Below are 57,671 nucleotides of genomic sequence, written 5' to 3' on the forward strand. Positions count from 1 at the left end.
GTTCGTCGCTGAATATCTGAGGTTCGTCGCTGAATATCTGAGGTTCGTCGCTGAATATCTGAGGTTCGTCGCTGAACCTCTGAACCTTAAACTTCTAGTTGTAACACTTCCTCATCTCCCCCTGCCTCCCCTGCCCCCTGCCCCTCCCCTGCCTCTCCCCGCCTCTTAAATGTTGACACTGGCATTTTCGGCTAGGATTCGCTAAACTCACAAAATTAAATTTGCAACTAAAAACTTTCAATTAACAACCGCCAGAAGACTAGGGTACGAATGTGGGAAACAAAATACAAGTTATAGATAGAGTGCGATTAGGTTTTGCTGTGTCAGTAGCAAAAAGCGTGACGTTTTTAGTGCGATCGCTGCGTCTCGGTGCTGCTAGTGTATTACCAGGCTCAATTGCTCGTCGCATTGAACCCCGACTTTTACAATTATTGAGTCAGCAAGTTAAAAAAGGAGTGATTTTAATTGCCGGTACTAATGGCAAAACTACAACATCGCTGCTTTTAAAAACAATACTAGAAAACAAAGGTTACAGCATCGCTCATAATTCTACAGGTGCAAATCTGGAAAATGGCTTGATGACAGCTTTGTTGTCAAGCACTAATTTAGTGGGAACGCTAAATGTTGATTACGCCATTTTGGAAGTTGATGAAAATATTGTACCGAAAGTCTTAACTCCACTCCAACCGCAAATTATTCTTTGTTTAAACTTGTTCCGCGACCAACTCGATAGATACGGGGAAGTAGACACAATTAGTAAGCGTTGGACAAAGGTAATCTCGACGCTACCGCCAGAAACGGTAGTAATTCCTAATGCTGACGATCCAACTTTATCCAACCTTGGTCAGCAGTTACCCCAACGGGTGTTATTCTTTGGTTTGAATGAACCAGAACATTATCTAGAAGCAATTCCTCACGCTGTTGATTCTATCTATTGTCCAAAATGTGGCCATTCATTAGATTATAAAGGTGTTTACTTGTCGCATTTGGGAGATTTTACTTGTCCAAAGTGTGGTTTTAGTAAAAGTCAACCTAGCCTGGAAAGTAGTAAATGGCCGCAAATTCTAGTTGGTTTATATAACAAATACAATACTTTGGCAGCAGTAACAGCAGCTAAAGAGTTAGGAGTTGATGAAGCAACAATTAAAGATACTATTAACAACTTCCAAGCCGCTTTTGGTCGCGCTGAAGATTTAGTAATTAATGGTAAAAAAGTACGGATTTTGTTATCAAAAAATCCTGTAGGCACAAATGAAACAATTCGTGTGGTGACTCAAAGTACAGATAAAACTACATTGCTAGTATTAAACGATCGCACCCCCGATGGCACTGATGTATCCTGGATTTGGGACGTGGATACTGAGAAATTAGTCGAACGTGGAGGAACTTTAGTGGTAAGTGGCGATCGCGTTTATGATATGGCACTACGCCTGCGTTACAGCCAAAAATCTCCTGAGAGTACATTAAATTTAATTGTCGAAGAAGATTTGCGACAGGCGATCGCTACTGCCCTAGAGCATACACCAGACAATGAAACTTTGCACATTCTCCCCACTTATTCAGCCATGCTAGAAGTGCGAGAAGTTCTCACGGGTCGTAAAATTCTTTAAATTGTCATTTGTCATTGGTCATTTGTCATTTGTTTTTCTTTGTGTCCCCCCGTCCCCGTGTCCCTGCGTCTCCCTCATCCCCCATACTTCGGCTACGCTCAGTACAAGTGCCCCATGCCCCATTCCCTAAATTTATGAGTTTCCAAAATTTAGAATTAACAATTGGTTGGTTGTATCCGACGTTAATGAGTACCTATGGCGATCGCGGTAATGTGATTACTATAGAACGTCGCGCTCAGTGGCGGGGATACACTGTTAAAATATTACCCCTAGATCAAAATGCCACAGCAGCTGATATTAAATCTGTAGATGTCATAGTGGGTGGTGGCGCACAAGACCGTCAGCAAGAAATTGTCATGCGTGATTTGCAAGGCGCGAAAGCTGACGCCATGCGCGAGAAAATCGAAAATGGGACACCAGGAGTTTTTACCTGTGGTTCTCCCCAATTGCTGGGACACTATTACGAACCCGGCTTGGGACAACGTATTGAAGGTTTAGGAATACTCGATTTAGTTTCTGTACATCCTGGTGAAAATACTAAGCGTTGTATAGGCAACTTAGTAATTGAAGTGACAGCTTCACGTCTAGCGCGGGATTTAGCAGAGATGACGGGTAGTACGCCGTATTTAGTAGGCTTTGAAAATCACGGCGGACGTACCAAGCTGGGAAAAGTAGAAGCTTTGGGGCGAGTGGTGTACGGCTTAGGCAATAATGGTGAAGATGGGACAGAGGGAGCGTTTTATCAAAATGCGATCGCTACTTATTCTCACGGTCCTTTGTTACCTAAAAATCCCTTCGTGGCTGATTGGTTAATTCAAACCGCATTGCGGCTAAAGTATCAGCAGGCAATTACCCTAGAACCATTAGATGATGATCTTGCTTTGCAAGCACGGGAAGCAATGTTTCAGCGATTAAAGGTTACTTTACCAACTCGTGCAACGACGCAAGTTTGAATTTTTGCCATTGCTGAATGTTCTGACTAAGTGTATAAAAAACTTGCCAACTTGGCAGCATGATTTTGATTGTTTCTGGTAGAGTATTAAAAGTCAATTACTTGTGGGCTATATTTACCGACGTTTACTATACTTTTGGCTACATTCAGTTAACTTAGCTCTGCTAACGGAACAATAAAAATTGCTGATGTATTGACTACAGCAGCAACAAACAGAATAATGAGTTTTGGTTAATTTCCCTCGTCCCTCTTAAAAGACGAGGTATTTTTATTTGAGGAAACCGTTTAATTGCTCGATCCAAAAATAGATAGGACGTATTGAGCAGTGCCTTTTGACTTCACGGCGATACTAGCCTTTTTTAATCATCGACTGGAATTTATGCCAATTACGCCAATAATTATTAAGGAAATGGAAATAAGCTTGGTTAATGTGGCAGATTCACGAAACCAAATTATACCAATCATAGCTACTAGGATAGTTCCCAATCCCGCCCAAACAGAATAAGCTACACTGATTTCAAGTTTTTTGAGAGCCAGGGTCAAAAAAGTAAAACAAAATCCATAGAAAACAAATATTAACACTGAAGGGACTATTTTAGTAAATCCTTCTGATAGTTTCATGCAAGTTGTACCTGAAACTTCAAAAAGAATTGCTGCAATGAGGTAAATCCAACTTATTGACATATCTGTTGTGAGCAGTTGGTTATAAGTCTTTCATTATCTCTAGAAAAATCCAAAAATGCAATTCAATCAGTGTAATTATTACCATCCATAGCCAGATTTTACTAAGTATGAAAATCTACAATTTTCGGACTTCTTTTTTGAAGCTAGAACTTCCAGGAATTCAAGCTCAAGATGTGGATTTGCAAGTTGTGGAAAATGCTACCTGAGTGGTCAAAGTTAACTTACCATCGGTTGGCTAATTTTCGGTTTTACTTGTAAAATCCGTTCAATGTAATAAAAAGCGCTCTCCAAAAGTGAGCGCTTTTTAGCATGATTTAATGGGCCTATACAGGTTTTTTTGGAAAGTGCAAAATTTTAAATCTTGTAGAGTAGCCAGTGGGTTGCTTTGGTTGCCAAAGTTGTAGTAACTGGCGTTGGGTTATCACCTTGGGTAACCCACTACTTGAGATTTGAGGTGCGTTATGGAGAATGTCCGTAACGCACTCTAGAAACTTGCTCTTTATTAAATCCAGATTTCTTAAGTTAAGCGTTGAGCGCTTCCTCTTGATGTGTTTCGATCACACAATCAGAAGTGGCATAGGCAACACAGGTGAGAACCCATCCCGCATCCATTTGATCGTTGTCCAAGAAGTTCTGATCCGATTGGTCAACTGTACCTGAAACCAGCTTGCCGACACAGGTAGAGCAAGAACCAGCGTTGCAGGAGTAAGGTAAGTCCAGATTGTATTCCTCGTTAGCAATCTCTAAGATGTACTCATCATCAGGAACGTCAATTACTTGTTCACCATCTGGGGTCTTTAATGTGACCTTGTAAGTTGCCATGTAAAAATCCCTAACTAATATAAACTCCATTTTCGATACTACGGGTTTATGTGCTGCTAGTCTAGAGTTATTTGTGGTTGACTTTTCTAAATTCAAAAAGCAGCAGTGGGGCTAGTTTACATCTACCATAAGGTGGACAGGAAAATTACAGAGCGAAAAATGTGGCGATCGCTTCAGCAAATCCTTCAAATGAACTATAATCCTTAGACACGATGGAGACATTCATTCCCAATTTTTGAGCATTAGCTGTTGTGTACGGGCCAAAGCACGCGATCGCGCAATCTCCATAATCCCTTGGGGAGTTGACCATTCTCAAAAAGCTTTCTACTTCTGCGGTGCTACTAAAAGCGATCGCATCTATCTTACCTTGACGCATCAAGTCTAATTCAATACTGTAGATATTTTTATCTAAACCTTGTGTGATATATGCAGGAACGCGAGTTACTTGTATGCCTAAATTCTCTAAGTCTGTAACTAAATTGGGTATAACATTAGGTTCCGGCAAACCCACAACTTCTGGAGCAGGCACAAGCACTTTTTTTTGATGAATTTCGGCAATTTTTTCTAATTCTGCGACAATTCCGGCTGGACTAGATTCTCTGGGAATTAAATCTACCTTACCACTAAAAGAGAATAAGCTTTCTGAATCTTTTCCCAATGCACATAATTGGCAATTTTCTAGCACAGATACAGGAATATTTAAATCATTCATGCGGTGAAAAAATGCAATGATTCCGTTTCTGCTTGTGAAAATAATCCAATCAAATTCTTTTATGCGGCTCAAAGAGTTGTCTAACTGAGTATAGTTTGATAAATAACAGGTTTCGATAGTAGGCATCAAAACAGGTAGCCCACCTTTTTTGATAATTTGTTCAGACAACCTACAAGCATAATTTCTCGGTGCTGTGACTAAAATTCTCTTGCTATGTAGAGGTAATTTGCTAGATGGTGTGAGCAAATTCATTTCTGTTGATTCGATATGCATTGGTCAATATAAAAATGGTAAAAGACGAGCGTATGCGCGAGAATTCTTTATTGATCGAAGAAAGGCAGAGGGCAGAAGGCTTTTATGGAATTGTGACTCCAGATTCTGATGCCCGTGACCGCTAGGGAACAAGGGTTAAGACCCCGACCAAATTTTTAATTTGGTCGCTCTCTCAACAGGAGGGGTCGCAAGCCCCTAGATCACATACAAAATTAGTTACATCGAATCCCTGCCCAGATGAAAGCTTGCCAACTGGGGTCTGGTCGCACTGGCCCAATTATTTCTACGTCATAATCAGTTTTGCTATTGACCAAATACTCAGCAGCAGTATACCCGCTATCCATTAAATGTTCTTTTGGCATATGGTACTGCTACCCGACCACGGTGATGCCAACAAAAGCAACTATTGCCACTCGCGGTAATAGTTGCTCTCTTTCCTCATCTAGCCGTGTATTACTTCGTTGATGATACTGATTTTTTCTGAACCATTGCTCCAGTAAAAATATTCCACCGGAAAAATCTGGATTTTTGTAACTTCACTGTGTAGATTCCTATATTACAATAAAAGTCAGATACGTACTACTAATGGATGTTTATCAAATTAAGTATTTTTTGGCAATTGCAGAGATGGGTGGATTTACCAAAGCTGCGGAACATCTATTTGTCTCTCAGCCTTCTTTATCAGCAGGTATTAAAAAACTAGAGCAAGAACTAGGTGTTACTTTGTTCGAGCGTGGGGGAAGACGTGCCATTCTAACTCCTGCGGGCAAGCATTTTTTAGAAAAAGCAAAGACGATCTTGGATGAATATCAGTCAGCAATGCGTGAACTCAAGGGCTTCCAAACTAAGGAAACGCTGAAAATCGGCGCTCTGCGGACAATTCGGATTACTGAATTATCTGGGCTGATTGGTGGTTTTCGGGCAAAGTATCCTAATATGTCCATCGAATTGTGCGATGGCAATATTGAAGAACTGAGAAGATGGTTACAGGAAGGCGAAATCGATTTGGCTGTTTCGGTATTGGGGAGCTGTGTAGATTCTAAAACCTCTCTACCTCTATTTGAACAACGTCGCCTACTAGCAGTAGCCAAAACACATCCACTGGCTCAAAGGGAAACTGTCAGCTTGGCTGAACTAGATGGACTCCCATATATCGAGCGGATCAATTGTGAAATGTGGGGAGAATCGCAGAATTTGTTTGAATCCCAAGGTATTAATCTGCATACTGTGTACAAAGCGGATCATGAGGAGTGGGTTATATCTTTGGTTATAGCAGGTTTAGGAGTGGCGATTATGCCAGAATGGCAAGGTATACCTGAGATTGCATACATTCCTATTACTAACTTAAATCTCGTTCGCACAGTTGGACTGATTTGGAGAATGCGACAGGAGTCAGAGCTTGTTAGTGTATTTCGCAACTTTGCAACTACTTACAATTGGTACAAAGGGAGTGCGCTCAAAAGCAGTAGTCTTCCTCAAAGAGTAATAGTAGTCATGAAATAAGCAACCGATGCTGTTAGCAAACTTACAACAGTTTGCAAGTAAGTGAGGTACAAAATGCAGAACTCAAAATTAGATATAAAGAGTTTCTACCTCCTACCTCCTGTCTCCAAACCCGTAGCTTTGTACTTCATGCAAAAGAAAACTGCTGTAAAAGTAGACTGACACTTAATTTCGGGCACGATGCCCAATTTGCTTCACCAATATTTCGGATATCTACTTTCGCGGGTAAAATTATTATAGAGAAGTGCAACTAAGATTAAAACTATTGCTCCAAAAACAGTGGGAAACAGCAGAAAACTCCAGACTGGTTTTGTTAGATAAATAATAACTGGATTGGAGCCTGCTGGTGGGTGAGTTGTTCGGGTAAGCATCATCACAGAAATGGCAGTACCAACAGCGATCGCAACTGACCACCATGTTGCTCCAAAAAGCGTCAGGCATACCAAACCAACAAAGGAACTCAAAAAGTGACCTCCAAGCACATTTCGCGGTTGTGAAAACGGCACATCTGGAAACCCAAAGACCAAAACGCACGATGCTCCAAAAGAGCCTAGTACAAGTGGTACAGAATATGTATTGGAGAGAAGTGCAACCGCACTTATTGCCAGAAATCCCCCTAACCAAGCAAGTATTATTGCTTTAGCCGAATGCTTAGGAGGTAGTTTAGTGTTATCCCCTTTTAGCTTCTCAAAGAGATTTATCCGAGACGCTGTTTTTCTGGTGTTACCAGTATCGCTGTTTGATTGCCTAACCATACACATTTACCTCAAATTATTAGCTACTTTGTACAGACTGGTCTGTCTAACACGGTTAAAAAAATAAATGGTTGAAAAAGAATACACAATTCAGAAATTTTGACGCTCTCTACGCCTGCGCTATCCACCAGTCGCACAGAATTCAAAATTGAATTCTGAGTTCTGACTCCTGAATTCTTTATTGTGAACTAATTAATTGCTTAACTGCTTCTCGTGCAGCTTGAATAGACTCTGTTGACCGATAAATTTGACTATTAGTAATTGCTCCTTCAAACAGAAGATAGATCAAATCCGCCAACATTGCTGTGTTATTTTTTGGGGTTGAAATATTCAATCTTTCAACAAGTTGCCTAATATAATCGTGCAAAGCATTTTTGTGATTTACAACCAAGAGCCGAATTTTACTGTCGGGTGACGGAAATTCGGAGGCGATGTTTAAGAAAGCACAACCTCTAAAGTTGCTATCAGGCAACCACCGTTCTAGAAAAGTAAACAGGCTCAACAAACGTTCTAGGTCATCTTCATACTGTTCAACCTCTTGCTGCAACCAGGAAAACCAATCTTGATCGCGCTTGTGCAAGTACGCTATACACAACTCTTCTTTGGAGGAAAAGTGGTGATAAAAACTTGCTTTGGCTACCCCTGCTTCGGCAATCACTTGATTAATACCAGTAACATGGTAGCCTTGCTCGTAAAACAGCCTAGATGCCGTTTTTAAGATTTTTGTACTGGAGTCACCAGATAAATTTTGTGAGGTCATAAAATAAGAATACTTTAGACAGACAAGTCTGTCTAGTCCTAATCTGAATATTTTTAAACCTTCAGTTGGCAGCGTTTCAGCGCCTCCTTTACTAACAAATCCTTGCGAACCTTACCCGTTGCCGTCTTAGGCAAGTCGGCAAAGAAAAACACTTGAGGTTGCTTGTAAGAAGCAAGTTGAGACTCACAAAAATCGCGCAAGTCTTTTCCGGTCACGCCTTGGGAGTTACCTGCTTCGACGAAAGCCACCAGTAGGGTGCGGTTTTTTCCTAGCTCTTCAGGTGAGATACCGATGACCGCAGCTTCTCGCACCTGTTCGTGTCGGCACAGCACATTCTCAATCTCAATAGAGGAAATGTTCTCCCAACCGTAGTCAGTTTCTACGTAAATTAAATCCTTCAGGCGGTCTCGAATCTCCAGATAGCCATCTGGATAAATAATTGCCACATCACCGGTGTGGAACCACCCATCTCGGAAGGCTTTTTCAGTAGCTTCCGGATTGTTATAGTAGCCTGGCGCTACTGTATTACCCGCCACGATCACTTCCCCCAAGGTTGAACCGTCCCAAGGAACGTCTTGCTTTGAGGCATCGACCACTCGCAACCCCGTTCCGGCATGGATAGTTGCCACTCCTTGACGGGCGCGCTTGAGGGCGCGGCTGGAAGGGGGCAATGCCTGCCACTCTTCTTGCTCTTCACAGACGGTGTAGGGGCCGAAGGTTTCATTTAACCCATATTGATGGATGAGCTTAACTCCCATCTCATCTAATTGCTGGATCAGCGTGGGAGCAGGAGCAGCTCCCCCTGTGGTAATCGTCAGCCCCCGAAATGCTTCTTTGTCGCCAGGAGCTGATGCTAGCGATCGCACAAGGCGAGGCGCACCAGATAGGTGGGTAATTTGATACTTGGAGACTGCCTGACACACCACAGAGGTATCTCGGATTTGATGACTTGGCAGGATAACTTGAGTGGCTCCCACGGCAACATTTACCCACATATGCCCCCACCCATTCACATGAAACATGGGGAGCAGCCACAAATACTTCGAGGTTCGGTTGACTCCAATCATCAATGCCTGCCCTAGTGCATTTAGGTAAGCACCTCGGTGATTGCAAATTACCCCTTTTGGACGGCCAGTAGTACCGGAAGTAAAGTTGATGGCGAGGGGATCGAGTTCGCTGACAACGGTTTGATCCAGCCGAAAATCCCCATTTTCGCCCGCCAGACAGGTTTCGTAGTCGAGGACTCCAGAATCGATTGGGTTGGCAGCGCGATTGATAACAATAACTTGTTGCAAGTGGGAAAGGGTAATCTGAGGGCCAAGGAGGATTTTCTCGCTCAAGGAAGCATCCACAATCAAGACTTTCGCCTCGGAATAATCCAGTAAGGATAAGAGGTCTTGTGGTGCCAGCCAAGGATTAAGCATGACGATCGCTGCACCGATCGCTGGAATGCTGAAGTGGGCTTCGATTGTCTGTTGATTGTTTTCTGTCAGGAGAGCAACCCGATCTCCATACTCTACCTGAAGTCGCTTCAGTACTTGTGCCAGACAGCGAGAACGGTGCAATAGCTGGGCATAAGTCACTATTCCATCAGGGTAGGCGATCGCGCTTCGGTTAGGAAATGCCTGACCACTGCGCTCTAAGAAAGTGGTTGGACTTAAGGGTACATAAGAATGCATAAGTTCTTTTTAATTAGAAGTGATATAGCAATCGGGGAGTATAAAGTAGCCGTAAAATTACTTATTATGTAAATAATTTTACTTAGATTGTAAAATTTAGTAATACAAATACTCACAACCCCCTTGGTTATGGTGCCAGAATGTATGCGTAACCAAAACAAAGAAACTACCGTTGAAGATTTTGGTACTCTGACCAAAAGAGGACAAGGGGAGCGGGAGACAAGGAGAGAGATTTATCGTAAATAAAAGGGTTTAAGACCCCTACCTCTACAGGTAGCCCCAGTTTCAGTCGGGGTTTAAATCCCCCGGAGTTGCTCCTCTTGGGGAGACCCCAAGACCGCACTCCTCTTCGTCTGAAATTGTCTTTAATGCGTGAATTTTGAATTTTGAATTGTTAATAAAGATTGTCCCCTATCCTCTTCCATCACCGCCAAATCAGAGTAATTCACACCAACAACTATCCTCAAACAGGCTTAACATCTTCATTGCCTGAAGCAAACTCGTTCCACAAATCAGGCCGTTGCTTGACCTTGATATAACGCGTAGCCAAAATGGTGCAGCCATTGATGGAAGCCATTGTATGAAAGGTGCCTGGTGAGCGAAGTATTAAGGAGCCGGGCAAGAACGTCACACCATTTTCTATATAATCCCCGGTTAACACCACGACCATTTCATATCCGATATGTTCATGCAAGGCGATAAATGCACCTGGCTCATATTTAAGAATTGCAGCATCAGGGCCTTGCGGATCTTGATCTACCAGACTAAAGATTGTGTGAATCCCAACACCTTTTCTCACCTCTGGTTGATAAGGTACGAACTCAAGATCGTCCGGTAAGGAAACACTTTCCATACCCAGGAACTTAATTACTCGGTCGTTGATGGAATTATATGGAAATGGGTCGAACTTTACTTGTCCATTGCTCATCAATTGGCCATTTCTGGGAATTGGGGCATCAACTTTGTTTGTGCCGTTGTATCCCAATGAGGGTATTGTTGACATTTGGTTGTTCTGTGACATTTGCTTCTCAATATTTAAGTTGATTGAATCTTTCTTTGTTCCTGGCTAAGACCGTTGTAACCCCAGCTTTTTCCATCTATTTCCTGAATCGAAATATAGTTGGGGTGGGGCGCACTGCCAAGAGCCTCTGTAACGAGTCTCCAGGCTTGTGCTATCCACTCGGCTTTTTCTGAGTCGGTATTTGTTCCTTTTGTGATAAAAATGCTCAACTCAAAAATTGCTTGATCATCACTTTTAACAGCACCCCCTACATACCATTGCGCTTGGCGATCGGTGGCTTCAAAACGAACAACAATTACTTGTTTATTTTTCCTCAGAATGTTCTCAGTTATCAGAGATAAACTTTCAGCAAGGCTGTTTCTAATCTTCTCAGAAGATATATTATTAGCCCTTAGTGTGATGAGCGGCATAGCTTGTATTCCTTTTCGTTTAGTTAGTACTGCCACCAATGCTTAAACCGTAACGGCAAAGACATACACTTGGGCTTTGATCGTTTCAAGCACCTACGCAAGGCGTTTAAGTGAAGGAGAATCCTTTGTTGCCTTGGTTGCGGCGTTCTAAAATGCCCTTGAGAATGCCATCATAAACTCCGGCTCTGGCTTCGAGCATCCGCATTGCACTAGAGAACACCTTTTGCAAATCTTCAGAGGTGTTTATGTAGGGTTTTCCCGCAGCAAACCACCCTTCCCCGTGGTCTTCATCAAGTTCGCAGTGAACGACGAAGAATTTCACCATCTCTTCACTCAAACCGCGACGACGCAGATGTGCTAAAACTCGGCGCTGTTGGAGGGGAATTGCCAATTCTAAAGCTCCCATCCCGCCAATGCCATAGTGAAGTCCATCAGCAAACCAGCAAAGGTTAATCTTGGTATTGAGTAGGTGACAAGTCTCTGCGTTAATATCCTCTTCTCGCGCTCCGCCGAAGTAATCCATTAGGGGTTCAAATAAATTGGGGTGAGCCTGGGCGAAATCTCCCTGGCCAAACTCATCATGGAGATTGTGATAGAGTTCTTCGCGCATCTCAAAAGGCACAATCAGACTGAAGGCGGCAACGTGTAGGTGAAAGCGTTGCATGTTGACTCGGTAATTAGCAAGGAAGTAGCGGACTTCTTCATTGGTCAACTCATCGCGATCGAACAGGTCAAATAGAGGATGGTGGTTGACGCGATGCTGACTAATGCGCTCTTTTAGCCACGGCATGAAAACTTCAAAGCGATCGAGTTCAGCAGGAGGTTGTTCCTGGGGTAAGTATTGCTGCTCAACCTGCTCAATCAGGTGGCGAAGTTCCCATTCTCTGAGGAAGCGAGGAGTTGCTAACCCAAACCCTTCTCGCATCAAGCGCAAGTTCATGTCAAATAAAAGGAACTGAATTTTTCGCCAAGCTAGACCTCCTTTCTTTTGAAAAGCTTCATGTGCCAAATTTTCGACTTGCTCGATGGGGTAAACATACTGCTTAAAATATTCCTTAAGCACTTCCCAGGAATTGGCCTGTACTAAGTCAGATTTAACTGATAGTCTTTCAGAGTAATTCAATTGCAACATGATATTTATTCCTTGGTAAAATTAATGTGAATTCCTATTTTTTAGGAACTATGGTTATCAAACTGGCATTGAGCCTTTTATCACAACTAAAAGGTAAATAGGCTTGCTTTTCGTTGTCTATAACGGTGTTTCATACCAAAAATTAGCAACTTATCAACGCATAGCTACGTTGTCAAATGCTGTACCGAATAGGGTAAAGTTTAATTGGTAGTAGACAAACAAGCTTGTCTGAGAATTTCGGGTTAAATAGCAATTCTATTTTTGTAACCCTGTGTTAGCATACCTTTCAAACGTTGCGTGATGAGTTAGTGTCAGGTTCGCTACTTTTTCCCATATTGTAGGTGCAAGAGCGTTTCAAAGTTCCATTAGGGTTTTATAAAATCTGAACTAAATCTTATAAAACCCTTTTGTGTTAACCTTCCCTAGTCTTTTTTCTGGTATTGCGATAACCAGAATAATTATTAATTCATAATTTTGGAAACAACCCCTTCAATTGATGGATGAAATAAATTTATTTCTTAATCAATAAAGTGCATTCATGGATGGGATTTTAATTATGAATTATTAATTATAAGACTCCTGTATGATTCTCAACAATATTTCAGATAAAACGTCGCTCAAACGGGCTTTTCACTCTTAGTATGTTTTCAAAATCTTTGGAGGAGTCCTATATTCATTATGAATTATTTTGACTATGCCAATTTCTCAATCGTAATGCGTGCTATCTGGTAGCCTGGAACCGTAAAATCAGCATTAACAAATCTAGAATCGCTCAGAATCGGCCCATTTGGGATAAAGCCTGGGTGTTGAAGAACCACACCCTCTTCTTCAGGAATGCCAGTGTTAGGAACCTGCTGACCGAAGAAAGCAGTATTTGTGGGATTTTCATCGTTGACTTCAGTACCAGCATCGTTTACCTCAGCGCCAGTTACTACAAAGCTAGTAGGGATAAAATTCCCATCACAATCAAAGATTTTGTGTTCAAGCGGGTTATCGTTAGCAATGAAGGCATCATTACTAGGGATGACCATTGTTGCGTAGCTGAAATACTGGCTACTCGAAATCTGGTTCTTATTGACCGTTAAAGTCACTGAGGCAGTTTGACCAGGGGCAATTGGAGCAATGGGACGAGCGGGACCACCGAATATTGTCCCTTGGACAAGACCCGATCCACTCTCAGAAAAGAACTCAGCAAAGGGTTCAGTTAAGCCATCCTCCACTAAAGACTCCAAACGTGGGTTCGCCAGGGATTTGCCTTGCTCGTAGATCTTAAATGTGCCATTGTGTATACCAAACCAAAGGGGAGTAAGGAACGTGCCCTTTTCTGGCGCTAGGTTTTGAATACTGACTTTCAAGGTCACAGATACCGCAGATGATGTCGGTGTTAGGAAGTTTTCAAACACGAAATCTGCCAATTTGGTGCCAGAGACATAAGCAGCATCTGCATCCCATTGATAATGGACACCGAGATAAACACGGCTGCGGCCATTTTCCAAAGCTGCTGAGGAGAAACTATTAAATGTGCGTGTGATCCTAATGCCATTATTACCCCTAGCAGCTGGATCTTCAGATGTTGCCGTGAAGGTAACATTGTCCGTGCCAAAGAAGTTGCGTAGGATGCCTGAATGGATGGCTCCGAAAGTTGCGTGACCAGAAATATACGCTGGGAACGGAGGCGAAAAACGAGTGCCATCAAGATTGGGCGACAGAGGTTTCCAGGTCGGGTCGGCGATGGTTGCAGGGTTTCCATCGGTATTTGCCAATTGAATTGCACTCTCTGGTCTCCACAAGTCCAAATCGGTGTCGTACTTGGCATCCCAAGCCAAGATTCCGGCATCCCCTAAACCTAAACCCACAAGGGCAAACAGTCGTGCATTCTCGGAAAAGCTCAGACCCTTCAATTTAGAGACAATCTGGGTTATGCTATACAGTTGTCCGGGTGGCTTATAGGTTCCATCAAGATCGTTTGCCCAGAAAAGAGCAATATCAGTTTGTTCTTGGGTGCGATCGCTAGAGTTAGCAAAACCAAGTCGTTTTACTTCATTGACTTGAGCAGCATATTCGACGCTGGCAAGCAGAGCCTGTTTGGTCTTGAAGCCAGCTGGTCGAGTTGGACGGAAGCGCTCTATTTGTGTCTTTGAGAAAGGTTTCACTTTACCCCAATTCGGAGTAACTGGAGCGCCAGAACCGGTTGGACGCCAATCACCGGGCTGATTTCCAGGAGTATAAGGGGTGTTGTCGTTATACCCGTCCCCTTGGCGATTTTGAATGATTGCTTGAGCCGCTGCTATGCCAAGTTCTTTACCATCTCCGATGCTCTGTAGCGATACACCACTTGTTTCAAGTTCTTCAATGGCTTTTTTGCGTTCTGCATCGAAGAAGCTATTGTTTTTATCCTTGGACTTGGGAAAATTAGCATTGGGATAAACAATGTCGCTGGTTAATACAGTATATGCAGCGTAAATTGCTGCCGCTTCTTTGGAAGCCCCTGGATTTGCTGGGATGATTTCTAAATATGGTTTGTGTGTCTTCTCGATGGAATTGACTGCATCATATATTGCAGCATGTAACATAGCACCTGTACGGGCGATCGGTCCAGGAGCACCGCCGTTTAGACGGATTGCTTGTAGATATACATTGTTCCAATTGATAACTTGATCTGTCATAAAATTCCTTTGTATTTTGTTTGTTTTTGTCCCACTATGGGTAAAGTTAAGTTCAAACCTTATCCAGTTAGGCGGTTAAAATCACAGTCACACAGACTAAATTGGGTGCATCTAACTTTTGCACTTTTGTAGTTACAAACTGATCTACAAACTGAGATTGATGCTTTTCGTATTGTTTTCCAAATATTTTTGCGAAGCTGAGATACTCTCGACTAAATCTGCCTCTATAAGTTAGAAAGTAGATGATTTTCCTCTTTAATTTATAGTGGTGGGCTTCGTTCATTTAACTGCAAAGTCCATTTTTGAAGACTCGATGTGAGGTTTGAGGTTAAATATTGTTGGCTATATTTCATTACCGCATTTTGTCGAAATCTTTGTATTCGGTCTTTGAAAGCGTATTGTTGAAATTTTGAGTATTAGATTGAGAAGTTGTGTCACTCTTGACAGACCAAAGTTTGATAGTTTGGTCGCCACTACCACTAGCTAAAGTTTGACCATCCGGACTGAAAGCAACAGACCACACGGGGTTGGCGTGCCCTACAAAGTTATCTATAAGTTGACCAGTAGCTAGATCCCATAGCTTGATTCTTCTGTCATAACTACCACTAGCTAAAGTTTGACCATCTGGACTGAAAGCAACAGACCAGACGGCTCCAGAATGCCCCGCCAGTGTATGTAACACTTTGCGATCGCTCAAATGCCACAGCTTGATTGTTTTATCAACACTGCCACTAGCTAAAGTTTGACCATCTGGACTGAAGGCAACAGACCACACAGCTCCAGAATGTCCCATTATGGTGTGCACAAGCATAGGACTGCGAGTATCTAACTGCCAAATCTTTATGTAGCCATTCATGCTACCACTCACTAAGGTCTGGTTATCGGGACTAAAAGCAATAGACCTCACCCAGTCTGCATTTTGGAGCGTAAAGAGTTGTTTGCCGGTGTCCAGATTCCAAAGCTTAATGGTCTTATCGGCACTGCCACTCGCAAGTAATTTCCCGTTGGCACTTATAGCAACAGCCTCTACATCATCTTTATGTCCATCAAGGGTACTCATGAGAGTACTTGTCTCCAGATTCCACAGCTTAATCCGGTTATCCCAGCTGCCACTAGCAAGGATACGGCCATCAGCACTGATGGCGAGGGATGTTACGGCATCAGCATGACCTTTGAGGGTATAGACTAATTTGCCACTATGTAGATCCCAAATCTTAATCGTGCCATCATAGCTGCCATTGACGAGAGTCTTGCCATCCGGAGTAATGGCGATCGCATAAATCCACACTGAATGGTCTTTGAGGGTGCGATAAGGTTGAATGGTTGGCAGAGATCTAACACCATCTGTAAACATTTCCAATGGCGACTGTAATCTAGACAAACTGATTGCTATCAAGGCGACTGTGGTACTAATTGCCAACCCTGTTGTAAATTTATTATAAACTGGTTTTAACAGCATCAATAGTCTCTCCAATTACACAATATATTTAACAAATAGTGAGTTATTTAGTGATGTTAATTGGCAAGTTTTCTTGAGTTTTATTACCCTCGTATTTTTGTTTTTTAGCCTGGTATTCAAGCCCAAGCCTGATAATAAATAAAACTGTAAGTGAAACAATAGCCACAATACTAATAGGCGTTAAATATGTCCAATGTCCAGACATCTTGTCCCAGATATGCCAGGTCAAAAGAAACATAGCAAAGTAAGTCAGTTTGTGTAATTGCTTCCAGTTTTTTTTCAGCTTTTTTACACTCCAGTCGTTAGAAGTTATAGCTAAAAGTGTAAAAATTATAAAAGTGCTTATTCCCTGGATATAAATCCAAGATGTTTTTATGTCAAAAAAATCAAAATTTCTTTTCTCAACCATCAGCAATCCGTGACCTAAAGCTAAAAAGAAAGAAATAATACCGATAATGCGGCGACGTTTCAGCAGCCATTTAGGAATGCCAGTCTCTTTAGTTTGGGGAAAAACAATTCTCAGAATTGTGGGAAGTAATGTAAGAGAATAGCTAGCTAATGCCATAAATCCGAGAATATTAGCTAAAGATGGTTCATCTATTCTGACCATGATTAATCTCTATTAATTTTCTGAACATAATTGATGCTTTAAGTGTATTTAGTAAAATACTAGTAATATTCTCATTCAATAGGTATTTTTGAGATTAAGTAACCTATTTTTTAGGAGAAAAAATGTTCTAACTTTTACAGTAATAATTCAGGAATTAGAATAGTTCAAAAATCAGGATAACATTTGATGAATATAGGAGATTGGTTATAATTTTTGACTTATAAATGCTAATTCTTTTTCTTTTATTCTGTAAGTTTTAATTTTATTCTGTTATCAATCAGCGGCTTCCAGACGTAATCTTATTAATCTATCAGCGCATAATTTAGCTTTTATGCATTTTTTTTTGAAACTTAGTTTAGTCTGTCAAAAATTGACAATTTTGAAGTAAGTTGAATTATTACCTTCAGCGCCTTAATCAGGGTCAGCAAAATCAACTTAGTTTATGCATGATTTCAATTTTCATAACAAAACTTAATAAAGTTAAGTTTGCTGACAGCCCTAATAAGGGCATAATCTGGAAAAAGGCACTCAAGGTTTAAAATTAGTGTTACTAGCAGCGTATTGGTAAAATATCTGACGCCAATTTTGCTCCAAGAGTTGACACCGGGCCAGTTCAGCCGCAGCATCTCGGTCTTGACGTCGCAGATAAATTTCCATAACGCGAGTAATTGTCCATTGAGGAAAAGGGCGATCGACAAGTTTCACCACCAGATTAGGTTTGACATAACCCTCTGTTAGCACCCGAAAATACCAACCACCACGGTTAGTTTTCAGGACTCGAGTGGGTAGGTCTTTGAGTTGCCACTTACGAGCAAGCTTCCAACATGGTAAACGCGGTTGTGAGACTTGCACGCAGACTTCGCCGATCGCATAAGTATCGCCAATGCAGACAGATTCCTCTGTTTGTCCAGAAATAGTAAAATTTTCACCGAATGCTCCGTATGGCATCTTCAAGGGGGCTAATTCTTGATTCCACCCAGGATAATGCTCAGCTGAGTAGCTAAGCACTGCCTTTTCTGGACCACCGTGGACGGTCAAGTCTGCTTGACCGTCACCAATCAGGTTGGTTTCTCCTAACCAAATAGATCCTTGGACTGGTTCCTTGAAAATCCCTGTTGACCAAGGACGGTTATTTGGGTCGGATGCACCTTCAACGCCAAAATGTTTTGGTAAACTGACTTGAATAGAAAGTAGGGTAGGCGCGTTCATACTTATGACTGTAGTGGTAAGTTCAAGCTGTTAATTTAGGCTACCTTCGCGTCTTTGGGTAGTACTTTAGGGAAATCTACTTCGGTTTCAGCTATGTGGTTGAAGTAGTTGGTGAAGATATTGAGGATAACATTGGCAATAATCTCGGCAATTTCAGCATCGACATAACCCGCTTGGCGTAAACGGTTAAGATAGTCCGTAGTTACTTTACCCTGGTTAACTACGATCGCGCGGGCAAATTTCAATGCTACATCAATCTTTGGATCGTCGGAAAATGAGAGGCGACCAGATATCTGATCGTGCTCGCTCAACCCTACCATCTTCCCGATGGTAGTGTGTGCTGATAAACAATATTCACAGCTATTAATTTCGGCAACTGCTAAGGCAATTTGCTCGCGTAATTGAGGACTGAGAACACCTCCACCCAAGGCGTTGCTAAAGCTCAAATAACCTTCTAGCACAGCGGGCGAGTTTGCCATTGTCCGCATCATGTTCGGTACTATACCCAATTGTCCTTGGACTTGAGCCAATAACTCTCTGACTTTGCCAGTTGTTTGGGTTGGATCTAAGGCTACTAGTTTGACCATCTTTGTGTTGTGGGATTAAGGATTGACTATATCTCCTATAATTGACCCAATCACTATATAAAGCCAGACGATTTTTTGCATCAAATCCATAGATAGTGTCTATAACAGGACTTACGCAACTGGCACAGGCGATCGCTAAATATTAGTACATTAGTATTATGTGACAGACGCAACTGGCACAGGGCGATCGCTAAATTTTAGTACATCTGGATGAAAAATACAGATAATAGAAAGATATTGCAGAAATTAGTAACAATAATCAATTGTGTAAAATCCTCGGCAAATTTTTTGAGAAAATTAGTGGAGAGTTGTACAGTGACTTTTTAATTGTCTCTGTGTCAAATTAATGTCATTGAAGGTGTAAAGCTTGCATTCTCTAGCTTTAAGCCCAAAAGTAGCACCGGGAGCCTACAAGTTATATCAACGCAAACATCTGCAAGCCTATATGCGTAAGGTTTAATTCGATGACACTAATTCGTCTCAACGTCATTTAACTTGTCACTGTACAAAAAGTTATAAACTTATGCAAAATCGAACTTGGCAACCACCTGATTTTTTTCAACTAAATGGTAAATTTGTCACACTTATTCCCTTAATTCCAGAAAGAGATATAAATGCTTTATATGCAGCTTCACATGGTAGTCCGGAAAAGGAAGCTGTATGGAATTATTTATTTTATGGGCCATTTGATACCCCTTTTATGATGAAAGACTGGATGGAAACAAACCTAGCAGGGAAATGCGATCCTCTGACTTGGACAGTCTTTGAAAACTCAGCAAATACTCCAGTGGGGATTGTAGCATTACTGGCGATCGCTCACAATCATGGTCGTGCTGAAATCGGTCATGTATGGTTTACTCCGGCAGTCCACAAAAGTAAAGTGAATACAGAATCACAGTTTTTATTACTTCAACATCTTTTCGATCGCCATTCTTATCGTAGAGTTGAGTGGAAATGTGATTCCCTCAATCATGCAAGTCGGACTACCGCTGCACGTATGGGATTCATTTATGAAGGTCGTTTTCGACAACATATGTTTGTGCGTGGAAAAAACAGAGATACTGATTGGTTCGCTATGACAGATAAAGAATGGCCACGCTGTAAAAATAATTTTGAAAAATGGCTTGATTCCAACGAAAAAATTTCTTTAATGGAACTAAACAACAGTTAGTGCCAAAAGTCACGTCGCTTTGCTCCGAATTCAAAATTCAAAATGACGCTCGCGGACTCGCTAACGCTACGCTAACAAAATTCAAAATTAATAATCCCTCTAAATTTATTTATGGGCTTGTATCAGGAGTCTGTTTCGGTCAAATAGCATAGGAAAGCAATCTGAATTTTGAATTCTTCTTCACAAACGATCCGATCTTGGTAGAATCAAAATGACACTCCTGCAAGTGAAGCAATGAATTCAAACGTAATCGGTGGAGAGCTAGAAGTTTGCTGCGCTTCCCCCATAACTGGGTTTTACCGCGACGGCTTGTGTCGTACAGGTGGTCAGGATTTTGGGTCGCACGTTATATGTGCCCAACTAACACAAGAATTCCTTGAGTTTACCAAGTCGCGGGGAAATGACCTAAGTACACCTGTTCCTGAATTCAATTTTCCGGGACTCAAACCTGGCGATCGCTGGTGTTTGTGTGCTTCTCGGTGGAAAGAAGCCCTTGATGCTGGCGTTGCTCCTCCAGTAATCCTCTCAGGAACTCACCCTAGAGCTTTAGAAGTAGTTTCCTTAGAGGTTTTAAAACAACATGCCCTAACTTCTTCTTGATTGGGCATTAGTCATTTGTCATTAGTCATTAGTCATTTGTCATTACTTCAGGAGTTACTCACAAAGATTGTCTGTTGAGACTGGGTTAGTGGTGGTTAGGGTATATGGGTGTAAGGGTTTTGAATACCTACACCCCTAAACCTCTATACCCTTGCACCCTTCCCTAAACCCTTGATTTTTCGTCTTGATGCGTAAGTCCTATAGTTTATTTCTCCCCCTGCCTCCCCTGCCTCCCCTGCTTCCTCTGCCCCAGTCCCCACTAACTGACCGGAACTTCCACAGGTAGTTTCAATACATTAACAACCACACCAATTAATTTAGTGGGGTCAATTGGTTTGGGTAGATGCTGTTGAAATCCGGCTGCAAGTGCTTGTAAGCGATCTTCGTCTCGTGTGTATGCAGTTAAAGCGATCGCGGGAATGCGTCCGCCTTTTTCTGGTTCTAAAGAACGCAGTTTACGAATCAGCGTATAACCATCTTGCTCTGACATACCGATGTCGCTAATCAGGATATCTGGTTTTGCTTGTTCTAGTACTGCTAGGGCTTCATCTACTGATGCCACCGCAGTGGCAACGGCCCCATAGTCCTCAAACATAAAACTGAGAAAGTTACGGGTATCGGCTTCATCATCTACAACTAAAACTTTTAATCCAGCTAGGGGAGTCGAGACCTCAGAGGAGGAAATTTCTCCTGCTTGTCTACTGCCTTTGTTACTCCTATTGTCTTGTAGCAATGGCAATCTGACAGTAAAGGTTGCTCCTTTTTCTGTGCCTGGACTTTCGGCAGAGATAGTGCCCTTATGTAGTTCCACTAAGTGACGGACGATCGCTAATCCTAGTCCTAGCCCATTGTGCGATCGTGTTGTAGTGCTGTCTGCTTGCCGGAAACGCTCAAATACTTTCGGTAAAAACTCTGGACTGATGCCAATGCCTGTATCGGTTACTTGAATTTGCGCGTATTGGAATTTTTTATTTTGGACTTCGGCCTCGCTCAGTCGAACGATTTGGCATTTTGGATTATTACTTTGATCGGTGTTTGAGGAGTTGGAATTTTCATCTTGAGATTCCAATCCTAAAGACGCTTTATTACTCCCTAAAGGAGGGGTATCGTTAATTGAATATCCAAAATAGGTAGATAGTATGACTTCTACCCTACCGCCTTTTTGTGTAAACTTAATGGCATTAGTTAATAGATTCCAAACAACTTGCTGTAAACGGGCTGGATCGCCATATACTGACCCGACAGAAGTATCTAAAACAGTATTTAATTGAATATCTTTTGCTTCTGCCAAGGGACGCACTGCCTCTAAAGCTGCTTCCATCACCGAGATCAAATTCACAGCACATATATTGAGTCGCAACTGACCACGGATAATCCTTGATACATCCAAGATATCCTCAATCAGTTGCATTTGAGATGTGGCGTTGCGTTCGATCGCCTCTAGGGCGCGGGAAGTAGCTTTATCATCAAGCTTCTTAGAACGGAGGATTTTTGACCACCCAAGCATCGAAGTTAGCGGTGTGCGGAGTTCGTGGGAGAGAACAGCAAGAAACTCATCTTTCATGCGATTTGCGGCTTCAGCTTCCTGTCTTGCCGTTTGTTCTCGAATTACTTGAGCGCGGACTTCTTCTGCTTGCTTGCGTTCAGTAATATCTTCGAGAGTGCCTACATACCCCAGTAATTCCCCTTGGCCCGAAAGCATCGGTGATGAGCGAACCTGAACCCAACGAACATTGCCATGAGCAGTTTGAAAGCGAAATTCTTCGGAGTAGTCGCGACCTTCATTAATATAGGCAGACCAACTAGTAACTGCTCGTTCTCTATCTTCAGGATGAACAGATTCCAGCCATCTTTTTTCTATGCTCTCTGCCGCTTTCATGCCACAGATTGTCTGATAACGCGGATTCGTGTACCGACAGCGCCCTTCTGTATCGATTTCAAAAATACCAACAGGCGAACAGGTACTCAAAGAACGAAATCTCTCTTCACTTTGCCTGAGTTCGGCATTAACAGCTACTAGCTGGGCTGCTTGTAGCTTGACAGCTTCTGTTTTCTTGAATAGTTCTGCGAATACTGTGACTTTAGAAGTTAAGATATTCGGGTCGAGGGGTTTGAGCAAATAATCCACTGCACCCAAGGCATAGCCTTTAAAAAGCATTTGGTCGCTGGTGCTGAAGGCGGTAAGAAAGATGATTGGCGTATGACGCGATCGCCCGCGATTGCGAATCAAAGTAGCAGTTTCAAAGCCATCCATCCCTGGCATTTGCACATCAAGCAAAATGACTGCAAAGTCCTGATGCAGCAGACACCTTAAAGCTTCTTCCCCAGAAGTAGCCCTCACCAGATTTTCACCCAGTTTTTCTAGGATTGCCTCTAGTGCAAGTAAATTTTCCAGCTTATCATCTACCAGGAGGATGTTTACTTTAGGTTCCATCTGCATGGGTTTATTTCCGTGATAAGTAACAAAGCTTGACCATTTGGTCAGCAATGTCTGAGAGTGTCAAAATCCAGTCTACTGCAACAGCAGAAATTGCTGCCTCTGGCATAATACAGCTCTCAGCGGTGGCAGGTTCTTGTACAATAGTGATTCCTCCCCGCGCTTTGATTTTTTTTAAGCCTTGCATACCATCGTGGTTGGCTCCTGTCAATATTATACCGATAACTTCATCACCATAGATATCAGCTGCCGACTCAAATAATACATCAATTGATGGTCGGGCATAGGAAACAGGCTCATCGGTAGAAAGAGCAAAGTGACCTGGTTCAACGAGCAAGTGATAATCTGCTGGAGCTAGGTAGATATGTCTTGGTAGAATTTCGTCTTTGTCTTCCACTTCTCGAATCGGCAAGGAAATCGATTCTTGTAATAGTTGCTGGAGTCCGCTGTTCGATTCTTTGTGACGGTGTTGCACGATCGCGATCGGTACTGAAAAATCCGCTGGCAACCTCTCCAAAACGATTTTCAGTGCCGATAATCCACCCAATGAAGTACCAATTACTACAATTTGAAATGACACTAATTTAGGCCTCATACCCGCCGAATATGGTTATAGAGCATAGGACATTGAGATGAGGCAGAGGGGCACAGGAGAAAGACAGCTAGAACTTCTTCCCTGCTTCTCTGCTCCTGTGCTCTCCATTCCCTACTTCTCCCACAACTATTGAAAATTATATATTTTTGTCATTTGCTTTACAAATAAATATTTTATAAATGTGAAATACTTTACATAAAAGTATTCCATTTATGTTTAATAATATTTTAATTCATGCAAAGTTAGATACATTAATCAAACGTTTTTTTTGCTAAATAAATAGATTTTTAAGTTTTATTTTTTATTCTTTTGACAATTCATAAAAATTTACTTAAGCTAAAAGATAGGTTAAGCAAATCAACAAACAGCAGCAACTTTGTTTAGCTACATTAACAATTGCTTTTGCAGAGTATCGGCATGAGTAAAGGAATCGTCAGCAAAAATATTGTCTGTAGGCAAATTCACCAGATTTGACCACAAAAAGCTAAGACATGATTAAACATATTGCACCGCGCAAATATTAAATCAGTGAACAGTTATCGAGGTTTTAAAAGGGTATTGATAACTAATAACTGTTGAACAGATTCCGGTCATTTCTGGATGGATACTTGTGGTGATGTTAGTGAGTGTCCATACAACTATGAAATTCGGTTCAAGTGCGGTAAATATGTCCAGGAGAACACGATGCTTGAGTATTTTACATCTTTGAATGACCACAATTTGCCGTATCCAGATACGATTCACCCCATCGTTGTCCACTTCGTAATTGCGATGGTGTTGTTTTCCTTTTTCTGCGATGTAGTTGGCTATTTTACTGGTAAAACTCGCCTGTTTGAGGTGAGTTGGTGGAATATGTTTGTCGCCACGATCGCCATTTTCGTTGCCATCATTTTTGGTCAGTTTGAAGCCGGTTTAGCACAACCCTATAGCCTAGCTAAATCGGTGCTGAATTTGCATACATTGATTGGTTGGTCACTTTCGGGAATCATCGCCGCGATTACAGCTTGGCGCTATGTGATTCGTACCCGTAACCCGCAAAAAGTACCGATTTATTATCTCGGAGCCGGACTAATTTTAACTTTAATAGTTGGCGTACAGGTATATCTCGGAGATCAACTTGTTTGGGTGTATGGACTGCATACAGTACCAGTTGTGGAAGCGGTAAAGGATGGTTTATTGCCATGAACTCAGAACTAATTGACCAATTGAACGCACAACTAGGTGCAAACGGACTACCTTATACAATTCCCATTCATCCCAACTTAGTCCACCTGACACTGGGTTTATTCATCATTGGCATAACCTTTGATATCGTTGGTGTTTTGTTCCCTTTCCAAAAATGGGTCTTCAAATTTTTGGGAATTACCGTCGAACGTGACAACTTCTTTGAAGTTGGCTGGTACAATATGTTCGCTTCCAGTATCATTACATTTTTTACGGTGGGAGCAGGTTTTTACGAAATGCTGCTGGCAACACCACCAGCTGATGTGAAGAGTGCCTGGGGATTGCAGGCAATGGAAACCATGATTTGGCATGGTGTAGGTGGTGTGTTCTTATTAGCAGTAATTGTTGTGATGACCATCTGGAGAGGATGGCAGCGCTTCGTTTGGAGCAAAGAAGAATATAGACAGACAGACAGACAAGTGCAATGGAGTTATTTACTCACAGGGGTAGCCGTCATGTTTCTGATGTACCTCCACGGCACACTGGGAGCGCAACTGGCTGCCGAGTTTGGCGTACACAACACAGCAGATAGGCTACTGCAACTAGGCCAAGACCTCAACAAAACACTCAAATAAGTCATTAGTCATTAGTCATTGGTCATTGGTCATTAGTCATTAGCCCAATGCCCCATGCCCAGTGCCCAATGCCCCATGCCCAACATCCAAATATTGACCATGAAAATCCAGAAGATTTTAAATATTTTGACGCTGCTTACAGGCGCGATCGCGGTGACTGCTACTAGTCTCTGGATCGGCAAACAGGCTTACTCTTGGCTTCCTCCGCAAGCAGCAGCCGAATCCCAACTAATTGATAATTTGATTAGTTTCTTAGTAACCCTTGGTAGCTTCATCTTCTTGGGAGTAACGAGTACTTTGATGTATTCTGTGATCTTCCATCGCGCAGTTAAGGATGACTTTACCGACGGCCCCGCAATTGAAGGTAATATCACCTTAGAAGTTGTATGGACAGCAATCCCAATTTTGTTGGTGTTTTGGATTGCAGGTTACAGCTACCAAGTCTATGAGCAAATGGGAATTCAAGGCCCGTCCCAATTAGTTCACCTGCATAATCCCTTGGGAATGGAATCAGCTTATGCAGTACCTAAAGAGGACAAGGGGGCAAGGGGACAAGGAGACAAGGAGAGTTCTTTGGCTGCATCAGGCTTAGAACCAGTAGAAAAAATTGACGTATTAGCCAAACAATGGGCTTGGGTTTTTCATTACCCAGAGAAAGATGTCACCAGTACTGAATTGCATTTACCGAGCGATCACCGGGTGCGTTTAGCGCTAAACTCACAAGACGTTCTGCACGGCTTTTACATTCCTGCATTTCGCCTCAAGCAGGATATTATTCCCAACCATGCGATCGACTTTGAATTTACTCCCGTCCGTCCCGGCCAATACCGATTGACAGATTCCCAATACAGCGGCACATATTTTGCAACCATGCAGGCAAATGTGGTTGTTGAATCTCCTGAAGATTACCATCAATGGCTATCTCAAGCCGCAACTCAAAAGCCATCTCCAGCCAAGAATCAAGCAGCTTCTGAGTATGCTCAAACATCCAATCAATCAGTCCAAACTGGTTGGGCTACAGTTACCCCTGCTGCACCTCCTCTAGTCAATTCTCCTGGTTGAAAAACGCCCTACCCACTACCAATCAAACAAACACCTTCTTTCCCCACTGTGTTGTACAGACGCGATTAATCGCGTCTCTACCCACTCTGCATTTCTTAAAAGGAAATTAACTCATGACTAATGTTCCTATTGACGGCATTAGTATCGTGGGTGAGAACTCTCACCATGAATCTCCAGGCGACTGGAAACGATACTTCAGCTTTAGCACTGACCATAAAGTTATTGGTATTCAGTATCTCGTTACCTCATTTTTCTTCTTTCTCGTCGGTGGTATCTTTGCAATGGTGATTCGGGGAGAACTGATGACACCCGAATCAGATTTAATAGATCGCACAGTCTACAATGGCATGTTTACCATGCACGGCACCGTAATGCTGTTTTTGTGGACATTTCCCTCACTGGTTGGTTTTGCCAACTATCTAGTGCCCTTGATGATTGGGGCGCGAGATATGGCATTTCCCCGCCTCAACGCCGTTGCTTTTTGGATGGTGCCAGTAGTCGGGATTCTCTTGATGAGCAGCTTCTTTATTCCTGGTGGCCCAGCCCAAGCAGGCTGGTGGGCTTATCCTCCGGTGAGTCTCCAGAATCCCACGGGAAACTTAATCAATGGTCAAGTCCTCTGGCTGCTAGCAGTGGCGGTATCCGGCGTATCTTCAATTATGGGGGCAGTGAACTTTGTCACCACAATTGTGAAGATGCGGGCCCCAGGTATGGGCTTCTTCCGGATGCCCTTGTTTGTCTGGGCAGTATTTAGCGCCCAAATCATTCAGCTATTTGGACTACCTGCACTTACAGCAGGTGCAGTAATGCTGCTACTCGACCTCACCGCAGGCACCGCCTTTTTCGATCCTGCCAGAGGCGGAAACCCAGTGATGTTCCAGCATTACTTTTGGTTCTACTCTCACCCCGCCGTTTACGTGATTATTTTGCCCGTCTTTGGCATTTTCTCGGAAATATTCCCAGTTTATTCGCGTAAACCCCTATTTGGTTACAAAGTAGTCGCTGTTTCATCCATCTTGATTGCCGTAGTTAGCGGTATCGTTTGGGTACACCACATGTATGTCAGCGGTACACCAGGTTGGATGCGCTTGATTTTCATGCTGACAACTATGTTTGTGTCTGTCCCCACAGGAATTAAAGTGTTTGCTTGGGTGGCAACTATTTGGGGCGGTAAGTTGCGGTTGAAAACCCCAATGCTGTTTGCCCTTGGTGGACTAGTAATGTTTGTTTTCGCCGGCATCACAGGGATTATGCTTTCCTCCGTGCCAGTGGATGTCCACGTTAACAATACCTACTTTGTAGTCGGACACTTCCACTACGTCCTCTACGGCACCGTGACGATGGGTTTGTATGCTGCCATTTATCACTGGTTCCCCAAAATGACCGGTCGGATGTACCACGAGGGCTGGGGCAAAATACACTTCTGGTTAGCCTTCATCGGCACTAACCTCAACTTTTTGCCCATGCATCCCTTAGGATTGCAAGGAATGTTACGCCGAGTTGCCTCCTACGCCCCAGAGTATACATCCTGGAATATCATCGCTAGCGTCGGCGGATTTCTCTTGGGAGTGTCCACCTTGCCCTTCATTTTCAACATGGTGATTTCTTGGATGCAAGGCGAGAAAGCACCCAATAACCCCCACCGGGCAATTGGACTAGAGTGGTTGGTTTCTTCACCACCTTCAGTAGAAAACTTTGAAGAGATTCCCATCATCATCTCTGAACCCTACGGCTACGGCAAATCTGAACCGCTGACAGCTAATCTCCCAGAATAACGCCAAATATTGGGAAGGCGCAGAAACCCGAATTTCTCACGCATAGGTGGGGAGGTGTGGGGAGTGTGGGGGGAAAGATTTCTTCCCCATCCTCCCACACACTCCCTGCTTGCCCCCCTCTCCTCCCACACCTCCCACACCTCCCACACCCCTGGATTTCTCACAAGTGAGAAATCCAGGAGAAACCCTCCGCGTACCTCTGCGCTTCCCTTTGCGTTTCAAACTCACCCCTCAAAAAGCCAACTTCACCAATGGACAGTTATATCAATTCCCACGAATTACACCACACAGAGGTAGAACATACCCACGATGAAGAAGGCAACAAAATGTTTGGCTTCATTGTCTTCCTACTCTCTGAAAGCGTAATTTTCCTAAGTTTTTTTGCAGGATATATCATCTACAAAACAACAACTCCTAACTGGCTACCTGTCGGTGTTTCTGGATTAGAAGTAAAAGAACCGGCAATCAATACAGTAGTTCTTGTTGCTAGTAGCTTTGTAATTTACTTAGCAGAACGCGCCCTTCAACGCCATGACTTAATGAAATTTCGCCTGTTTCTTTTAGCAACAATGGCGATGGGAACTTACTTTTTAGTTGGACAAGCAATTGAATGGAATGGCCTCGACTTTGGCTTCACCTCAGGGGTATTTGGTGGGACGTTCTATTTGCTCACAGGCTTCCACGGTTTGCATGTTCTCACCGGTATTCTGTTGCAGTTGATTATTTTAGTACGCTCTTTCATTCCTGGTAATTACGACACAGGTCACTTTGGCGTCAATGCAACTTCATTGTTTTGGCACTTCGTCGATGTTATCTGGATTATTTTGTTTGTCCTCATTTACGTTTGGCAGTAAATATTGATGAGGATATCTTGTGTGTAAATCCTATAGCAGTCCTATTTTTAGGAATTTTAAGTTACAAATCCTCGATTTCTTGGAGAAATCGGGGATTTTGTTTTTTATGAAGAATTTCAGCTTTTTTAGCTAGAAATATTATGGTTTTATAGGAGAAGGAGGAGCAGAAAATATGAGGATATTTGTCACATTACTAACGTAACGACCTCCAGCTTTATCGCCTGGAACTACTAAACGAGCAAATCCTTCATCTGTTAAAGGTACGACTTTGCCATCACTACCTTTTTTTGCAAATGCAACTAGCACTGTTTTCCCTGCAAAGTTAGGTTGAATTTCACCAATAGCTACGACTGCACCATAGCAATCTGTGGCATCAACTAGAACATATTGCCTGAGAAAAGAGTTTTTAGTATTCACTCCAGAATTACCAGTTTTTAGACCACCTCCGGCTTGCGGATTATTAATCAATTCCCATAGGGGAACTCCATAGTATGTTTCTGTTCGCGGGCCTGAGCCGGTTTGAAAGCTGACAGTGATTTCAGTAAGTAATGTTGGATTTTGGTTTTTTACAGCATTTCGTAAATTTCTCAGTTTTTGGAAGTTATAGGTAGTTGGATTCTTGACTTCTCCACCTAAGCGAAAACTTTGCGAAGAACCTCCAAGACACTTCTTTTTATTCCAAATAGATGGTGTTTTTTCTTGGCGATCGCTAGCAAGCCCACGATTTGATTCAGCTAAAGTAAGCTGCCATAAAAACAACATTGATAGTATTAAAGATGCAATGGGTATTTTGCGGCTAAAACGCATAAAACATTTCTCCGTTTCCTATTGAATATTCAAAAAATTACAAATGAATCAACAGCCAAAATTAGCTGCAAACCTCTTCTGAGATTTGCATTTTTTTGGATTCAGTGTATCTGTGCAATGTACTGAAGATAATACCAACTTATTGGGTAAATACCAAATAATATGGTAGTGAAACTCTAACAAAATTAATTTTTATTTCTTTTTAAAATAGTTAAGCTTAGTCTTGTATAGAAATTTTTTGTTGTGATTTGGCTGATGAATAGGTAAATATCAAGCTAATAAACTCAAGCTCTGGCGTAAATCCTGTTTTACTTATCAATTATTAATTCTGCTTTACTAATGTCTGTTTCATGTAAGCAAAGTGAAATAATACAGCTTATCTGGATTCGGTGAACTATAGTAAAACACACTGCAAGCGCGATCGCTGTTAGCATAACTTTGGCAGAAGCTTGTGAGAGGTTGTTTGAAAACTCAGCAAGTATACTCAAAACCTCTGGCTAAACCTCTGTTAGTGAAATTATTTAATGAACGTCCTATGAATTGGAGTGCTGCATTACCAACTTTTTTTATCACCTTAAGAGAAGGCGTTGAAGCTGCTTTAGTTGTGGGAATCGTCTTTGCGTGTTTACAGCAAGCTCAACAACAAAAATTGCAGCGTTGGGTTTACTTAGGAGTTCTGGCTGGTATCTTAGCAAGTTTTGTATTTGGTTTGCTAATTCATGTAGGATTACAAGGATTGCAAACATCTAAGCAACTCTATGCGCCTGTGTTCAAGCAACTTTTTGAAGTGGGATTAGGCGTAATTGCGATCGCCATGCTCAGTTGGATGCTAATTTGGATGACACGGCAAGCACGATTTCTCAAAGCTGAGATTGAAGGTTCTGTCAAAAGTGCCTTGGGCGAAAACGATAGCGCAGGTTGGGCGATTTTTAGCTTAATTTTTATTGCTGTGTTTCGTGAAGGGTTAGAAACAGCTTTGTTTATCGTCGCTAAGTTTCAAGAAGGTTTGACACCTGTTTTGGGTGCAATGGGAGGATTAGCGATCGCCGTTCTCATCGGTATGCTGCTGTTTAAATGGAGCATCCGGATTAATTTAAGCCGATTTTTCCAGGTGATGGGTGTGTTGCTGCTGCTGATTGTCTCCGGGTTGGTAATTTCTGTTCTGCGCCATGTTGATGCAGCGGCGATCGCTTTTAGCCAAATTAACCCTGAAGTCTTGGGACTTTGCGGACAAGGAAATACATCTTGTCTTTTAGGCCCCCAAGTTTGGGATTTCTCAACCATCTTACCTGACCGACAGTTTCCCGGTATTTTGCTGAAAACCTTATTTGGCTATACCCAAAAACTGTATTTACTTCAAGCTGTTGGCTATCTACTTTTTTGGATAATCGTAGGCGGTCTTTATTTCCGCAGTCTCAGCCAACCCAAACAATTAATTACTAATTCGTAATTCGTAATTCGTAATTATAGAAAAATACAGTTCAGCTAAGGATTTATTCCTTCTCTTTGCTTACTTGGCAATTTGTTTGAAAATTGACTTTTATAAAGAATTTTAGCCTTAACTGAACCGTATTGAATTCTATAATTTAATTACGAATTACGAATTACGAATTACGAATTATTCCGACCGATGTCCTTAATATTTATTCCTCCATCTGTACAACAAATCAACAGTAAAATTGCGCGTGAGGCTGGTGTTAATTTGTCTGTGCTACGTCTTGATGTTATGCACCCGTGGGTTAATGGCAATAAGTGGTTTAAGTTGAAATATAACCTTTTGGAAGCGAAGCAGAAAAATTTCACGAGGCTGCTTACCTTTGGCGGTGCTTATTCTAATCACATCTATGCAACCGCAGCCGCCGGCAATCTTTTGGGATTTCATACCATTGGCGTAATTCGTGGGGAGGAAAAATTACCGCTGAATCCAACGCTGAGTTTTGCTGTACAGCAAGGTATGGAACTTGTGTACCTCTCGCGCGAGATGTATCGACAACGCAACACGGCAGCGCTACATGAATATCTGCGACAGCGTTTCGGCGAGGTGTTTATCATTCCTGAGGGCGGTAATAATTTAAACGGTGTGCGCGGTTGCACAGAGATAATTAGTAAAGCGACGCCTACGGCTGGCTACGCCTACGCATTTGATTATATTTGCCTAGCCTGCGGTACCGCTACAACACTCGCTGGGATTACGCTTTCGTTGCATCAAGGACAAAAAGCGATCGGTTTTCCTGTATTGAAAAATGGAGCTTTTCTTGCACAAGAAATCGAAAGTTTGCTGATAAATTACCTCGCCTCTAACTTACCGACTCCATATAGTTCTCCTGCATCCTGGGAATTAATGTGTGATTATCACTTCGGCGGCTATGCAAAGGTAAATCAGGAGTTGCTACTGTTCAGCCAGCAGTTTAGGGAGGCGCACGGCGTACCTCTCGATTACGTGTATACTGCAAAAATGTTTTACGGAATGATGGATTTATTACAGCAAGGATTTTTTGATCCAGGTAAAAGTTTGTTGCTGCTACACACAGGTGGCTTACAAGGTAATGTTGGTATGGAAGAAAGGTTGCAATAAAAAAGTGGTTATTTTCCCACTCTTCTGTGCGTGAGACAAAAAATATTAATGTAAAAGCTTTGCTTTTTACAGCAAAACACAAGTAATTAAATTAAATTACAATATTAAATTGTACAAAAATTAAAGAGTTTTTCCCATTTATACTATTGATGTCTTTTTTAAAGTTATATAAATGAGAAATAAGTTATTTCTTAATTGGATAATTATAGCAAGTATCATAATATTGTTTACTTGTAGTGCAACCAGGCATGAACTATTTAAATCAACCGCTTTTGACTTAGGTATATTCGATCAAGCAATTTATTTAATTAGTATAGGGCAGCCTCCGATATCTTCTTATTTAAATTTTCATATTTTAGGAGATCATGCAGCTTTTATATTTTATCCTTTAGCTTTACTGTACAAAATATACCCCAGTGTTTACTGGCTATTTGCAATACAAGCCTTTGCTTTAGCTATAGCGGCTTTACCCCTATGGTATTTGAGTCTTCAAGCTGGATTAAAAGAGAATCAAGCACTTGCAATAGGAGTATCCTATCTGCTATATCCTTTAGTTTTTAATGTAAATTTATTTGATTTTCATCCAGAAGTAATAACTGTACCACTTTTTTTAGTAGCAGTCTTAACTGCTAGAAGTAACCGTATTTGGTGGTTCTGTATTAGCATATTCGTAGTACTTATATGTAAAGCAGTATTAAGTTTAACGGTTATTGCAATGGGAGTATGGTTATTACTTTTTGAAAAAAAGCGTTTATACGGAACAATTGCTATTATTACTGGTCTATTATGGTTGATAATATCTACTAAAATAGTTATACCTTTTTTTGGTACTGAAGCAGCTTCAGTAGAAAGACAATTAGTAAAATATTCTTATTTAGGAAGCTCCTTCTTAGAAGCATCGAAAACATTAGTTTTGAATCCCACAATTATATTAGAAAATATTTTCTCATTAGCTAATCTAGCATATTTAGCTTTATTAACAATACCATTAATCTGGGGGCTTTCTTTTCGAAGTTTAAAAATTTTGATAGCTGCTATTCCTTGCTTAGCCCTTAACATTTTAGCTGACTATTCAGCTCAGAAAGATTTAATACACCAATACTCTCTGCCGATCTTACCATTCTTAATGCTTACTGTTATCTCAACTCTTGCAGCAGGTAAAGGCTGGTTAAAATATAAAAAAGCAATTATATTGTGGTCTTTAATAACTTTTTTAGCTTTAGCAAAATTTACTTATTTTGGAGGAAGATATTTAAATTCTATAGATAATTGGCAAGCTACCAAACAAGCTATTGCACTAGTTACAACTAAAGGTAGCGTCTATACAACAATACAAATTTCTCCACATTTAAGTCAACGAAAGTTAATCCAAGTTGTTCATAATAATTCTTCCATAATTGATTTAAAAACTTTTAATTATATATTACTTAATGTACGCCATCCTGGTTTAGGGAGTTCTACAGAAATATGTGCTAAACTAGTCAATCAACTAAAAATCAATCAAAATTTTTATTTAAAATACCAACAAGATGATGTATATGTATTTATAAAAAAAATAATTAGTTAAATAAAACCATGAGATTAAATTTTATAGTTAACAAATCAAGAGTAAATTAAAAAATGTTAAAAAAGTGCTGAGTAAAAATATCATTTTGTCGCCACGCCGATAATATGAGGACTGACAATCGGCAATCCGACTTGAAAATGCTCATAATTGACGCTAGTAAAACCAGCCTTTTCTAAGGCAATGTCAATTTCTCTATCTGGATGACAATTATCAGCTAACGCTTTCCAAACCGGACTAATTGTATTTTGCATTTTTCGCAATAAAGTTCCTTGAGGTGCGGCGATGTGTTCAATAAATAACAAGCGTCCACCCGGTTTTAATACTCTTAAAATTGCCTGTAATGTATAGTTGATATTCGGCACTGAGCATAAAAGTAATGTAGTGACAACGGTATCAATGGTGTTATCTTCAACGTCTAGCCATTCAGCATTACCAAAGCGGATGTCGATGTTTAAGCCGAGTTGTTTAGCTTGTTTTTGGAGATAGGAATGCATCTGTATATCTGGCTCCATTCCTATTAAGTGGATATTTTGAGGATAGTAGGGTAAGTTAGAACCATCTCGCGGACTAATTTCTAATACTTTACCTTGGAGATTAGCAAAAAGTGAGCGTTTGCGATCGCCAATCAGTTTATCATATGTGCTACTACGTTGAGCCATCATCCAGGCAAAAAAACTTTTACCCAAATTGGCATAAATTTGATTTGGTAATTCTCCACAAATTTGGTTTCCACTCATCATCCACTTCCTAATTTTTGAGGCTATAAATTGGTTACCACTTAACCGTTTATAGCCTCAGTCTATGATATTTATCTTTGTCGTACTTCACCCATTCGACTCACCTGATTGGGTGATTTTCATGGTTTTAAATGGATATGGCTCACTACAGGCTACCACAAAGACACTAAAATCGTTGAGCCAGAATTGCAATTTTTGTACATATAGGATTCCTATTTTATTCCCTGAAAAATTAACTACAACTCAAACACTTTTCTTTCGGATTGCCTATTGCTTTATCAAATTTGAGTTTTTTGAGATTTGTTTAGATTTTGTCTTTCTGCTAACCAGGTGAATAACACAACACCGCACAAATCAGCTGCTAAGTCAACTAAATCAAAGCTGCGATGGGGTGTAAAGAATTGAAGTATTTCGTCAAGAATACAAAAAAAGATAACAATAAATGGTGTCAACGGCAGTGAAATGTTAAATATTTCAATCTTACGTTTGTTCAATGCTAAATGTCCCAAGTATGCAGCAATTCCTAGCAACAGAAAATGCATAATTGTATCGAAATACGGAAAACGCGGCATTTCAACGGGAATGATTTTTAAGTAGGCTGATATGGAAATGAACATTAAAATTCCAAAGTAAAACCAAAACGCAAAAACCCAATGCCGATTAGATTTCATTTTAATTATTTGAAACAGTACTGTCATAATTTAGAATCCAGAACTCAGAATTAATCAAACTCAGATACCCAAGTTCAATCAGCTTCAAAAACTCAAGCCATAGCAGACTAGATTTCCCAATCATTTTGATGGCTCCTGAATTCTGAATTCTTACATAATTATTACAAAGATAACAAAGAGCGTTCCGCAATTGGGAACGCTTGATTTTCGTAAATTATGTTAAGATAATGTGAATTTTGCGAATTTGAAAAAAGATTACAACATTCAACTTGATTAAACACAAAACAATAGTAGGGTGCGTTGTCACGCAGCGCAGCGCAGCGCAACGCACCCTACATGTACTTGAGACAATCCAAAATCCCAAATCTCAAATCTAAAATTGCATCACGCATGAAGGTTGGCTTGTTCTTGCAACCAGGGATCTACTGGTTGTCCATCTTTGCGGCGTAATTCAATTTCTACTACCATCACTTGTTTTGAACCAGGAGGTGCAGGTTTTTGATGGAAAACAATATCATAATCTAGTGGGTTGTGTTGGCGTTCTTTCAACCAGTCTTGCACTTTGGTTATGGCAAATAATGATTGTCCCTGCTCAAACATTCGGGTAATCTGCATTTGCAGTGTATAAGGATTGATACGACTCATTTCCTACCGCCTTTGTTAATTGAAGAAGAACTCAGAATTCAGAAATCAAAATTAAGAGTGTGGCAAATTTGAACTGGTGTGGTGTTTCACCGTTTATTTATCCGCCAGTCATACTCTAATAGACAAATGAATTTTAATGACTCAAGCCTTGATTCTATTTTGATAAATTTTAGCCAAAGTAATTTGCTTATCTTATATAGTAATTTGAAGACCTCAGCTTTAAGTAGATAATGTAAAAAATTAGATATTCCAAAAGAGGTAGCTACTGAGATATCAGCTGTGGCAGAATGAACTCAATGCCTATCCTTTAGTATATTTCACCAGATTACTACTTAATTTTGTTATAGATTGGAGAGAGGCACGCCGCTTCAAGGACTGACCAAAAGATTGAGATGGTTGTTATGAAGAGCAAAAATCAAGCTATTTTCGCTTTATTTGTAAAAAGCGCTATTATCTTTTCACCTTTACTACTATCTGCTAGTATTGCCAGTGGACAATCTGTACCATTAGCCAAACCAGCAACAACTCCTGCTGCGGTGTTATCAAATCAGGAACGCGAAGAATTAACGCGACTACGAGCTGAAAAGCAAGTTCAATCTGATTTGAAGAGTGCTTTTAGCCGTACAACTATTTTAATCAATATCTGGCTAGTTATATTAAGTTTATTTCCGCTGGCTATCATTGCTTTACTTTGGCTATTGCGACGAGCCATCATCCGTGAAATTGTTGAGCGAGCAATGCAACAATTAGAGGGAGTAGAAAACTTACAAAATCAGTTAATTACTGTTAAGCAAGATGCGGAAAATCTTATTCAAGCATCTAAAAAAATAAATTATGACTTAGAACAGGAAACTGCTGCTTTCCAAGAAAAAATTAGAAATCAAGCAGAAAATTTATCTCTTGTGACATCTGATATAGATTTGGTTAAAACACAGATATTAAATAGGTTAGAATCGGAAATTCAAAAATCTCAAGAAAATATAACATCTTTAGAGTCAAAATTTGCTTCTGCATTATCCAAGTTGGAGTTGGAGGCTCAAGAACAAAGAGATTTAGCACTGGAAAATCTCGGAAAATTATTATCTAGTTTATCCGAAGAACTGTCTAATTTAAAGTTGGGTATACAAGAACAGCAAGAATTAGCCGTTGCTGATTTAGAACTATCAAAATCTGAGTTCAGATCTCAACTTTCCGGCTGGCAATCTGATACTCAATATCAAAAGGATATAATTTTTGAGAATTTAACCAAGTTACAGTCAGAATTTGCTTCTCAATTATCTAATTTAGAAATAGATGTTCAACAGCAAAGAAATATCACATTTGAGAAATTAGATAATGAATTGAAGTCTCAAATATCTGAATTACAGGCAAATGCTCAAGAGCAAAAAAATAAAATTATTGAGAATTTAAGAGCATTGCAATCAGAATTTGCTGATCGCTTATCTCAATTAGAAGTAGAAGCTCAAAAATCTCAAGAGTTAATTATTGAGGATTTGCAAAAATCTGGTTATGAATTTAGTTCCCAATTCTCAGAATTACAATTGAATGCTCAACAACAAAAAATTCTGATTTTAGAGAAGCTAGAAAAATTAGAAACGGAGTTTGTCTCTCAGTTATCTGAGTTACAATTGGATGCCCAATACAGAAAAGATATCATTCTTCAAGAATTGATTGAGATGACATCTTCATCCATTCAAAAGGATGCAAGTTCTGAAGTTGAAACAAGAAAAGAAGAACAGCCACAACAACCGGAATTTACTGCTGAGGAGTATGTAAAGCAGGGAGATGCGCTGTTTTCCGAAAGACGTTATGAAGATGCGATCGCCACTTACAACCAAGCAGTTAAAATTCAACCTGATGACCCTGTTATTTGGCTAAAACACGGCTTAACTCTCGGAAGACTAAAACGTTTCAAAGATGCTATTGCCTCTTACGATCGAGCTATTCAGATACAACCAGATTATCATCAAGCTTGGTGCGATCGCGGTGTTGCTTTTGGTAATTTACAACAGCATCATCAAGCTTTTGCCTCATTTGATAAAGCTACACAAATCCAGCCTGACGATACAGTTGCTTGGTTAAATCGGAGTATTTCCCTAATAACATTAGAAAAATATGAAGATGCAATTCCATCTTTGGAAAAAGCCCTAGAATTACAACCAAATTCTCCGAAAATATTGGATAAATATGGTTATACCCTAGTCAGACTTGGACGCGATGACGAAGCGATCGCTAGTTTTAATAAAGCATTAGAAATTAAGCCAGATTATGCCAGCGCTTATTACAACAAAGCAGCCTGTTACGCACTCCAAAGACAAATCGAACTATCTCTAGTAACTCTGCAACAAGCAATTGAAATTAATCCCAGATATAAACAAGAAGCAGCAACTGACCTAGATTTTGATGATATCGCCAAAGACCAGCGATTTCAGCAATTAATTGCAAACATCTGACACAAGTCAATACTTGTCGGGTTTTGGGGAAAAGGGGAAGGGGAAAGGGGGAAAGAAAAAACCTTTAACCTTTACCCGGTTGGTGAGCTTGTCGAACCATTAACCTTTTCCCCAAATCCAATGCCGAGTTAAAAATGCACAAAGCGAGCAGTATTGTGACACAAGTCAGAATTCAGAAGCCAGAATTGAAAACTAATACCAATTCAATTAATGATTGCAACACATCCTTGGTTAAAGACGCGATTCATCGCGTCTCTACAGATGGTCTATTTGTCGCATTCTTTTTTCCAATTGGTATAATTTGTCTACTTCACCGAAACACTGTTTACTATTGAGCAAAGCCGGAGACTCCGAAGCTCCGGTGAGGAATTATTATACCAAATCCCCTTTTATAACCCCTCTTTCTTCTCCCCCTGCGTCCCCTGCCTCCCCTGCTCCCCCTGCTTTTAAAAAAAGAGGATAACCAGGATTTGGCATTACGCCTGTTCTCCAGACATCGCTTTGAGTTTAGACGTAAAAGACTCAGAGCGATCGCTTTTTTCTGGGGTAAATTGCCCTATTGGCGGACGAATAGGCGCAGGTGGTAGCAGTTTTGACTGTTGGTGAGAGACTGATGATGCACTTTCTGATGAAGTTTGCCTTTGGCTAACAGCAGACGGTAGCTGAAGCGTTACCAAAGAAGCTGAGTCACTTCCATTGGTAGACTTGAGATCCTCCCTAGCTTCTTGGCCCTCTAAAGATGTCTTTTGTTTGTGACCGTTCAGTTGTAGGGTTGTAGTATTAGTTTTTTGATGACCATTGCTAACTTTCCCAGGTGGTAATTGAGGTTTCGTTACTTTCTCAAAAATCGGGTTTCTCTTCACTGGCGGTAGGGCTGGCGCAGCTAATGAAGTTAGGCTTTGAGGAAACTTGCTACACACCATACGTTCAAATTCCATGTTGAAATGATATGTAGCCTGTTCCCGCCGCTGCCAAAATACTAAGATTTGCTGCACAGAAACCGCTTTATAACGACCTTGATATAGTGCTTCAATCACTGCCAGGTGTAGCCAATTGAGTGGGTATTGTGTTTGCCAACGTTCAACAAGCTCATTGGCAGTATACCCACTGAGATCAAAACTATAGTGAATTAATAACGCGATCGCCAAATTGGCAGAGGTGTCTGGAAGTGTTGTTAACATGAGGCTGTTAGCTTTTGGCAATAGGTCTAAGATTTTTCACCCATCGCATATAGCCTATCGTGCTTTTAACTACATGGTTTTTTTCCCAGAGTTGTCAAGTGGATAGGCAGTGTTTCCTATTCTACTTGTCAAGTTCCCAGATGCAAGAGTCTATAGAGTGATTTAATAGTTATTTTTATTACTCAACAGTCTTTATATCGATTATTCGCTGATTGACAGCAGTTTTTAATTACCTCCAATACAGTAGTAGGGGCACACAGTTGTGTGCCACTCAATGCATTGTATCCAAACTCCAAACCCTATGAATCCCCTACTAAGTGTTCATTATTCGCCGATTTAATCGCTGGTGTTCGCCCAATGGCGACTAACGCCTGATAAACCATTGCTGCAACTTCAGCGCAGGTTGCCGGACGCAAAGGTGCAAGCAGTTTCGGGTCTGGATAGTTGACAATTATTCTTTTATGTGTAGCAGTAGCAACAGCTTTTTCGGCATAGTCAGGAATACTATGGCGATCGCTATACACTTCTAAAACATTGTTATCAGCCTGTGGTAGTCCCAGTCCGTTAACTAAAGAGACAATTACTTGTAGCCGTTTGACATTTTGATGCGGGTGGAAAGTGCGATCGCTAAATCCGCCAACAAAGCCGCCTCTAGCTGCAATTTGGATAGCATTATACGCCCAAAAATCTTTGGATACATCTACAAAATCTGCTGCTGGGCGTTTAGCAGTGGGCTTAAAAGCAACCGCCACCAAAGCCGCGTATTCAGCGCGAGTCATTGGTTTATCTGGCTGGTAGCTACCATCAGCCAAATCGTCAATTAAATCCATACTCAGCAATGCCTGAATGAATGGTTCTGCCCAATGACCATGTAGTTGAACAGACGCAGACACAGAAGAAGACGCAAAGAGAGAAGAAGACACAGTGAGTGTTTGTAATACATTCCCTGCATCCCCACTTTTCCCCGTAATTAATTCCACCAATCCCTTGACTAGAGCAGGATTCAACTGATTACCTACACAAACAAGCTTTTGTGTAGTGACATTGTGTAAATCAAATCCAGTATTATCACGAAAAATATTGTCAGCGGGATCTTCGCTACTACCTAAATCGGGGGCTGCATTGCCATTGACTAATAGACCACCTTGAGTATTTTTAGCAATGAGATTTTGACGCAGCACAGGACGGGCATTGCGAGAAAGTGCGATCGCTGTGCGATTTTCTGATAATTTGTTATTGGCGATCGCCGGAGCCGCAAAGTCACTAATTACTATCCCCAAAGGGTTTCTTTGAAATATATTTCCCAATACTTTGCCCTGGCTATGACCTGCCATCACTAAGCCACTGGCAGTATTTTGCACAAATACATTATCCAAAATTGTTGGTTTAGCTTCGCCAGTGGCAAACACACCTTCTCGCCCACAGTTACTGAAAGTATTATTGGCTAAGGTAGGTGCAGCTGATTCAATCCAAATACCAGTACCTTTTGCTGAAGGATTCGTGACAGTTACACCTAAAAGACTGGCATTTTCTAACAACAGCAGCGCGATATTTTGCATTCCAAAGCTGGGACTTTGATACTCCCCGCTCCCAGAAATTACAATCTCTGCTCCTTTGTTAGCTTCATTACCTACCACCTTCACTCCTCCACGGATAACTAGAGGAAACGTCTCGCCACTAGCCACGCCGTAAGTGCCAGTTGCTAAATGAATGATTGTAGGAATTTTAGTTACTTTTAAAGCACGGGTAAGGCTTTTAAACGGACTTAACCGGGAACCGATATTAGCATCATTCCCCGTTATCGGGTTGACATAGAGCGTGAGAACAAGGGTAGAGTTCACCATTGATGATTGAGGGTCAGTTGTTTGAATTATGACAATCATAAATAACACTACTTCTATCAAACTTTGGGTAACTAGTATCCCTATGTGTACAAAATGTATCTGCTTTCGCTTTTCTTCCCAGCAGATAATGTGTACACAAAAGTTATAGACTCTCATGCAACATTCCAAGTTCTCATTTCGGCGTTCCGAGTTTACAAGCTCAAAATTTCAAGTAACTATAGTAGGGAATAGGCAACAGGCAAAGAAAGCCTATTGGTGTCTGGGTTTTACGGTCAGTTTATGTCCGAAATTATGCTTCAACAGAGTGTATACCTGTAAAACCCTACAGGTGATTAATTTTTTGCAATAATTTTTGTCAATATAATTAGAGCGATCGCCATTGCAAAACTATAAATTTATCGACTGCCAATATTACTAAAAATAAAATTAATTTCCAACAGAATGGCAACTCTGAGTAATAATAAAGACGTTGCAATGCAACGTCTCTACATTAGCTAAATTGTTCGATAATTCCGCCACCTAAGACTTTTTCTCCGTCATACCACACCGCAGCTTGTCCGGGTGTGATGCTGAATTGGGGTTCATCAAACACCAAACGCACACGGGAGTTTTCCAGAGGAATCACCGTCACTGGTGTAGGTGTGGAACGATAGCGAATTTGCACTTCGGCGTGAATTGGGGTAGATGGTTCGGCAATAGAAACCCAATTTACTCGCCCTACAGTACATTCTGGCTGAGTTACCTTAGTGCGATCGCCAACAACAACTCGATTATTCACTGCATCTAATTCAATCACATACAGCGGTTCAGGAGCAGCAATTCCCAAACCTTTGCGCTGTCCGATTGTGTAGTGATGAACACCATCATGCTGTCCCAAAACTTTGCCTGTGGTATCCACAATATCACCTGTTTTGGGAGCTAAATATTTATCCAAAAATGCCCGCATGGAACCGTTACTTTCCACTAAGCACAGGTCTTGACTTTCAGGCTTATCAGCAGTTTGCAGTCCGTATTCAGCAGCAATGCGACGAGTATCAGTTTTTTCCAGTTCGCCCAAAGGAAATACACTCGCCTCTAGTAAATCTTGAGACAAATCATAGAGAAAATAAGACTGGTCTTTGTTACGGTCAACAGCTCGTAATAACTGATAACGTCCGGTAGCTTCGTCATAGTTAATTCGGGCATAATGACCAGTGGCAATGCGATCGCATCCTAATTTTTCATGGGCATACTGCACCATTGGGCCAAATTTCACCGTTTTATTGCACTGAGAGCAAGGCAAAGGCGTGATCCCAGCACTGTAACCAGTCACCAAGAAATCGACAATATTTGTTTGGAAGACATCCCGAATATCCACAACTTCGTGGGGAATGCCCAGTTGTTCACAGATACCAGCCGCGTCGATCATACCTTCAGAGCAACATTGACCTTTGCCTTTCATTAGCCAAAGAGTCAAACCAATTACTTCATAACCCTGATGGTGCAGGATAGCAGCGGCGGTGGAACTGTCAACACCACCCGAAAGACCAACGACGACTTTTTTCATTTTCAATCCTCAATCACCTAGTAAGGTAATTGTCACTAATAATAGTATAAGCTCTTAAAGTTTTAATCCTCAATGTTTCAATCATCAATCACCTAATAAGGTAATTGTCACATATCAAAACTGAAGATCACTATCTACCAAAAGCTGTTTCAATCCTCAATCACCTAATAAGGTAATTGTCACTAGCACAATGATTTCATCTACCCTTAATAGTGTTGAGTTTCAATCCTCAATCACCTAATAAGGTAATTGTCACAGATGAATGTGATGCTATTCTTAGTAAGCCAAGTTTCAATCCTCATTGTTTTAATCCTCCCAGCTTAGACCAAGCAAGTACTGAGATTAATCGGATTCGCAATGTCTTTGTTGAATATTGTATAGGAATCATATTTGATTTTTGAAATATACGTAGGGTGTGTTATGCCGTAGGCTAACGCACCAAAACCTTCGGGTGGTGCGTTACGGAAGCCGTAACACACCCTACACATACTTAAATTTTTTCAGAAATCAAATACTAGTCCTATATCAGTGCAGCGAAGCTACCAAAAGGTACATGAAGATAAATTACCTATCGATAAATTAAGTAATGGACTTAATGTTTGGATTGGAACTTATAATAAATGCGGGATAATGACTCCTGCTGAATCATAACTGTATTAATAGTAAGTTAAGACTGACGAAAATAAAAATGGAAACTCTGCGGCAATCAATTCCGACTGCTGCAATGTCAAATTGCTACGGTATGCTTTGGTGATTCGCTTACAAGGTGCTGTTATCTAAAACTATCAGTATAATATTTGTAAGTTTTCTTACAATGCACTCTACTTTTATGTCTAGTAGAATACCAAGTCAATTTATGCGATTTCAAATCTTCTCCTTATTAATGGGAGGATGTTTAGCGGTGCTTGCCAACTCTACTCCAGCACAAGCACAAATTTCCAACAGCAACCTGCTGCTGGCTCAAGAATTTGAAACTTTACCGCCAGTTCCCTTTCAAGAATCACCGCAGTTACCACCGGCGGAACCAGCGCAGACTTACCAACCTGAGCAGAACTTTCAACCCTCCCAACCAGCACAGGTTTTTCAGCCGTCTCAACCAGCAGAAATTTATCAACCTGAGCAGAATTTTCAGCCTTCTCAACCAGCACAGTTTAGTCAATATAACCAAAACTTTGAACGTTACTTAGTTTTTGTTGATGGTAGTAATTTCCAGACCCTACAAGAAATACGTCGGTTTGAACCCAGTGCTTACATTCGAGAATACCAAGGACGTAATGTCATTCAATCAGGAGTTTTCACTAGAGTATCTAATGCTCAACAACGAGTGAATGAACTACAGTCACGAGGCATTTATGGCGCACGAATTATCAGTTTTGCTAACGGACAAGAAATAGGTTCCTTTGATGGAAGTAATAGAGGTTTGAGTAGCGATCGCCGTTCTACAAATGTCCCAAAACAAGTCTCTAGATATTTTGTCGCCATTCCTACTACTCGAGAAGATTTACCTGCGATCGCTGCTCAAATTAGACAGAATTTAGCCCGATTCAGCCAAGATTTAGGACGATCTGGTGGAGTCCTCGAAAGAACACAACCACGAGGGCCACACGTAGCAGTAGGGCCTTTCGCTGACCGAGTACAAGCACAAGAATGGAACAAGTATCTCCGAAACATAGGATACAAGGATGCTAGGGTTTATTACGGTAAGTAAAAAAATGCTGTAAGCGGTAGCACGGCGTTTAGCCCGTGCGGAGTAAAAAGTTAGGAGTTGGGAGTTTAAAGTTTGGAGTTTGGAGTAACATGAAACTCATAACTCCTAATTCCCAATCCTCAGTCAGCACTCAGCACTGATGTCAGATAGGCAAGAACAAATTTCACAAGTAGTAGTAACTGCTGGGCAAATGCGCGATATTGAAGCGCGGATCTTTGCAGCAGGAATGCCTGTAGTAGCTTTGATGGAAAAGGTAGCGGGCTTAATTGCCCGTCGCATTCCAAATATTTATCCAAATCTCAAACAAACGCAACAATTTTCCTCTTCATCTCCCTCATCCTCTTCCTCAAATGGCCGTATCGGCATTCTGGTTGGTCCCGGTCACAATGGGGGAGATGCTTTAGTAGTAGCCCGCGAATTACATTTTCGTGGGTATGAAATTTGGATTTATTCTCCTTTTTCTCAGCTCAAAGAATTAACTACACAGCACTTGCAGTATGCTCAGAGTTTAAATATCCCAATTTATCAAGAAATTGAGCAATTGCCGAGTTCTGATTTGTTGATTGATGGGTTGTTTGGATTTGGTTTAGAAAAAAACCTCACCGATCCCATCGCCTCTGCAATTAATCAATTAAATGAATTGTCTGTGCCAATTTTGAGTATTGATTTACCTTCGGGGTTGCACACCGACACAGGCGAAGTATTAGCAACTGCGATTCGCGCCACTCACACGTTTTGCTTGGGTTTATGGAAGTTGGCTTTCTTGCAAGACCAAGCGCTGGAATATATTGGCAAAGCTGAGTTAATTGATTTTGATATTCCTTTGGCTGATGTTGAAGCTGTTCTAGAAAATGCACCCAGAATTAAACGCATTACATCAGCAACGGCACTTTCGACTTTACCTCTACCTCGTCCACCAGTTACCCACAAATATAAAGAAGGACATTTACTGCTGATTTGTGGTTCGCGGCGCTATGCAGGTGGAGCAATTTTAACTGGTTTGGGTGCGCGGGGTAGTGGTGTGGGAATGCTTTCGGTTGCTGTACCAGAATCCTTGAAATCTCTTTTGGTGTCGCATTTGCCAGAAGCGCTGATTGTCGGTTGCCCAGAAACGGAAACTGGCGCTATTGCCCAATTGCAACTACCTGCAAAAACTAATCTGAGTTCTTTTAGTGCGATCGCTTGTGGCCCTGGTTTAACAACAGATGCCAGTCCCATTGTAGAACAAGTCGTAGAAAGCGATGTTCCTTTGGTTCTCGATGCCGATGGTCTAAATATACTTGCCCAAATTGCAACCATCCCCACTTTACAAAAACGCCAAGCACCAACCATCCTCACACCCCACGCAGGTGAATTCCAGCGATTGTTTCCCCATATCACCGATGCCAAACATAATAGGGTGAAAGCAGTACAACAAGCAGCAGCACAAAGTGGAGCAGTAATATTGTTAAAAGGTGCGAGAACTGCCGTAGCCAACTCCCAAAGTGAAGTTTGGATTGTTCCAGAAAGTACACCCGCCTTAGCGCGTGGCGGTAGCGGCGACGTTTTAACTGGGCTACTGGGTGGATTGTTGGCACAAGCGGCAACTAAACAGATCCCAGTAGAAGATATTGCTGCAACTGCCGCTTGGTGGCACTCCCAAGCAGGTATTTTAGCAGCGCAAGAACGCACCGAATTGGGTGTGGATGCGTTTACATTGGCACAATATTTAACAAAAACTCTCAGTAGTTTTAAAAAGTAAAAACTAACGATAATCGTAGCTTGGATTAAAGTAAGTTATACCAATTTGAAGAGAGAAGGTGACAAATATACCACCTGTAGAGACGCGATGCATCGCCTCTTCAGCCAAGGATGTGTTGCAATCATTAATTGAATTGGTATTATTTTTTACATTAAAAAATATTACAAACAAATAAAGTAAAAAATCATAGCAGTTGAAGCATTGTTTAGGACATAAGCTGACCGTAAAGTCCAAACACCCAGAGATTTTCAAGCCCATTGCCCATTGCCTTTTCCCTGTTCCCTGTTCCCAGCTATGTATAGCAATCCTTAATCATTCGCTATAGACAAGATACCCGGTTTTTTAATAAGTACGGGATATCAGGCTCTGATTATCACTTTAGTTATATCTCTATTGATTATCAATAGTCTTCAACTGGAATTTTACCATCATAAAGTATGAGCTAAAGACTATGAAATCTCTCAATTTAATTCAGTCGCCAGCAGGAGGAGATTCAGCCGAGTATTTTTTAGACTAGCCGATAAGGATTAATAAAAAACTTGGGAACAGCATATGCCTCTTCACAAACTTGAACATTTTGACCCAAATTATCGAGAAACTTTTGGCGGAGACGATGTAAAAGCACTGGATGTTTATACTGAAGGCGAACAGAGAGTTGGCTCAGTTATTGATGTTTTAGTTGACGATGATGGTCGTTTCCGGTATTTAATTATTGACACAAGCCTAGATTCCGTTAATAAACAAATCTTACTACCAGTTGGTCTTTCGCGTATCAATTATCCAGCAAGAAGTGTGCATGTTGATGGTTTAAGCAGAGAGCAAATTGAAAGATTGCCTGAGTATCGAGAAATCGGAAATGTTGATAACGATTACGAAGAAAAAGTACGTAGTGTATTTCGTTCATCAACCAGTGGTGTGAATTATAATGATACATACAATTACCAGAAAGAACCAGCTTTATACGAGTTGAATGAGCAATATCATCAAACTTTTAGGCTCTATGAAGAACGATTAGTTGCCAATAAGCATCGGATCAAAACTGGGGAAGTAGCTGTTGGTAAGCATATTGAAACGGAAACCGCACGTGTCACAGTACCTATTCAAAAAGAACGAGTTCTAATTGAGCGAGTTGTACCCACAGAAGCAGGATCTGTTGATACCAACGAACTTAAGTTTCAAGAAGGTGAAGTAGCACGGATAGCAGTCTACGAAGAAACACCCGAAATACGTAAAGAAGCCTTTGTCCGTGAAGAAGTCCGGGTTAAGAAGGTAATAGAACGCGACACTGTAGAAGCACAAGATACGATTCGTAGAGAAGAGTTAAATGTTGATACTGCCGGTGAGTTACATGTGCAGGAAACTGATAGTATTAAACATGAAACTGTTTAAAAGTTAACAGTTAGAGCATATTTCATCTAAATGAGGTACACAAGGGCGGTCAAGATGCCCACCCTACAAGATTGATCAAATTAAGATTAAGATGTGTACTTCATTCACTTCCAAAGTGCTGTATAAGTTAAAAACATATCTGCTAACTTTTAGCTGTTTATGTTGGTGAATTACACCAAGTAGCTCCGATAGAAATCAAACGTGTTTTACTCTTAAATTCTGGCTTAAATAATTCGGAATTTTCCTCTATATTCATAAATCCTAACAGGCAAAGTTAATTTTTTATCTTTGCCTGTTAGGATTTAGATTTTTATAATAAGTGAAACATAATATTATAAAATCTCTCTAACTTTTGATAATTTTTTATTAAAAAAATATTTCGATAGAAGGAGGCAAATAAGTAAATAAATGTCTACCTTATTAACAAGGAGATGTAAATAAAATTTTTGAGGTAAAACAGAATGGTACTTTACAAATTAGAAGATTTTGAGCCTAACTACCGGGATACTTTTGAAGGCCATGATATTAAGGGACTTGGGGTCTATACACAAGGAACCGATGAAAAAATTGGTACTGTCAACGATGTTTTAGTGGATGAAGATGGTCATATCCGTTATCTAGTTGTTGACTTAGGCTTCTGGATTTTTGGTAAAAAAGTATTACTACCAATTGGTCGCGCCCGTATTGACTATAATACCGATCGCGTTTACACCATTGGTTTAACTAGAGAGCAAGCAGAAGATTTACCTGAGTTCAACGAACGCCTAGCGCTTGACTACGACTATGAAGAACGCGTGCGTGGAGTATATCGCCAGCCCGGAGACTACAACCGTTCTGTAGAAGCATCAACACCTGTAGAAGCATCGGCACCATTAGATACGAGCTATTCTACTCCTACTTTCAACCGTGATAGCTACACATACGAACATGAGCCTTCTTTATACAACTTAAATGAACAAGATCATCAAACTTTGAGATTGTATGAAGAACGACTAGTCGCGGGTACACGACGCCGTAAGACTGGAGAAGTAGCAATTGGTAAACATGTAGAAACTGAGACTGCACGAGTCGCAGTGCCAGTAGAAAAAGAGCGAGTTGTGATTGAACGTGTAACTCCTGCGGATGCAGGTAGACCTGTTTCTGCACGTGAAGCAGACTTCCGTGAAGGTGAAGTTGCTCGCGTCGAACTCCATGAAGAAACTCCTGAAATTCGCAAAGAAGCAGTTTTGCGGGAAGAAGTTAGAGTTAGAAAAGTCGTAGACCAAGACACAGTTGAAGCTAAAGAAACTGTGCGTCGTGAAGAACTAGACGTAAATGCTCCTAATCTTCCCATTGAAGAACGCTAACAGGATATAGGGGCTGGGGAATAGGGACTATTTTCCTAATACCCAATACCCAGTCCCTAGTAATCAGTCCCTTTTACTAATAGCTAACCGATGGCAAATAACATTGGACAGGTAAGGTCAAATACTCACACTAACACCTTACTAGCAACTTTGAAAAACAAGGTGAATAATTTCGTTGTGTTTGATAGTCAAGGTGAGCTAGTAGGAAGGGTTCAAGATTTAATTGTAGATGAGAATCATCGGCTAAACTTAGTTATATCTAACCGAGTGAATCAACAGAGTCTAGTATCTGATCGGAATTTAGCCGATAAACATCCTTCTTTATTCCAAGTGCAGAGCCAGAGAGTCAAAAAAATTGATAACCCGACTAAATCTGTTTTTATAGACTTAGACCAATCAGAAATAGAGTATATGCCTGAATATTTAGAATCAGAAACACCAGGCGATGTCTACGACGGGCTGCCCCTACGCAAACTCTCAGAGCTATCTGAAAACTCAAATAAAGAACTAGCTTATAATCAAACTACAAATAACTCTGTTGAACCGGCAGACTTAGATAATGTTAGTGAAGAAAAGATTATTCGTTTACTGGAAGAACGCCTAGTTGTTGAAAACAACAAGCATAGGGTTGGTGAAGTAATTGTTCGCAAAGAAATTGAAACTCGGATGGTACAAGTTCCCGTCCGTCGTGAGAAATTAATTGTCGAACAAGTCAGCCCAGAACACAAACAACTCGCAGAAATTGATTTAAGTGGAGGCGAAATTTCTGGACTGGAGTTGAATGAAGTAGAAAGACTTGAAATTAAAAATTTTGAGGGTGCTTTAACAGTGAGTGGTGAATTTAGTTCGCCTAAAATTGCTAGTTTATTATTGAATGCGATCGCACTAGAAAAAAATCACGGATGCAAGCGGGTGCGAGTTGCAATTTCTGTTGAAGACGAATCTCATCAAAAAAAATACCAGGAGTGGTTTGATCGCTGTTCCAAAGATCAGCAACCAAATCCTAAAAAATAAATAAGTTTCTAGCAGATAAATCATTAGGGTGGGCAATGCCCACCCTATTTTTTTCTAAGAATTTAAGTTTGGTTAAAAGAAAAAGAGACGCGAGCAATCGCGTCTTTTAATTTATTGGGTCTATTGATCAGATCTTTTGATTTGTCTACGTCTCAAACAGAATTATGACTTAACTTGAGGTGTGTAGCTTTTGCGAGTCACTATTGCCAAAAATAATATTACAAAAGTAAACGTTCCAGCTATTAAGTTAGCCTGCTCTGCGGCGAGCTTCTCTACGAGACGCTTCGCAAACGCTAACGCAGTTGCGGCTAAACTGATAATGAGTAAAGGTTTGCGTCCAAAGCGATTGGAAAGTTTACCAATCACCTGAGTTGCAAAAAACTGAGCTATGGAATAAATCGAAAATAACAAACTTGCCTGAAAATCACTCAGGCCAAATTCTTTGCCATAAAGATAGATAATGGAAATTAAAACTGTCAAACTGAGGAAATTAATCAAAGCAATTAAAGCAGTAATCCATAAATTTCGATTCATCACAACTTGGTTGTTACTTTGCAACTGCACTGTAACTGAAAACAGTGATTTTTCAACCTTGGTAATAATACTTACTTGCCGTTCTTTTGGCTACCCCAGATGAAATTTCGAGTCAAGCGACTTTTACGCAAGCAGCAACAGCATTTGCTCCCACGTATTCATATTCAAGTTCGAGATGGAAAGTTTGAGATTATGGGAATGGGTGTATGGTATTCCTACTGGCGCGATCCTTACCATCTGCTGCTGACGATTTCCTGGACTGGCTTTTTAATACTGATTTGTGTATTTTATGTAACTATTAATGCTGTCTTTGCCCTAGCTTACTTGCTAGGAGGAGATTGTATCGCCAATGCCCGACCCGGCTCTTTTTTAGATGTTTTTTTCTTTAGCGTCCAAACCCTAGCATCCATCGGCTACGGTGCAATGTATCCTAAAACAACTTACGCAAATATCATTGTTACCATTGAGGCGATGATCGGTTTGGTGGGAATTGCTGTCATGACTGGGTTAGCGTTTGCCCGTTTTTCTCGACCGACCGCCCGTGTGATGTTTAGTCGTGTAGCGGTAATTACACCTCATGATGCCAAGCCGACTTTGATGTTTCGCACCGCTAATCAGCGCCGCAACATGATTTTGGAAGCGCAGATGCGAGTATATTTGATGCGTGACGAAGTGACAGCAGAAGGTCAGTTTATGCGTAGAATCTACGATTTAAAACTGCTGCGGAACCAAACACCTAGCTTTTCCTTAAGCTGGTCAGTAGTACATGTGATTGATGAGTTTAGTCCTTTATATGGGATGACGGAAGAATCACTAATACAAACAAATTCGATGCTGATGATTTCTCTGAGTGGCATTGATGAAACAGTTACACAGGTTGTCCATGCCCGTCATAGCTATAGTGCTAAGGAAATTTTGTGGAACAATCGCTTTGTCGATATATTTCACGAAACACATGATGGGCATCGCTACATCGACTATAATCGCTTCCACGATGTCTTGCCTTTAGATGAAATAAGGTAAGAATTTAGAATTGAGAATTCAGAAGACTATTATTAAAATTTCTTTGCATCTCACTGTCCCCGCGTCCCCGCGTCGTTATTTGGTGGTTGTGACGGCTTAACCACAACCCGACCATTTTCAACCACTGTAGTATTTTTACCAGTATTCTTGGTATCTTTAACTGGTAGATCCTGACACTGCTTTTGGTGAGAGATATTTTCCTCCTGTTGTTGAGTGAGGACGACAACACAAGAAGAACAGGAAGGGAAAGACATATGAAGTATTTTGATCTCTGTAATCTATTATCGCTTTATTAAATGCTGTTTAGCTGAAAAATTTACTACTTACGGCGATTTTAACTGGGTAGAATACAGATGATTGTAGGAAGGTACAGTTGTCCATCCCTACAATCATTGTTTGGCAGGGTTAGACAATGGGTTTTTCTGATGAAAAAATTTTGGCGATACCTGGGTTTAAGTTTCGTATCTACCTTTTTGACTGCTACTCCCGGATTGGCAGCCGATCGCATTAGCTTTTATTACCCTCCCTTCGGCGAGTTCTCTTTGTCTGTGGACTCGCTGGAAACTTTTGCGAAAGTTGGCAAAATCGATGAAGACTTTTCCTTTTATGCCAGCCGCGCTACTCCCGAACAACTCGCCCAATTGCGGAATCTACTCCAGCAGCGCTTTAATGTTAGTCCTACAGTAGTATCTCAGGTTACCTATTCACCAATCGGTGAAGAGGTGATGCAACGTCTAGGAGAGTTACTCCTCACTGAGTCCCGACAAAATGGTTTTTATGCCATACGTGCAGCTTTGATCATATCTGCTGCTGATCGCGAAGGCTTAACAGTTGTAAATTTACTGCGGAGATTTCCCAGCAATACTATCAGACTGAATTATTCCGAAGGGCTAAGGATAGTCGATAACTTATCACAACTCATAGAAAGAAAGGATGAAGTTGTAGGGTTTCTGCAACAACAAGCGACGGTAGCCGCAGCCAATTCAAAGGTTGATTTCTCACAGCAGCCAGATTTGCGATCGCCAGGAAAATTCCCTTGGCAGAAAAAAACCCTCGAACTCAATGACTTTTCTCGCAATCGTCGTCTCCCGGTAGATATCTATTTACCTGAAGCCAATTCCCAAACCGAAGCAAAACCGCCGTATCCCCTAATCGTAATTTCTCATGGTCTAGCTTCCGATCGCTCTACCTTTGCTTACCTAGCTCAACATCTGACATCCTATGGTTTTGCGGTTGCGGTATTGGAACACCCTGGTAGTAATGCCGAACGTATTCAGCTATATTTTGCAGGTTTAGCAGGGCCACCAGAACCAGCAGAATTTATCAACCGACCTTTGGATATCAAGTATTTACTCAATGAACTTGAGCGTTTGGACAAATCCGATCCCTCTCTCCAAGGAAAACTTAATTTTCAGCAAATTGGAGCGATCGGTCAGTCATTTGGTGGTTATACTGTTTTGACTCTGGCAGGAGCAAGCATTAACTTTAACCAACTCTACCAAGACTGTAATCGCAATAATTCCTTCTTTAATTTGTCGTTGTTGTTGCAGTGCCAAGCTGCTGAGTTACCCCCAAAAAATTACGAACTCAAAGACGATCGCATTAAGGTAGTCATGGCGATTAATCCCATTGACAGTTCAGTTTTGGGTCAGGGCGGGATCGGTCAAATTAAAATTCCGGTAATGTTGGTAGCTGGTAGTCAAGATATTTTCGCCCCACCTGTATCTGAGCAGATTCTTCCTTTTACTTGGCTGACTGACTCTAATAAGTACCTTGCTTTGATTGAAAACGCCACTCACTTTTCAGCGATCGCCGAACCTACTCCTGAAAACAGTGTATTACCTGTGCCGCCTGCCTTACTAGGCCCCAATCCTACTACTGTTTATTCTTATCTCAACGCTTTAAGCGTAGCTTTTTTGTCAACCCATCTCCTCAACCGCCCAGAATACCGCTCTTATTTGCAGCCATCTTACGCCACATTTATTAGTAAAGAGCCTCTGAATCTCAGTCTTTTGCAATCTTTGACACCAGATCAATTCAATCAAATCTGGAGTGGGGCAATTCCCCAGTCATTCCGTCCATCAAATCCTCAACTTACGACTCCTCAAGAACAAGAAGCAAAATAATAACTCCTCTACCGCTAACAGCACTTCTGAATAATTACGTATATACACGTAAGCCAACCTACGAGTGAGTGTTAGTAATTATGGATTATGTTGGCTGACGTTAAGATCCCCGACTTCTTAGAGAAGCTAGGGATCTTCTTATTAAGCAATGATTGAGAATTGCCAGAAATAAGTTAACTCTCAAGCATTTCTTTGATAATCTCAAAGCTAAACTTAAATAAATCACCATTTGTACTAAAGTTTTAGAAATAAATATGCTATCTTGATTTGCATTTTAGATAAGTATCTAGCCCTTTTCTCTTATGAAAAAAAAGCAGAACGACAAACCTTAGCTTTAACTTAATCAGTAAATATACTGCTAGTAGTACGCAAATCTCTAATAAAATATAATTATTGTAATCGTAAGAAAGATGAGATGCAAATCTTAAATAATGCCTGATAAACAAGGCTCTACAATTATTTGATAAGTCAGCACCTTCGGCTGAAATTCTTACACATCAAATAGGATTGCTAAATATGTCTTTTTGATATCTAAGCTGTGACTAAGATATAACAATTTTACAAAACAGAAATTAATTGTCAGGACTTTGAGATATTTGTACCTACGTATTCATAAAAACTTATTTAATAAAATCTTTTATATATATATACTTGTGTTAACAAGTATTAAGAAAGTCTTATTAAAAAATGTTGCAATGACTTGATTTAATTGCTAACGTGTGTATGTTAACGATGCTGATGAACGCTCAAATCGAGGAGAAGTAAAATCTATGAGCTATATAGATTCAGCCAAATGCGTTAGTAATTAACGAGTAAAAAACGAGAAATTTCTGCCTCGTATAGACAATTACGAAGGATTGCAGATTAGCCAAGAAATACCTCGTTGTTAAAGTGACTGGGGATTGGGTACTGGGGACTGGGAATTAGGGGGATAGGGAGAAGTTGCAGCAATCTCTCCCCTTTGCCCCTCGGCCTCTTCCAATTTCTAATTAGATTTCGGAGGATAAAACCAATGGAGATTCAAGGTAAAGTAGCCCTAATTACAGGGGCTTCTCGCGGTATTGGCAGGGCGATCGCCCTGGAACTAGCCGAACAAGGCATCAAGCGGCTGATATTGGTAGCACGCGATCAAAAGAAGTTAGTTGAGTTAGGGAACAAAATCGAAGCGATGGGCGTGGAAACTGCGATCGTTGCCTTAGATTTGACTCAGCTAATTGAGGTGAATGTTACTATTGCTCAACTTTGGCGCAACTATGGCCCGATTGATCTACTGGTTAATTGTGCGGGAGTCGCATATCAAAGCTCGTTTTTGCAATCTAAACTGCCCCAAGTTCAAGAAGAACTTTCTGTAAACCTATTAGGAATGTACAACCTCACGAGTCTGATAGCTCGACGCATGGCCAGCCAAAGGCAAGGAACAATCGTCAATGTATCGAGTCTGATGGGAAAGATTGCAGCACCGACAATGGCGACTTACTCGGCTACCAAATTTGCCATCTTGGGATTTACCCAAGCCTTGCGCCGGGAACTCGCCCAATACAATATCCGAGTGATTGCATTACTACCCTCCCTCACAGACACAGACATGGTACGCGACTTAAAATTATTTCGCTGGGTGATCCCCATGACTCCCCAGCAAGTGGCTCAAGCACTTGTCACTGGAATGCAGAATGATTCAGCAGAAATTTTAGTCGGATGGCAAAGTCATCTAGCAGTGTGGTGTCAACGCCTTGCCCCTTGGTTCTTAGAACTGATTTTACAAATAGCAACTCCACCAGCGCCAAGAAGACGACAGCCTGAACAAAAACTGAGCTTTCTAACCAAAATCCATCGTTTTGGCGATTTGCTCTGGTCAAGAACATAATTTTTTTGCTGTCTTGGTGTAAGACCTAGTACCGCAAGGCGGAATTCAAAATTCAAAATTCAAAATTAATGCAGCGTAAGCGTTTCGTTGATTTGGAATGGTCTGTTTATTTCCGCCGACCTCTACTAGCTTTTTTTCAAGCGCTGTAATGCGGTCAATTGCCTTTAGCTAAAAGGTAAAAACGGGAATACCCGACTAAATAAAAGAGATTGACCGCAATTAGCAATCCTTGACTCCAGTGCGATCGCATGGAAAGAAATAGATAAAACTCTACAAGCTAATACCAATTCAAAATTCTCTGTTTGTGCAGAGTATCAAGACTTATTTAAATAAGTAAGAAATTATGAGTGCTTCAAAAAACTTTGGAATTTCAGCACTAGCTACGTAGTTCCTTTTTCAATAAACCTTGCTAAAGCTGGTAGTTGTGCCAAGATTAGTTTGAGGACTAAAGCAAGTAACACAATGTTAGGACAGTTATTAGACGGACGTTACCAAGTCCTTCAAGTTCTAGGTGGGGGAGGGTTTGGTCAAACCTACATTGCCCAAGATACCCATCGGCCAGGTTTACCGAAATGCGTAGTCAAACACCTCAAGCCAGTCACTCGCAGTCTGGAATTTCTCGAAACTGCCAGACGGCTGTTTACCAGTGAGGCAGAAACACTAGAACAACTGGGAACCCATGACCAAATTCCTCGGCTTTTAGCCTATTTTGAACACAATCAAGAGTTTTTTTTAGTACAAGATTTTATTGAAGGGCATACTCTCAAAGCAGAACTACCTCCCAATGCAAGTTGGACAGAAGATCGAGTAATTCAACTCCTCCAACAAATATTGGGTATTCTGCAATTTATTCACAGCCATAATGTTATTCATCGAGATATCAAGCCAGACAATATAATTAGGCGGCAACAGGACGGTAAGTTGGTGCTGATTGACTTTGGTGCGGTCAAACAAATGGAAACTCAACTGCTTACAGTTTCAGGCCACACTAGGGCTAGTATTATTATTGGCACTCCAGGATACATGTCTACAGAACAGGGGCAAGGTAAGCCCCGCCCCAACAGTGATATTTATTCCTTGGGCATTATTGCTATCCAAGCGCTAACAGGTTTACATCCGATAAACTTTGAGGAAGACCCAGATACAGGAGAAATTTCTTGGCAGCATCACGCTAAGGTCAGTTATGAGTTGGCATCTGTGCTATCTAAGATGGTGTTACACCACTTTAAACAGCGCTATCAGTCTGCGACTGAAGTTCTATGGTTGCTTGAGCATCTTGATACGAAAGTAGAAGCCCAATCACCTCAACCTTCATCTTTTACGCAACCCCCTCAAGCTTCACTTGCTCAACAAAATTCAATTGGGTATTCGCCTGCTTCTATTTTGTCTCCAGAAAATTACAACCGCTTAGAAAAAATTCTCTTGGAATTAGTCGGTCCTGTTGCCCCAAGATTACTGCAACAAGTTGCAGCCTCAGCGCCTAACTGCGAAGAATTAATTAGGCAATTGGAACTTCATTTGCGAGGAAATCAACAACTTGATTTTCAGAAGAAAACAACATTTCTATTAGAGAAACCTACTTTACTACAAGAATTTACTGTTAAATCAGATCCCTCTGCAATTGACTCAAATAATTTCCCAAACCCAGAATCTGAAGTTATCAGCGACAAATTTGTGGAAAAATGCGAGCGTGAGTTGGCTGATTTAATCGGTCCAATAGCTAAATTACTAGTCCAAAAAGCTGTTAAATCTTCTGGACAAAT

General features: G+C 41.0%; 49 protein-coding genes (1 of these 49 running past the window's edge). 23 read left to right on the top strand and 26 right to left on the bottom strand.

Features of this window, described 5'->3' with window-relative positions:
- Nucleotides 1–272: 272 nt before the first annotated feature.
- A complete protein-coding gene (locus ACM0OY_RS08200) occupies nt 273–1,610 on the top strand; it encodes a MurT ligase domain-containing protein (protein ID WP_414568369.1) in 1,338 nt (445 codons plus the stop codon).
- Nucleotides 1,611–1,744: 134 nt separating this feature from the next.
- Nucleotides 1,745–2,563, top strand: a complete 819-nt coding sequence (locus ACM0OY_RS08205; RefSeq protein WP_414568370.1) for a type 1 glutamine amidotransferase — start codon at nt 1,745–1,747, stop codon at nt 2,561–2,563.
- A 362-nt stretch (nt 2,564–2,925) separates the two neighbouring features.
- On the opposite strand, the gene ACM0OY_RS08210 is transcribed toward ACM0OY_RS08205, so the two are convergent.
- The 4 genes from ACM0OY_RS08210 to ACM0OY_RS08225 form a co-directional block, all read right to left on the bottom strand.
- Nucleotides 2,926–3,246, bottom strand: a complete 321-nt coding sequence (locus tag ACM0OY_RS08210; protein ID WP_414568371.1) for a DMT family transporter — start codon at nt 3,244–3,246, stop codon at nt 2,926–2,928.
- Nucleotides 3,247–3,768: 522 nt separating this feature from the next.
- Nucleotides 3,769–4,068, bottom strand: a complete 300-nt coding sequence (locus ACM0OY_RS08215) for a ferredoxin (protein ID WP_414568372.1) — start codon at nt 4,066–4,068, stop codon at nt 3,769–3,771.
- A 145-nt stretch (nt 4,069–4,213) separates the two neighbouring features.
- Nucleotides 4,214–5,053 carry a uroporphyrinogen-III synthase gene (locus tag ACM0OY_RS08220; RefSeq protein ID WP_414568373.1) on the bottom strand — a complete coding sequence of 280 codons (840 nt, stop codon included), beginning with the start codon at nt 5,051–5,053 and terminating at the stop codon, nt 4,214–4,216.
- Nucleotides 5,054–5,265: 212 nt separating this feature from the next.
- Entirely contained in the window at nt 5,266–5,415 is a 150-nt protein-coding gene (locus tag ACM0OY_RS08225; protein ID WP_414568374.1) for a hypothetical protein, read from the bottom strand.
- A gap of 223 nt (nt 5,416–5,638) precedes the next feature.
- On the opposite strand from ACM0OY_RS08225, the gene ACM0OY_RS08230 reads away from it, so the two are divergent.
- The gene (locus ACM0OY_RS08230) at nt 5,639–6,556 is read left to right on the top strand and encodes a LysR family transcriptional regulator (RefSeq protein ID WP_414568375.1); all 918 of its coding nucleotides are present in this window, start codon (nt 5,639–5,641) and stop codon (nt 6,554–6,556) included.
- 194 nt (nt 6,557–6,750) lie between these two features.
- On the opposite strand, the gene ACM0OY_RS08235 is transcribed toward ACM0OY_RS08230, so the two are convergent.
- The 11 genes from ACM0OY_RS08235 to ACM0OY_RS08285 form a co-directional block, all read right to left on the bottom strand.
- Nucleotides 6,751–7,311 (bottom strand): HPP family protein, encoded by a 561-nt coding sequence (locus ACM0OY_RS08235; RefSeq protein ID WP_414568376.1) that lies wholly within the window; start codon nt 7,309–7,311, stop codon nt 6,751–6,753.
- A 178-nt stretch (nt 7,312–7,489) separates the two neighbouring features.
- Nucleotides 7,490–8,071, bottom strand: a complete 582-nt coding sequence (locus tag ACM0OY_RS08240) for a TetR/AcrR family transcriptional regulator (RefSeq protein WP_414568377.1) — start codon at nt 8,069–8,071, stop codon at nt 7,490–7,492.
- A 53-nt stretch (nt 8,072–8,124) separates the two neighbouring features.
- A complete protein-coding gene (locus ACM0OY_RS08245) occupies nt 8,125–9,750 on the bottom strand; it encodes an AMP-binding protein (RefSeq protein WP_414568378.1) in 1,626 nt (541 codons plus the stop codon).
- A gap of 463 nt (nt 9,751–10,213) precedes the next feature.
- On the bottom strand, nt 10,214–10,771 hold the full coding sequence (locus ACM0OY_RS08250; protein ID WP_414568379.1) for a cupin domain-containing protein: 558 nt from the start codon (nt 10,769–10,771) through the stop codon (nt 10,214–10,216).
- Nucleotides 10,772–10,785: 14 nt separating this feature from the next.
- Entirely contained in the window at nt 10,786–11,181 is a 396-nt protein-coding gene (locus tag ACM0OY_RS08255; RefSeq protein WP_414568380.1) for a hypothetical protein, read from the bottom strand.
- 106 nt (nt 11,182–11,287) lie between these two features.
- Nucleotides 11,288–12,313: an iron-containing redox enzyme family protein gene (locus ACM0OY_RS08260; RefSeq protein WP_414568381.1), complete on the bottom strand. Its 1,026-nt coding sequence runs from the start codon at nt 12,311–12,313 to the stop codon at nt 11,288–11,290.
- A gap of 692 nt (nt 12,314–13,005) precedes the next feature.
- The gene (locus ACM0OY_RS08265) at nt 13,006–14,979 is read right to left on the bottom strand and encodes a spondin domain-containing protein (RefSeq protein ID WP_414568382.1); all 1,974 of its coding nucleotides are present in this window, start codon (nt 14,977–14,979) and stop codon (nt 13,006–13,008) included.
- 352 nt (nt 14,980–15,331) lie between these two features.
- Nucleotides 15,332–16,438 carry a WD40 repeat domain-containing protein gene (locus ACM0OY_RS08270; protein ID WP_414568383.1) on the bottom strand — a complete coding sequence of 369 codons (1,107 nt, stop codon included), beginning with the start codon at nt 16,436–16,438 and terminating at the stop codon, nt 15,332–15,334.
- Between the two features lie 43 nt (nt 16,439–16,481).
- Nucleotides 16,482–17,048 (bottom strand): ferric reductase-like transmembrane domain-containing protein, encoded by a 567-nt coding sequence (locus tag ACM0OY_RS08275; RefSeq protein WP_414568384.1) that lies wholly within the window; start codon nt 17,046–17,048, stop codon nt 16,482–16,484.
- Nucleotides 17,049–17,576: 528 nt separating this feature from the next.
- Complete coding sequence (locus tag ACM0OY_RS08280; protein WP_414568385.1) at nt 17,577–18,257, bottom strand: MOSC domain-containing protein; 681 nt, start codon at nt 18,255–18,257, stop codon at nt 17,577–17,579.
- 35 nt (nt 18,258–18,292) lie between these two features.
- A complete protein-coding gene (locus tag ACM0OY_RS08285) occupies nt 18,293–18,844 on the bottom strand; it encodes a carboxymuconolactone decarboxylase family protein (RefSeq protein WP_414568386.1) in 552 nt (183 codons plus the stop codon).
- A gap of 523 nt (nt 18,845–19,367) precedes the next feature.
- On the opposite strand from ACM0OY_RS08285, the gene ACM0OY_RS08290 reads away from it, so the two are divergent.
- Nucleotides 19,368–20,015, top strand: a complete 648-nt coding sequence (locus ACM0OY_RS08290) for a GNAT family N-acetyltransferase (protein WP_414568387.1) — start codon at nt 19,368–19,370, stop codon at nt 20,013–20,015.
- Nucleotides 20,016–20,249: 234 nt separating this feature from the next.
- On the top strand, nt 20,250–20,615 hold the full coding sequence (locus ACM0OY_RS08295) for a DUF2237 family protein (protein WP_414568388.1): 366 nt from the start codon (nt 20,250–20,252) through the stop codon (nt 20,613–20,615).
- 259 nt (nt 20,616–20,874) lie between these two features.
- On the opposite strand, the gene ACM0OY_RS08300 is transcribed toward ACM0OY_RS08295, so the two are convergent.
- Complete coding sequence (locus tag ACM0OY_RS08300; RefSeq protein WP_414568389.1) at nt 20,875–23,055, bottom strand: response regulator; 2,181 nt, start codon at nt 23,053–23,055, stop codon at nt 20,875–20,877.
- Nucleotides 23,056–23,059: 4 nt separating this feature from the next.
- Nucleotides 23,060–23,632: a chemotaxis protein CheB gene (locus ACM0OY_RS08305; RefSeq protein WP_414568390.1), complete on the bottom strand. Its 573-nt coding sequence runs from the start codon at nt 23,630–23,632 to the stop codon at nt 23,060–23,062.
- A gap of 699 nt (nt 23,633–24,331) precedes the next feature.
- Between ACM0OY_RS08305 and ACM0OY_RS08310 the strand changes: the two genes are divergently transcribed.
- The 5 genes from ACM0OY_RS08310 to ACM0OY_RS08330 all read left to right on the top strand — a co-directional run bounded on the left by ACM0OY_RS08310 (nt 24,332) and on the right by ACM0OY_RS08330 (nt 29,137).
- Complete coding sequence (locus ACM0OY_RS08310; protein ID WP_414568391.1) at nt 24,332–24,832, top strand: DUF2231 domain-containing protein; 501 nt, start codon at nt 24,332–24,334, stop codon at nt 24,830–24,832.
- Nucleotides 24,829–25,446: a DUF2231 domain-containing protein gene (locus ACM0OY_RS08315; RefSeq protein ID WP_414568392.1), complete on the top strand. Its 618-nt coding sequence runs from the start codon at nt 24,829–24,831 to the stop codon at nt 25,444–25,446. The genes ACM0OY_RS08310 and ACM0OY_RS08315 overlap by 4 nt, the downstream gene beginning before the upstream one ends.
- 99 nt (nt 25,447–25,545) lie before the next feature.
- On the top strand, nt 25,546–26,508 hold the full coding sequence (locus tag ACM0OY_RS08320) for a cytochrome c oxidase subunit II (protein WP_414568477.1): 963 nt from the start codon (nt 25,546–25,548) through the stop codon (nt 26,506–26,508).
- Between the two features lie 113 nt (nt 26,509–26,621).
- Nucleotides 26,622–28,283 (top strand): cytochrome c oxidase subunit I, encoded by a 1,662-nt coding sequence (gene ctaD, locus ACM0OY_RS08325; RefSeq protein WP_414568393.1) that lies wholly within the window; start codon nt 26,622–26,624, stop codon nt 28,281–28,283.
- 251 nt (nt 28,284–28,534) lie between these two features.
- A complete protein-coding gene (locus tag ACM0OY_RS08330; RefSeq protein ID WP_414568394.1) occupies nt 28,535–29,137 on the top strand; it encodes a cytochrome c oxidase subunit 3 in 603 nt (200 codons plus the stop codon).
- Between the two features lie 138 nt (nt 29,138–29,275).
- On the opposite strand, the gene ACM0OY_RS08335 is transcribed toward ACM0OY_RS08330, so the two are convergent.
- Nucleotides 29,276–29,944 carry a hypothetical protein gene (locus tag ACM0OY_RS08335; protein ID WP_414568395.1) on the bottom strand — a complete coding sequence of 223 codons (669 nt, stop codon included), beginning with the start codon at nt 29,942–29,944 and terminating at the stop codon, nt 29,276–29,278.
- Nucleotides 29,945–30,479: 535 nt separating this feature from the next.
- On the opposite strand from ACM0OY_RS08335, the gene ACM0OY_RS08340 reads away from it, so the two are divergent.
- From ACM0OY_RS08340 to ACM0OY_RS08350, 3 genes are all read left to right on the top strand, one after another.
- Nucleotides 30,480–31,394 (top strand): FTR1 family iron permease, encoded by a 915-nt coding sequence (locus tag ACM0OY_RS08340; RefSeq protein ID WP_414568478.1) that lies wholly within the window; start codon nt 30,480–30,482, stop codon nt 31,392–31,394.
- Nucleotides 31,395–31,574: 180 nt separating this feature from the next.
- Nucleotides 31,575–32,519, top strand: a complete 945-nt coding sequence (locus ACM0OY_RS08345) for a 1-aminocyclopropane-1-carboxylate deaminase/D-cysteine desulfhydrase (protein ID WP_414568396.1) — start codon at nt 31,575–31,577, stop codon at nt 32,517–32,519.
- 172 nt (nt 32,520–32,691) lie between these two features.
- Nucleotides 32,692–34,086, top strand: coding sequence for a DUF2079 domain-containing protein (locus ACM0OY_RS08350; RefSeq protein WP_414568397.1), 1,395 nt, complete (start codon nt 32,692–32,694; stop codon nt 34,084–34,086).
- A gap of 80 nt (nt 34,087–34,166) precedes the next feature.
- Here the strand turns inward: ACM0OY_RS08350 and ACM0OY_RS08355 are convergent, their stop codons facing one another.
- From ACM0OY_RS08355 to ACM0OY_RS08365, 3 genes are all read right to left on the bottom strand, one after another.
- Complete coding sequence (locus tag ACM0OY_RS08355) at nt 34,167–34,823, bottom strand: class I SAM-dependent methyltransferase (RefSeq protein ID WP_414568398.1); 657 nt, start codon at nt 34,821–34,823, stop codon at nt 34,167–34,169.
- Between the two features lie 278 nt (nt 34,824–35,101).
- Nucleotides 35,102–35,494 (bottom strand): VanZ family protein, encoded by a 393-nt coding sequence (locus ACM0OY_RS08360; RefSeq protein WP_414568399.1) that lies wholly within the window; start codon nt 35,492–35,494, stop codon nt 35,102–35,104.
- A gap of 384 nt (nt 35,495–35,878) precedes the next feature.
- Nucleotides 35,879–36,139 (bottom strand): hypothetical protein, encoded by a 261-nt coding sequence (locus ACM0OY_RS08365; RefSeq protein WP_414568400.1) that lies wholly within the window; start codon nt 36,137–36,139, stop codon nt 35,879–35,881.
- Nucleotides 36,140–36,540: 401 nt separating this feature from the next.
- Between ACM0OY_RS08365 and ACM0OY_RS08370 the strand changes: the two genes are divergently transcribed.
- On the top strand, nt 36,541–38,592 hold the full coding sequence (locus ACM0OY_RS08370) for a tetratricopeptide repeat protein (RefSeq protein ID WP_414568401.1): 2,052 nt from the start codon (nt 36,541–36,543) through the stop codon (nt 38,590–38,592).
- 476 nt (nt 38,593–39,068) lie between these two features.
- Here the strand turns inward: ACM0OY_RS08370 and ACM0OY_RS08375 are convergent, their stop codons facing one another.
- From ACM0OY_RS08375 to mnmA, 3 genes are all read right to left on the bottom strand, one after another.
- Nucleotides 39,069–39,773 carry a hypothetical protein gene (locus ACM0OY_RS08375; protein WP_414568402.1) on the bottom strand — a complete coding sequence of 235 codons (705 nt, stop codon included), beginning with the start codon at nt 39,771–39,773 and terminating at the stop codon, nt 39,069–39,071.
- Between the two features lie 299 nt (nt 39,774–40,072).
- Nucleotides 40,073–41,617, bottom strand: coding sequence for a DUF1565 domain-containing protein (locus ACM0OY_RS08380; protein ID WP_414568479.1), 1,545 nt, complete (start codon nt 41,615–41,617; stop codon nt 40,073–40,075).
- A 490-nt stretch (nt 41,618–42,107) separates the two neighbouring features.
- A complete protein-coding gene (gene mnmA, locus ACM0OY_RS08385; protein ID WP_414568403.1) occupies nt 42,108–43,163 on the bottom strand; it encodes a tRNA 2-thiouridine(34) synthase MnmA in 1,056 nt (351 codons plus the stop codon).
- Nucleotides 43,164–44,019: 856 nt separating this feature from the next.
- Between mnmA and ACM0OY_RS08390 the strand changes: the two genes are divergently transcribed.
- From ACM0OY_RS08390 to ACM0OY_RS08410, 5 genes are all read left to right on the top strand, one after another.
- On the top strand, nt 44,020–44,871 hold the full coding sequence (locus ACM0OY_RS08390) for a hypothetical protein (RefSeq protein ID WP_414568404.1): 852 nt from the start codon (nt 44,020–44,022) through the stop codon (nt 44,869–44,871).
- A gap of 139 nt (nt 44,872–45,010) precedes the next feature.
- On the top strand, nt 45,011–46,612 hold the full coding sequence (locus ACM0OY_RS08395; protein WP_414568405.1) for an NAD(P)H-hydrate dehydratase: 1,602 nt from the start codon (nt 45,011–45,013) through the stop codon (nt 46,610–46,612).
- Between the two features lie 552 nt (nt 46,613–47,164).
- Nucleotides 47,165–48,001, top strand: a complete 837-nt coding sequence (locus ACM0OY_RS08400; RefSeq protein ID WP_414568406.1) for a DUF2382 domain-containing protein — start codon at nt 47,165–47,167, stop codon at nt 47,999–48,001.
- A gap of 461 nt (nt 48,002–48,462) precedes the next feature.
- A complete protein-coding gene (locus ACM0OY_RS08405) occupies nt 48,463–49,347 on the top strand; it encodes a DUF2382 domain-containing protein (protein ID WP_414568407.1) in 885 nt (294 codons plus the stop codon).
- 90 nt (nt 49,348–49,437) lie between these two features.
- Nucleotides 49,438–50,361, top strand: a complete 924-nt coding sequence (locus tag ACM0OY_RS08410) for a DUF2382 domain-containing protein (RefSeq protein ID WP_414568408.1) — start codon at nt 49,438–49,440, stop codon at nt 50,359–50,361.
- Between the two features lie 162 nt (nt 50,362–50,523).
- Here ACM0OY_RS08410 and ACM0OY_RS08415 read toward each other — a convergent pair whose 3' ends face one another.
- Nucleotides 50,524–50,895, bottom strand: coding sequence for an MFS transporter (locus tag ACM0OY_RS08415; protein ID WP_414568409.1), 372 nt, complete (start codon nt 50,893–50,895; stop codon nt 50,524–50,526).
- Nucleotides 50,896–50,994: 99 nt separating this feature from the next.
- Here ACM0OY_RS08415 and ACM0OY_RS08420 point away from each other — a divergent pair, with 99 nt between their 5' ends.
- Nucleotides 50,995–51,918, top strand: coding sequence for an ion channel (locus ACM0OY_RS08420; RefSeq protein ID WP_414568410.1), 924 nt, complete (start codon nt 50,995–50,997; stop codon nt 51,916–51,918).
- Between the two features lie 50 nt (nt 51,919–51,968).
- Here ACM0OY_RS08420 and ACM0OY_RS08425 read toward each other — a convergent pair whose 3' ends face one another.
- A complete protein-coding gene (locus ACM0OY_RS08425; protein WP_414568411.1) occupies nt 51,969–52,172 on the bottom strand; it encodes a hypothetical protein in 204 nt (67 codons plus the stop codon).
- Between the two features lie 171 nt (nt 52,173–52,343).
- Here ACM0OY_RS08425 and ACM0OY_RS08430 point away from each other — a divergent pair, with 171 nt between their 5' ends.
- The 3 genes from ACM0OY_RS08430 to ACM0OY_RS08440 all read left to right on the top strand — a co-directional run.
- On the top strand, nt 52,344–54,044 hold the full coding sequence (locus tag ACM0OY_RS08430; protein ID WP_414568412.1) for an alpha/beta hydrolase: 1,701 nt from the start codon (nt 52,344–52,346) through the stop codon (nt 54,042–54,044).
- Between the two features lie 1,012 nt (nt 54,045–55,056).
- Nucleotides 55,057–55,908, top strand: a complete 852-nt coding sequence (locus ACM0OY_RS08435) for an SDR family NAD(P)-dependent oxidoreductase (RefSeq protein ID WP_414568413.1) — start codon at nt 55,057–55,059, stop codon at nt 55,906–55,908.
- Nucleotides 55,909–56,370: 462 nt separating this feature from the next.
- Nucleotides 56,371–57,671 carry the 5' portion of a protein kinase domain-containing protein gene (locus tag ACM0OY_RS08440; RefSeq protein WP_414568414.1) on the top strand. The gene runs 88 nt beyond the window's last position, so 1,301 of the gene's 1,389 nt are visible here — the first part of the coding sequence; its start codon is at nt 56,371–56,373; the stop codon falls past the right edge of the window.

Origin of the sequence: Nostoc sp. CCY 9925 (assembly GCF_963920935.1) — a bacterium.
Classification (GTDB): domain Bacteria; phylum Cyanobacteriota; class Cyanobacteriia; order Cyanobacteriales; family Nostocaceae; genus Nostoc.

Excerpts from the sequence above, each read along its gene's own strand:
- ACM0OY_RS08205 (WP_414568370.1), top strand. The coding sequence starts at position 1,745 with ATGAGTTTCCAAAATTTAGAATTAACAATTGGTTGGTTGTATCCGACG.
- ACM0OY_RS08210 (WP_414568371.1), bottom strand. The coding sequence starts at position 3,246 with ATGTCAATAAGTTGGATTTACCTCATTGCAGCAATTCTTTTTGAAGTT.
- ACM0OY_RS08215 (WP_414568372.1), bottom strand. The coding sequence starts at position 4,068 with ATGGCAACTTACAAGGTCACATTAAAGACCCCAGATGGTGAACAAGTA.
- ACM0OY_RS08220 (WP_414568373.1), bottom strand. The coding sequence starts at position 5,053 with ATGCATATCGAATCAACAGAAATGAATTTGCTCACACCATCTAGCAAA.
- ACM0OY_RS08225 (WP_414568374.1), bottom strand. The coding sequence starts at position 5,415 with ATGCCAAAAGAACATTTAATGGATAGCGGGTATACTGCTGCTGAGTAT.
- ACM0OY_RS08230 (WP_414568375.1), top strand. The coding sequence starts at position 5,639 with ATGGATGTTTATCAAATTAAGTATTTTTTGGCAATTGCAGAGATGGGT.
- ACM0OY_RS08235 (WP_414568376.1), bottom strand. The coding sequence starts at position 7,311 with ATGGTTAGGCAATCAAACAGCGATACTGGTAACACCAGAAAAACAGCG.
- ACM0OY_RS08240 (WP_414568377.1), bottom strand. The coding sequence starts at position 8,071 with ATGACCTCACAAAATTTATCTGGTGACTCCAGTACAAAAATCTTAAAA.
- ACM0OY_RS08245 (WP_414568378.1), bottom strand. The coding sequence starts at position 9,750 with ATGCATTCTTATGTACCCTTAAGTCCAACCACTTTCTTAGAGCGCAGT.
- ACM0OY_RS08250 (WP_414568379.1), bottom strand. The coding sequence starts at position 10,771 with ATGTCACAGAACAACCAAATGTCAACAATACCCTCATTGGGATACAAC.
- ACM0OY_RS08255 (WP_414568380.1), bottom strand. The coding sequence starts at position 11,181 with ATGCCGCTCATCACACTAAGGGCTAATAATATATCTTCTGAGAAGATT.
- ACM0OY_RS08260 (WP_414568381.1), bottom strand. The coding sequence starts at position 12,313 with ATGTTGCAATTGAATTACTCTGAAAGACTATCAGTTAAATCTGACTTA.
- ACM0OY_RS08265 (WP_414568382.1), bottom strand. The coding sequence starts at position 14,979 with ATGACAGATCAAGTTATCAATTGGAACAATGTATATCTACAAGCAATC.
- ACM0OY_RS08270 (WP_414568383.1), bottom strand. The coding sequence starts at position 16,438 with ATGCTGTTAAAACCAGTTTATAATAAATTTACAACAGGGTTGGCAATT.
- ACM0OY_RS08275 (WP_414568384.1), bottom strand. The coding sequence starts at position 17,048 with ATGGTCAGAATAGATGAACCATCTTTAGCTAATATTCTCGGATTTATG.
- ACM0OY_RS08280 (WP_414568385.1), bottom strand. The coding sequence starts at position 18,257 with ATGAACGCGCCTACCCTACTTTCTATTCAAGTCAGTTTACCAAAACAT.
- ACM0OY_RS08285 (WP_414568386.1), bottom strand. The coding sequence starts at position 18,844 with ATGGTCAAACTAGTAGCCTTAGATCCAACCCAAACAACTGGCAAAGTC.
- ACM0OY_RS08290 (WP_414568387.1), top strand. The coding sequence starts at position 19,368 with ATGCAAAATCGAACTTGGCAACCACCTGATTTTTTTCAACTAAATGGT.
- ACM0OY_RS08295 (WP_414568388.1), top strand. The coding sequence starts at position 20,250 with ATGAATTCAAACGTAATCGGTGGAGAGCTAGAAGTTTGCTGCGCTTCC.
- ACM0OY_RS08300 (WP_414568389.1), bottom strand. The coding sequence starts at position 23,055 with ATGCAGATGGAACCTAAAGTAAACATCCTCCTGGTAGATGATAAGCTG.
- ACM0OY_RS08310 (WP_414568391.1), top strand. The coding sequence starts at position 24,332 with ATGCTTGAGTATTTTACATCTTTGAATGACCACAATTTGCCGTATCCA.
- ACM0OY_RS08315 (WP_414568392.1), top strand. The coding sequence starts at position 24,829 with ATGAACTCAGAACTAATTGACCAATTGAACGCACAACTAGGTGCAAAC.
- ACM0OY_RS08320 (WP_414568477.1), top strand. The coding sequence starts at position 25,546 with ATGAAAATCCAGAAGATTTTAAATATTTTGACGCTGCTTACAGGCGCG.
- ctaD (WP_414568393.1), top strand. The coding sequence starts at position 26,622 with ATGACTAATGTTCCTATTGACGGCATTAGTATCGTGGGTGAGAACTCT.
- ACM0OY_RS08330 (WP_414568394.1), top strand. The coding sequence starts at position 28,535 with ATGGACAGTTATATCAATTCCCACGAATTACACCACACAGAGGTAGAA.
- ACM0OY_RS08335 (WP_414568395.1), bottom strand. The coding sequence starts at position 29,944 with ATGCGTTTTAGCCGCAAAATACCCATTGCATCTTTAATACTATCAATG.
- ACM0OY_RS08340 (WP_414568478.1), top strand. The coding sequence starts at position 30,480 with ATGAATTGGAGTGCTGCATTACCAACTTTTTTTATCACCTTAAGAGAA.
- ACM0OY_RS08345 (WP_414568396.1), top strand. The coding sequence starts at position 31,575 with ATGTCCTTAATATTTATTCCTCCATCTGTACAACAAATCAACAGTAAA.
- ACM0OY_RS08350 (WP_414568397.1), top strand. The coding sequence starts at position 32,692 with ATGAGAAATAAGTTATTTCTTAATTGGATAATTATAGCAAGTATCATA.
- ACM0OY_RS08355 (WP_414568398.1), bottom strand. The coding sequence starts at position 34,823 with ATGAGTGGAAACCAAATTTGTGGAGAATTACCAAATCAAATTTATGCC.
- ACM0OY_RS08360 (WP_414568399.1), bottom strand. The coding sequence starts at position 35,494 with ATGAAATCTAATCGGCATTGGGTTTTTGCGTTTTGGTTTTACTTTGGA.
- ACM0OY_RS08365 (WP_414568400.1), bottom strand. The coding sequence starts at position 36,139 with ATGAGTCGTATCAATCCTTATACACTGCAAATGCAGATTACCCGAATG.
- ACM0OY_RS08370 (WP_414568401.1), top strand. The coding sequence starts at position 36,541 with ATGAAGAGCAAAAATCAAGCTATTTTCGCTTTATTTGTAAAAAGCGCT.
- ACM0OY_RS08375 (WP_414568402.1), bottom strand. The coding sequence starts at position 39,773 with ATGTTAACAACACTTCCAGACACCTCTGCCAATTTGGCGATCGCGTTA.
- ACM0OY_RS08380 (WP_414568479.1), bottom strand. The coding sequence starts at position 41,617 with ATGGTGAACTCTACCCTTGTTCTCACGCTCTATGTCAACCCGATAACG.
- mnmA (WP_414568403.1), bottom strand. The coding sequence starts at position 43,163 with ATGAAAAAAGTCGTCGTTGGTCTTTCGGGTGGTGTTGACAGTTCCACC.
- ACM0OY_RS08390 (WP_414568404.1), top strand. The coding sequence starts at position 44,020 with ATGCGATTTCAAATCTTCTCCTTATTAATGGGAGGATGTTTAGCGGTG.
- ACM0OY_RS08395 (WP_414568405.1), top strand. The coding sequence starts at position 45,011 with ATGTCAGATAGGCAAGAACAAATTTCACAAGTAGTAGTAACTGCTGGG.
- ACM0OY_RS08400 (WP_414568406.1), top strand. The coding sequence starts at position 47,165 with ATGCCTCTTCACAAACTTGAACATTTTGACCCAAATTATCGAGAAACT.
- ACM0OY_RS08405 (WP_414568407.1), top strand. The coding sequence starts at position 48,463 with ATGGTACTTTACAAATTAGAAGATTTTGAGCCTAACTACCGGGATACT.
- ACM0OY_RS08410 (WP_414568408.1), top strand. The coding sequence starts at position 49,438 with ATGGCAAATAACATTGGACAGGTAAGGTCAAATACTCACACTAACACC.
- ACM0OY_RS08415 (WP_414568409.1), bottom strand. The coding sequence starts at position 50,895 with ATGAATCGAAATTTATGGATTACTGCTTTAATTGCTTTGATTAATTTC.
- ACM0OY_RS08420 (WP_414568410.1), top strand. The coding sequence starts at position 50,995 with ATGAAATTTCGAGTCAAGCGACTTTTACGCAAGCAGCAACAGCATTTG.
- ACM0OY_RS08425 (WP_414568411.1), bottom strand. The coding sequence starts at position 52,172 with ATGTCTTTCCCTTCCTGTTCTTCTTGTGTTGTCGTCCTCACTCAACAA.
- ACM0OY_RS08430 (WP_414568412.1), top strand. The coding sequence starts at position 52,344 with ATGAAAAAATTTTGGCGATACCTGGGTTTAAGTTTCGTATCTACCTTT.
- ACM0OY_RS08435 (WP_414568413.1), top strand. The coding sequence starts at position 55,057 with ATGGAGATTCAAGGTAAAGTAGCCCTAATTACAGGGGCTTCTCGCGGT.